Consider the following 57,671-nt stretch of genomic DNA (forward strand, 5'->3'; position numbering starts at 1 on the left):
GTCAATTCCGGACCTGCCTCGTCGGCCTGGGCTCGACGAGCTGGTAGAGCGGGCGGGACTTGGTCTGCGGTTCGACGAGGTGTCGCAGTGGTATTACAGCCCAAGTGTAGGTGGGGATACCACCGGCCTTTACTCGTACCTTCCGACAGTGGTCGTTCAGGACGAGGAGGACGTCGATGGCGGCGGTGCGATCGGGCGCCGGCTTGAGGACAGCGCCCGCCGCCGCTCCTTCCTCACCTTAGGATCACCAGCCGACCGTATCCCCAAGCTTGTGACCGTTCTTGAGAGCAGCTACAGCGCCCAGGTGCTGGATTTGACCGGCATACTCATGGACGAGATGAAGCGACTCACAAACCAGCCCTCCATGCCGCCGTGGGACCTCCTCCTGCGCGCCGACGCCGAACCCGCCGATAGCCGAGGCGGTCGCGGTCTTGCAGCCATCGTTGCCCGCGCTTTGCCTGTGGTAGAAGACTCGATCGCACGAGCCTTGAAGGAACCCGACTACGGCAGAGCGCCGCGTCCCGTTCTGCTCACCGAGGCCTCACCATTGGTGCGGTACGGACACGCGCAGATTCTTCGCAGGCTCAGCGATCTTGCAGTGGCCCGTGGGCAGGCCGTCTGGCTGGTCGTCCCGCAGCTGGCTTCCAACCAAGGGCCGCTGCTGGATGGAGTTCCCGTCCAAACTTCCCCCAATCAATTTGTCCGCATTGATCATGCATGGGTAGACACAAAGGCAGGCCAGCTGCTGAAGACGATATCTGCTGAGGGAGTTTTTGAATGAGTGCGACGTCGGGGTTGACGGGGGATCTGCGCCGGTTGGTGTTGCGGGTGGAGGATGATCTGCGGGAGCGGCTGGCCGGGGATGGGGTAAACCTGAGCCGGTGGCAGGATGAGCACCGGTCCGCGCTGGAGGCGCAGCGGACATCGGCGTCGTGGGTGGCGTGGCGGGATGACCGAATCACGCAGTCGGCAGTGTCATGGGTCCTGACGACGGTATTCGTCCGGTTCGCTGAGGACAACGCTTTGGTGCGTCCGGTATGGATTTCCGGTCCGGGGCACCGGAGGCAGGAGGCACTGGATGGGCAGATCGCGTTCTTCCGCGAACATCCCGAACTCACGGACCGGGAGTGGCTGCTCGAGCCGGTCGATTACCTGAAGAACCTTGCGGCGACGCGTGATCTAGTGGGGGAGCACTCAGCGCTGTGGCAGGTGCAGCCTTCGGGTCGGATGGCCACGGAAATTCTGGAGTTTTGGCGGCAGGTCGATGGTTCCGGCCGGCCGGTCCACGATCTTGCCGATGTGGAGCTGTCGACCCGATTCCTGGGGGACCTGTATCAAGATCTGTCCGAGCATGCGAAGAAGACGTTCGCGCTGCTGCAGACTCCAGAGTTCGTGGAGGAGTTCATTCTGGAGCAGACGCTGACCCCGGCCCTAGGGGAGCGGCCCCTGGAGGGCTTCAAGCTGATCGATCCGACCTGCGGGTCCGGGCACTTTCTGCTCGGCGCGTTCACCAGGCTGACTAACGAGTGGGCACGGCAGGCCCCCGGGCTGGATGCGCGGGCCCGGGTGCAAAAGGCACTGGACGCTGTGCACGGGGTCGACCTGAACCCGTTCGCCGTGGCCATCGCTAGGTTCCGGCTCACCATTGCGGCGCTGAAGGCCTGTGACGAGGCCTCGCTGGAACTGGCGCCGGCCTTTGAGTTTCACTTGGCGGCGGGAGATTCCCTGCTGCACGGACAGGTCCAGCGCGAGTTCCAGTTCGAGGGATTCGACGCGGACGCGAAGCTGTCCGGGTTCGCCTACGCCATGGAGGACCTGGAGCAGCTCAAGCGCATCCTGGCCCCGGGTCAGTACGACGCTGTGGTCGGCAACCCGCCCTACATCACAGTCAAGGACAGGACCCTCAACGAGGCGTACCGCAAGCGTTACAGCACGTGCAAGGGGACGTATGCGCTGACCGTACCGTTCATGGAGCGCTTCTTCGGACTGGCCAAACCCGGCTCGGCGTCGCAGCCGGCGGGCTGGACCGGGCAGATCACCTCAAACTCCTTCATGAAACGCGAGTTCGGTTCCAAACTAATCGAAAACTTCCTTTCCCGTCAGGATCTGCGGCTCGTCGCTGACACTGAAGGGGCATGGATCCCCGGACACAATTCTGACGGCACGCCTACGGTCATTCTTATTGGGCGGCATCAGCGCCCAGTGAGGGCGTCAGTTCGTGCCGTGTTAAGCAAGGGCCTACGCGAGACCCGGGCCGTTGGCGCGGTCGGAGGCGGCCCGTATTGGCAGGCAGTCGTTTCAGAGATAAACAATCCAGGATTCTCCAACCGCTGGGTCGACATAGTGGATTTGTCTCGTGGCATCCTGTCGCACCACCCTTGGAGTCTTGCAGGTGGGGGGGCGGCTCAATTGAGACAAACCATTGAAGTAGAAGGCTCAAGAAAATTAGCTGCGGCTACCCGCGAAAATGGTTTCGGTGCCATCACTCGAGAAGACTCCGCTTACCTTATTGGTGGCAGAGCGCTTCAGCGGCGTGCGATACCGAGTCGCTACCGGCGGCCGATGGTCGAAGGGTCCACTGTACGAGACTGGAGTATCACCGGTCCGACGATCGCTCTTTGGCCTTACAATGCTGTATCACTCAAGTCGGAAGAAAACGAGGTGGTCACAGAATTTCTTTGGCCCTTTAAGGTCCCGCTCTCGAGTAGGGTGGCGTACGGGCTCACGCAGATAGAACGTGGCCTCAACTGGTTCGAATATTCAATGTTCTTCGAGAAGCGTTTCGCAATACCGTTCTCTATCGCTCTAGCCGAAATCGCCACTCACAATCACTTCGTGCTAGACCGGGGCGGCAAAGTTTTCAACAGCACCTCTCCGATAATCAAGCTCGACGAAAAGGCAAGTGAGGACGACCACCTTGCACTCCTTGGAGTTCTTAACTCCTCGACAGTCTGCTTTTGGTTGAAGCAAGTTTGCAAGGCTAAAGGCGGAGCCGCAGACTACGCATGGGCCCGCACTTACCAGTTCAATGGCTCTAATATAAGCGATATACCACTGCCCGCAAATCTACCCCTTGATGCGGCGCAGAGAATGCACGGGTTGTCTGAACGTCAGTTGGACCATTTGCCAGAATATTTGGCTCAGAGAGGTGTTCCTGCGGCTAATACTCTAGCCGACGCACGCGAGCAATTCCGATTGCTGAACCGTCAAATGATTGCTCAACAAGAAGAACTGGATTGGGAGGTCTACCGGCTGTACGGGCTGATCGAGGAGGATCTGACCTATTCGGGCGGTGAGCTGCCAGAGGTGGCTTTGGGGGAGCGGGCATTTGAGATTGCCCTGGCGCGGCAGATCGACGGTGGTGAGTCGGATACGGCGTGGTTTGACCGTCACGGCTCGGTTCCGGTGACCGAGATTCCCCCGCATTGGCCGGCCGCGTATCGGGAGCTGGTGCAGCGCCGTCTGGATCTGATTGAGTCCAACCCGTCGATCCGACTTCTGGAGCGCCCCGAGTACAAGCGGCGGTGGGCCTCGGAGCCGTGGGAGAAGCAGCAGGAACGCGCGCTGCGCGGCTGGCTGCTGGACCGGCTCGAGGACCGGAACCTGTGGTTGGACCGGCAGGGCCGGCCGGCCGCACGGAGTGTCGGTCAGCTCGCAGATGTCGTCTCCCGCGATGAGGACTTCCTGTCTGTCCTGTCGCTGTGGGACGGCAGCCGAGACGTGGATGTGGTCAAGGCACTCACCGCGCTCCTCGTGGATGAGTCTGTTCCGTATCTGGCGGCCCTGCGGCTGAAGGATTCCGGGTTGCGCAAGCGCGAGGCCTGGGAGCAGACCTGGGAGCTGCAGCGACGGGAGGAAGGCGGCGAGGACGTCGGGATTATCCCGGTGCCGCCGATATACACCTCGGTGGACTTCCGGAGAGCGTCCTGGTGGCAGGCACGCGGGAAGCTGGATGTGCCTAAGGAATGCTTCATCGTCTATCCGGAGGCGAACCGTTCCACGGATCAGACGCTGCTGCTGGGCTGGGCGGGCTGGAACCATGTGGAGCAGTTCCTGGCATTGGCCGCGGTGATGGATCAGCTTATTGAGGACGGGGCCGGCGATGAGCAGCTCGTGCCGCTGGTTGCGGGTCTGGGGGAGGTCCTGCCGTGGGTGAAACAGTGGCATGCGGAGGTGGATCCGGCCTACGGGGTGAGCATGGCGGACTTCTGCTCCCAGCAGTTCGAGGAACGAGCCGCCCAAGTTGGTCGGTCTCATGACCAGCTCAAGGCCTGGCGCCCGACCGCCCCCATCCGCGGACGCAAAACCAAGGCCACCCCATGAAAACCACCATCGAGAGCAACCATGAGCAGGAACCCATGAAGGAGAAGCGATGACGTCAATGCTGTTGAGGGACGTTTTCGACATCCCGGAGCGCGCCGGCAGTGAGGATTATGTACTCCGGCTCACCGACAGCGTGTCCGGTCAGGGTGCCAGACACGCGGTCCAAGACTACGTAGTAACCCCCGCCATTGCCGACGCCTTCGACGCCGCACTCGGGCTCGTCGGCAACGCGCTGGAGACTGGAATCAACCGCGGCGCATTCCTGGCTGGTTCATTCGGCTCCGGTAAATCACACTTCATGGCCGTTCTCCACTCACTGCTGCGGCACAACCCCGATGCCCGCTCCTTGCCGGAGCTGCAGTCCGTCGTTGCTCGTCACGACCCGGCCTTGCAGAATAAAAAGATCCTTCCACTGGCCTTCCATTTCATCGACGCGAAGTCGATGGAACAGGAGCTTTTCGAGAGCTATATCAAGCAGATTCAGACTCTTCATCCTGAAGCTCCGCTGCCCGCGTTCTTTCCCTCGGAAGCTCTTCTGCGCGATGCCGATGGCCTACGGACGCGGCTCGGCGATGACGCCTTTTTTGAAGGTCTCGGTTCCCAAACCGGTGATGACGAATGGGCCGGCGTTCTCGGCTCCAGCTCATGGGACCGCGCCCGTTACGACGCCGCCCGCGCGGCCGCACCACAAAGCGCAGAACGCCAAGAACTGGTCAGTGCCTTAGTGGAGGCCTACTTCCAGTCCTACGCCCGGCATGCCGAGTATGTGGATCTGGATACCGGGCTGGAAGCCATGTCGAACCATGCCAATGCGTTGGGGTACGACGCCGTCGTCCTCTTTCTCGACGAACTCGTTCTCTGGCTTGCATTCGCCATGCAAACTCCCGAGTTCTTCCGCCGTGAATCTCAGAAGCTGACCAAGCTCGTTGAGGGTACCTACAGCAGGCTTCCCGCCCCGCTGATCTCATTCGTCGCCAGACAAATGGATCTTCGTCGCTGGTTTGCAGACTCGGGGGCCAGCGGCAGCGAGCAGGAAGCCCTGGACCGCGCGTTTCGCCACCAGGAGGGTCGCTTCTCCACGATCGTCCTCGGCGACGACAACCTGCCCTATGTGGCGAGCCGCCGCTTGCTCAAGCCCAAGGACGATGTGGCACGTCATGCGGTCGAAGACGCCTTCTCCCGGCTGGACCGCGCGCCGTCCGTCTGGGACGTGTTGCTAGACGGGGTGAATGCCGACGACCAGCACCGAGGCTCCGACGAGTCCGCGTTCCGCATGACCTACCCATTCTCGCCAGCGCTCGTGTCCACTCTGCGGTTCCTGGCAAGCGTCATGCAGCGAGACCGGACTGCGTTGAAGGTTATGCAGCAGATGCTGGTAGACCGCAGAGATACGCTGAGTATCGATGACGTCATCCCTGTGGGCGATTCATTCGAGTACATCGTCCGAGGCAAGGGCGACGCGGTACTGGACCCGCAGGCAGCCGCACTCTTCCGCTCGGCCACGCAGCTGTACCAAGAGAAGCTCCAACCCCTCATCCTTCGCGTCCACGGGCTCGTGCCCTCGGATCTTGATATCCCCGAGCGCGTCACGAGCGGTTACCGCGCCGACGACCGTCTAGCCCGAACACTTCTGCTGTCGGCGGTGGCACCGAAGGTGCCGGCCCTGAAGGGTCTAACCGCGGGGCGGTTGGCGTCGCTGAATCATGGATCCATCGTCTCGCCGCTGCGCGGCGGCGAGGCCGGCGTCGTGCTCTCGAAAGTTCGGGAATGGGCACGGCATGTTCCAGAAATTCATGTCGACGCGGACCCCCGCAATCCGGTAATCCGGGTCCAGCTCTCCGACGTGGATTATGAGTCGATAGTTGAACGGGCCAAGGGCGAGGATAACGCCGGACGACAGCGTGAACTCCTGCGTGGACTCGTTGTAGAGAGCCTTGGGGTGGACCTGGGTTCGCCAGATATCAGTGGTGCACACCGCTTGATGATTACCTGGCGTGGCTCGCGACGCGAGGTCGAGATCGTCTTTGGCAATATCCGTGACGCGGGAGATATCACCGAAGATCGGCTACAGGCCGGCGCCGGTGCGTGGCGCTTCGTCATCGACCACCCCTTTGATGAGGCGGGACATTCCCTACTCGAAGACATTCAGCGCATTGATTCACTCCGATCCCGCAATTTCACCTCCCGGACCGTGCTGTGGGTGCCCCGTTTTCTCTCCGCCGAGCGTCTGAAAGATCTGCGGAGGTTGGTTATCCTCGACTGGCTCCTAAGCGGTAGCGGAGATCGTTGGACCAGTCATGCCGACCATTTGGGCGAGGTAGACCGCGCCCAAGCGCGCAATATCCTTGAGGCTCAGCACAGCTCCCTGCGCGACAGTCTGTTGCGCCTCGTCCAGCAGGCCTATGGTGCGTCTTCAGCCGAACCAGGAGCGCTGCTGGATGACGGCGGTACCGGACAGGTGTTGTGGTCACTGGACCCGGGATTCGCGCCAGCACCTCCGGTAGGCGCCAGCCTTGCAAGCGCCTTCCAGCAGCTCGCAGCCCAGGCATTCGACGCGCTGTACCCCGATCATCCCCGTTTCGAGCCGGTGGACGCGGAAGTCCGACCGGGTGAACTCAGGGCGGTGCTGTCTCACTTGGAGCGTGCAGCGGGAGACCCGGAGCATCGAGTCCCGCTGGAAGGAGACACAAGGGCTGTCCGTCGTGTTGCCAATGCACTTCGCGTCGGCGAGGCCACTGAAACACATTTTCTCTTTGGAGATGACCGCTTCGGCGACTGGGGAGCGAAGCTCGTCCGCGGTCTGGCGCGCAACGGAGTCGACGAAGCTGGTCCCGTCACCGTCGCACAGCTTCGGGCGGTGATCGACGATGTCGAGCCACCTCAGGGCCTGCGGCCTGAAATTTCCGACCTGGTTATCCTCGGTTGGGGATTGCTACGGCAGCGAGCCTGGTTTCATTTCGGCGCCCCTCTATCAGGGACTCCCCTGCCGGGGACGCTACAGCCGGCAATGGAATTGCGTCCGCAGCCGATGCCCTCGCTCGAGGAATGGAATGTAGCGCGTAAGCGCGCATCAATTATCTTCGGTGCGCCGGATCGCCCATACCTGACACCATCCGCGGTGGCCGCCCTTGCCAGTGACGTTCGGGAGAAATCGAGATCGCTCTACGAGCCTTCGCAGGACGTCGTCGCCCGACTGGACGACGCATGTTCCCGCCTGGGGATTGCTGGAGAAACCGGACGGTTAGAACTTGCGCGGCGTGCCTCTGTCCTCGTTGGCACGCTGCGGGACCAAAACGGTGTCGTCCTCATCCGCCATCTGGCAGGAGTAGAGCTGCCCGGCAGCGACGAGGAAACTGCGAGGTCACTCTCCAGCGCCCGAATTGTCGCCGAAGCGATTAAGGAATTTCCTTGGGATCGGCTCGATCCGCTGAAGCAGGGAAGTGTTGGACCTGATGGAAGGGCGGCTTCGGCACTCCGGATTTTGGATGAACTTCGCGGTGCCCTCCGCCGTCACGAACTGGCAGAGTCCGCTGTGGCAGCCCTGCGGAGAGCCGAAAATGACGGGTTCAAATGGGTCTCCGACGGCATAACCCGGCCGATACCGGGACCAGGACCGGGTCCCGGGCCTAGTCCAAACCGCTGGACGAAGATCGAGTTGACCGACAACGGTGGATTCAGCGCGCTGGAAGCGGAACTAGCGAAAGTTCTCGAGTCAAAGCGCAAGGTCGAGGTTCAATGGCGGGTCGTCGAGTGAGTGCTGAGGCGCCTGCGGCCGTCTCAGTCACGAGGGCCGCGATTCAAGCCATGGTCGCGAAGGCACGAGGGTCGGATGGACGCCGCAAGGGCGGGGTGATTGGGCTCCGGGCGGTACCCGAGGTAGCAGCCGCGGCAACTCTGACCGACAAGGGACAACGCATTGACGTCGTACCTTGCGTCTCCGCGCTGGCGGTCCGGGACGCGCTCCGTGAGCATCGGGACGCCGACTGGCTCGTGATCCTGACTGACCGTGATGAAAGCGACTTGGGCCCTGGCATCTTGGCACACTTCGTGTGGCAACAGTTGCGCAATCCCGATCCATGGGACGCCGTGAAGCAGCGCTTCGACGCAACGGCACTCGACCGCGCATTGCTCAGCGAGGGTCACCGTGCCGAGCTTGCCTACGGCTTGCTCAAGATCGCGCCCGAGGAGGGCTGGCCAGCGGCGCCGGCAGGAGTTCTCTCCCGTGATCACGCGCTCGGTTCGGTTGCGAGCCAACAACTCGGGATGCCGCTTCACAGCATGGATGCATTCGCTGTGTTGGCGTGGGCATCTCGCGCTGGATCAGCGGCGACAATCGCCGACCTCCGGCGTGATGCCGGAGATGCATTGGCTGAGGCCGTTCTCCGATGGCTAGCGGGCCGGCTCGGCGAGGGCCAGCGTCCCATGTTGCGGCTACTCACCGGAGGTCAGCCGGAGCAGGCCTTGCCGCTCGGCGTCGTACTCCACATCCTGGTGTCCGCCAAAGTTGACGGTGCAGGAGACCGTCGCCAGGCTGAACTTGCTCTGGCGCGGCTCGAACACCGTTGGTCCGGCACGTCCGTGTCCGCAACAGAGCTGCAGGCGTTCGGCGCCACCTGCCACGGAGTCGTCCGGGACATGCTGGCTCGTTCGGAAAGCTGGCGTGCCGGCTACACGGCCCTTGGGACTGCAGACCGAATTTTCACTGAGGCCGGCGCCGACGCACTTGCCCGCGACTCCTACTTACTGCCGTCCTCTCTCACACAGTGTTATCGGGAACTAGCCCAAGCGATGGGTGGTCCGCTCCAGAACGTGGAGGCAGCGTGGGATTCAGTGGGGAAGCATCCGCTGAACACACCCGCTCTGGATGGGACCGCAGATCCTCGGTTGCAGCCGTTCGAAGCAGCGGTCCGCTTGGAGCGTTGGCTGGCGTCCGACGATGATTCTGAAGAGGATCTTGCTTCCTTGGTACGGCGTCAGAGCGCTGTCGACTCCTGGGTCGACGCCGCTGTGAACACTGCCGCGCAAGGTACAGATGATGCCGCTCTGGCGCGTGCTATTGAAAAGACGGTGGTCAAGGCTCAAGAGCGGCGTACGGCTCATGACAGGCAGTTCGCCCGTTGTCTCGCCGCCGCGACCGATCTAAGCGGCTCTTCCCTTGGGAATTCTGACAACGGGGCTGTCTGGCTGATCGAGGATATTGTTCCAAAGGTGGCAGCCAAGCTGGCTCAACAACACCCCACCCTTCTGCTTGTCCTGGATGGAATGAGCACAGGCGTGGCAACGCAAGTGGTGAGGAGCATTCTGGCCCGCCCCGACGGTTGGGCTGAGATCATCGCCCAAGGTACCAGCCAACGGGCCTGTGGCCTCGCGGTCTTGCCCACATTGACCGAACATAGCCGGACGTCGCTTCTCAGCGGCAAGCTCGTGTCGGGCTCGCAACCCCAGGAACAGGCTGGGTTCGCAGCAGTCGCCAAGGCCGCGGGACTGGCTGGGGCGCGGCTCTTCCACAAGAAGCCATTGGACTCATCACGGCCGGGATTCCTGCTATCCGATGACATTGCGGCCGCGATCGCTGATACCAGCGAGCTTCCTCTGGTGGCGTGCGTACTGAACTCAATTGACGATGCGCTGGATCGTAGCGACCCAGCTGGTATCTCATGGACTGACGAAGCAGTGCGCCACCTGCGGCCACTTCTGGCGAGTGCCCTTGCCGCTGGCCGCGCCGTGATGTTGACTGCAGACCACGGACATGTCGTTGAGCGACGGGCAGGTACCCAGCGCGCGGCGGCCGATATTTCCAGCGCACGGTCACGTCCCGCGGTCGGACCTGCAAGCGAAGACGAAGTACTCGTTGCCGGCACCCGGGTGTTGGATCACGGCGGCCGGGCAATTCTCGCCGTCGACGAAGGTCTACGATATGGGCCGTTGAAGGCGGGCTATCACGGCGGCGGGTCGCCCGCCGAGGTGGTCGTACCTCTGATCGTGATCGCGCCGGAAGCCACGATGTCAGATTCCGGGGAGCTTGCGGGTTGGAAGCTGGCACCCCCTCAGGAGCCACTTTGGTGGGCGCTGGCGTCCAATGAGCGGCTCCCGCAATCAGTCCTCGTCGGAACTAGGGGCAAAAAGAAGCGGGACGAGGGACCGGACCTGTTTTCTGAACTGGAAGAAACCATTCCTCCAGCGCCCGGCGGTACTCCTTCGAGCGTGGGCCAGCGTGTTGTGACATCGGCTGCCTACGTTGCACAGCGCAAGTTGGCAGGCCGAATCTCACTGGACGACGTACAGGTCAGATCTATTTTGGACGCGGCAGCCTCTGCTGTGGGGACCAGACTGCCGTTGGCGTCCGCCGCCATTGCACTTCGAGTGCCGCCGACGCGGCTTTCGGGTGCCGTGGCGCAGCTGCAAAAGCTGCTCAATGTCGAAGGGTATGCGGTCGTACGGGTTGACGGTGGCATGCTTGTCCTCGACGTCGTTTTGCTGAGGGAACAATTCGGAGTCGCCGGATGAGCGCGGAAGTCTCACCCCGACGGCGGCGAGAAGTCATCGACGCTCTGCGCCGAGGAACAGTTCCGGCTAACGGGCTCGATCTCTTGGCCGTAGGGCTTGACCGGTTCCAGGGTGCTCTGGCCGACGAGCTCGACACCGTGGCATCAGGCGGAGCAACCGTGAAGGCAGTCCGCGGAGAGTACGGCACCGGCAAGACATTTTTTGCGCGGTACTTGGCAGAACTGGCACTGAAAAGCGGATTCGCCACTGCTGAGGTGCAAATCTCCGAGACAGAAACCCCCCTCCACAAACTCGAGACGGTGTACCGACGCATCACTGAATCATTGCGGACAGCGTCGGTGGCGCCAAGCGCGTTCCGTTCAATCCTTGACGCGTGGCTTTTTACATTAGAGGACGACGCGATAGCGGCAGATCCGGGACTTGCTGAGGCTGGTGGCGTCGCGCTGGAGGAAGCAACCACGCGTCTCTTGGACGATCGATTGGCGTCAGTCAGTGCCAAAACCCCCGCATTTGCGCAGGCGTTACGGGGCTACCGATCAGCGGTTTCAGGTGGGGACGCACCGACAGCTGACGCTCTTGCTGCGTGGTTGGGAGGACAGCCGCACGTCTCCGCAGTGTCGAAGCGAGCCGCAGGTGTGCGCGGGGACCTCGACCATTTCGGTGCACTCGGGTTCCTGCAGGGACTGCTCCTTGTCCTTCGAGATGCCGGGCATCCGGGCCTCTTGGTCGTGCTGGATGAGGTGGAGACACTGCAGCGGGTCCGTGGGGATGTGCGGGACAAAGCGCTCAACGCTTTGCGGCAACTCATGGACGAGGTGGATTCAGGACGATTCCCCGGTCTTTACCTCGTCATGACTGGCACCCCGGCCTTCTTTGACGGCCCCTCCGGAGTGCCGAGGCTTCCACCGTTGGCGCAGCGGCTCGCCACTGATTTCGCCACAGACAGCCGATTCGATAATCCTCGTGCAGTCCAGATTCGGTTGGCTGGTTTCAGTCATGATTCACTCGTTGAGCTGGGCAAGCGGGTTCGGGATCTATATTCGGTCGGAAGCCCGTCGTCCAACCGTATAAATCTTCTAGTTGATGATGATTATGTAAGCGACTTGGCGACAGGGGTGGCCGGTCGACTCGGGGGGCGAGTTGGTATTGCCCCTCGACTGTTCTTGAAGAAGTTGGTGGGGGATGTTCTCGACCGGGTCGACCAGTTCGAGGATTTCGAGCCCCGTCGACATTACTCGCTTACCTTGTCGCGGGAGGACATGAGCGAGGTGGAGCAGAACGCCGGTGGCCTCTCGGCTAACGATATCGAGTTGGAGCTCTAACGCATGAGCGGCTTTGACCAGCTGAGTCCAGCGGTGCAGCATCATATCGCGAATTCTCTCGGATGGGCGTCGCTGCGCCCGCTTCAGGACGAGGCCGTAGAACCGCTGCTTCGGGGGGATGACGCACTGCTGCTGGCTCCCACAGCGGGAGGCAAGACGGAAGCCGCCATGTTCCCGTTGTTGTCCCGCATGTCCTCTGAGGAGTGGCGGGGAACATCAGTGCTCTATGTTTGCCCATTAAGAGCGCTGCTGAACAACTTGGAACCCAGGATTGCCGGTTACGCTTCCTGGCTTGGCAGAACAGCTTCTGTTCGGCATGGAGACACAGGAGCGGGAGTCAGGCGTCGGCAACTTTTGGACGCGCCCGATATCTTGCTCACCACCCCAGAATCGCTCGAGTCGATGCTCGTCTCCACTACCACCGATGCAGAACGCTTCTTTGCTAGTCTTCGTGCCGTCGTCGTCGATGAGATCCACGCGTTCGCCGGAGACGATCGCGGGTGGCACCTGCTTAGCGTCCTAGAGCGAATCACGAAGTTAGGCGGCCAGCCGCTGCAACGGATTGGACTTTCCGCCACGGTCGGCAACGCCCCGGAATTGCTGCATTGGCTGCAGGGTGGGAGCAGGGGGAGGCCCGCCGTGGTTGTCGCTCCCGACGGTGGTTCCGGCCCCACCCCGATAATGGACCTTGATTACGTCGGTAGTACCGCTAACGCGGCCAAGATTGTTGCAGCTCTGCACAGGGGACAGAAACGCCTGGTATTCGCTGATTCCAGGCGTGTGGTCGAAGAACTGGCCCTAGCACTCCGAGATCGGGACGTAGAAACTCACGTGTCTCATTCGTCGCTGTCTCTCGACACTCGACGCCGATCAGAGGCTGCGTTCGCCGTCGGGCGGGATTGCGTTATCGTTTCTACCTCCACGCTTGAGCTTGGCATTGACGTGGGCGACCTCGACCGAGTTATTCAGCTTGGTTCGCCCCGAACTGTTGCCTCCTTGTTGCAGCGGCTTGGGCGAACAGGACGGCGCGCTGACACGACGAGGAATATGTTGTTTCTCGCCACGGATGAACCCGAATTCCTTCGCGCTACCGGTCTCCTTCTTCTCTGGTCGGAAGGGTACGTCGAGCCTGTGGTACCGCCACTGTCACCGAGACATGTGGCCGCGCAGCAAATGCTCGGGTTGACGCTGCAGGAACGACGGGTGGGTGACAACCTATGGCAACGATGGTTCGGAGGGCTGGAACTAGCGACGCCGGAAGAGTGGACGTCGATCAGAGATTGGTTGCTCGATCAAGGCCATCTGGACACCGACAGCGGCATGCTATTCGCCGGTCCTGAGGCCGAAAAGCGGTATGGCCGCATTCATTACAGGGACCTGATGGCCGTATTCACCGCGGATCCGCAGGTGCTGATTCTTCACGGTCGCCAGGAGGTGGGGGCGGTGGACCCCATGCTTTTGCAGAGAAAAGTGGAAGGTCCCCGATTGATTACCCTCGGCGGACGACCGTGGGAAGTGACTTACGTTGATTGGAAACGGCGGCGGGCATACGTCGAACCATCGACCCAGGGGGGTGTCGTGAAATGGGCCAGCATGCCTCAGCCTTACTCCTTTGCCCTCTGCGACGCGATCAGGCGTGCCCTTCTTGGTGCAGATCCTCAGAGCGTCCACACGACGACGAGGGCCCAAAACATGCTGTCCGAACTTCGGGACGATTACTCGAATCGAGTGGACGAGGCGCGCACCGTCGTCGGATCCGGAGGAGGAAGTCGGGTTCGGTGGTGGACGTGGGCTGGCGCACGGGGCAACGCAGTTCTGGTAGCAGCGCTTTCTGCCGTGCAGCCGGAGCTGTTCGACACCACGACGGCCTACGACAACTGGCAAATCGCTCTTCGAGGCGACGCAACTGCCAGTGCTGTAGCGTCGGCCGTGAGCGCGGCCAAGTCAGCGTTCGGGCCGGACTTCCGCGGAGTTGTACCGACAGTCGACGAACGCGCTGTCAGGCAGCTCAAGTTCTTTGAGATGCTGCCGCCGGAACTGGCTATGCGGACAGTGGCAGAGCGGATGACCGACTACGACGCGGCCGCTAACGTGGCGTCGCGAGGGTTTCTCGACCTAAGTTAGAGCTTATCGATCCACGTATCCTCTTCGCGGAGGTCCCAATCGGAACCTCCAGCGGACCGTGATGTGGTTGCGGCGCTCTCGCTAATCCGTTGCAACACCCGCCTGGCTTCGTGGGCCTGAAGCTCACGCAAGGACGTCACCTCACGCAGCGCCGCACTCTCGACGATTTCCTTCCGCCGGTCCTGGTCGTTGATTGAGGCCTTTGCGAACGCCTCTCGGATCGCATCAACCTGCTCGTCGCGGATTGGGGTGGCAAGCGGTGCCGGCTCAGGGTTGTCCGTGTCTGCTGACCCGAAGTCGAAGAGGGAATCGTTCATCCCTCGATGATACGAGTTCTACGGAACCTCCCGATCAAACTCGATGTCATGAGGTTGCATGCTCAGCTACCGACTCGGACGTGGAGACACGAATACGTTGGTAGGAGCCGGAATGAGATGTTGGATGGCGGATACACTCGGGAAAGATCATGGGCAGGGTATGAACGAAACAGAGTAGGACTGGGGAGCTCATGGAAGCGTTGAATAGACCCTTGAAGGATTGGTTCACCTCGGTGGCCGAACGACGTCTCCGGCTGCCGCGATTCCAACGATTTGAGGCTTGGAGTCACAACGAGGTAGGGAGTTTGCTGGAGACTGTTCTGCGCAAGTTACCTGCAGGCGCGGTTCTTGTTTTGAAGGTGGGAGCGGAAGAACCCTTCGCCAGTCGAGAGCTCGAATCGGCACCCGCACTTCGGCCCGGGGACCGAGTCACCGAACATCTCCTTGATGGTCAGCAGCGACTCACGGCGTTGTGGCGGGCGATGCACGACAACTACTCGAACCGCACATACTTCGTCCGGTTTGAGAACGACGACGAAGAAGGATCGCAGCCGGCGCCGCGCGTGCTGGGTCAGTACCGGTGGAACAGGGGCGGAAAGCTCTACCCTCTGTGGTGTGAAGATCCTATTGAGGTGCACCGACGTGGTTACATCCCATTGCGGCTTCTCAACCCGTTGGGTAACGATCAGCGCAATGAGTGGGCGCTCACGGCTACGGATGGAAACTTCCAGGATGCTTGGCAGCTCAATCTCAGAGTTCAAGAACTGGCCACCAATGTATCCCAATACAACATCCCTTATCTAAGCCTCCCCGAGGAGACGCCCAAGGATGTTGCTTTGGATGTCTTCATCAAGATGAATACGTCCTCCGTGCGGTTGTCAGCATTCGATATCGTTGTCGCTCAGCTGGAAGAGGCAACAGGATCGTCCTTGCACGAGCTTGTCGAGGATCTTCATGCTGCCGTGCCTACACTCCAGCGATACATCGATGGCGGAACACTGGCGCTTGACTGTGCTGCTTTGAGGTCAGACCGAGCACCGAATCAGCGTAGCTACCAACGAATGAACATCAGTGATGTTGCAGGCGATTGGGACCGGATCATCGCCGGCATCAAGTGGGCTATCGAGATGCTAGACGCGGAACGGATTTATGACGCACAGAGGCTTCCCTCCGTGGCGTCGCTTCCGATCATTGCGGCGCTGCATCAGTACTTTCCGTCATCCCTGGACGAAGCAGGCAACGCGCGGCGGCTCTTACGAGCCTATCTTTGGAGGTCGTTTCTGACACGGCGTTACGATCAGTCAGCGTCGACGAGAGCGTTGCAGGATTACCGCGGGCTGCGGCGCCTACTTCTGGGTGAGGAGAGCGACTGGAAGACTGCTCCGATTTTCGACGAGGAAGTCACTCCGCTACCAACCGAGGACGATCTTATAGGTGCCGCGTGGCCGCGAGGGAGGGAAGTTCTCGCTCGAGGACTTCTGGCCGTCGCGCTTCGCGAGGGCGCGCGCGATATTGCCGATGATCAGACCGTCACTGCCGGTAATCTCTCAAAACGGGAGTATCACCACCTTTTCCCGGATAGCTTGCTTTTGAAGATCGGCAAGGCGGAGCAGCAGAAAACTATGCGGGCTCTCAACTGCGCACTCATTTCGTGGAGTACCAATCGGAACATCTCCAATAAATCCCCGTTGCAGTATCTGCAGGATCGGGTAAGCCGAGCGGATATGGGAGAGGACGCGGTACGTGCTCGTTTTGCGTCCCATCTTATTCCGTACGCCGAGCTGGCCGAAGCGGGCCCATACCTTGAGTCCGACGGCGAGAAGCTTGTTCGTGATTACGACAACTTCCTTGCTGCCCGTGCGCGGATGATGCTTCCCGTCGTTCAGTCTCTGTGCGAAGGGGTTGGCTCTCAGTCGTCCCGCGGACTGCGTGCTACTGAGGTTCAAGCGGCTCGTGTTCCGTAGGCCTCGGCGCATCGGTCTCAGGGCTCACCTCGTGCGTCGCGGGGCTGTCTTGCCCTCGTCATTGGTAGACCTACTGGTGTGCCCCAACGCAACGGCTGCACTCGAAGCAGTCCTATTCGCTTCGCAGCGTTCCTTCGCCAGGCATGATGAAGCCGACCTCAGAGCAACCGTCCCTCAACGTACTGCCTCAGCGAGGAAGGGGAGATCGTGGCACTTCCGTCGAGGAGCGAAGCGAAGGTCGTTCCTTCAATGGTGTCGAACACCGATAAGCGAGCCAGACGGAAACCGATGTTCGACAGCGCCGCGGCATCCTTCACTGAGTCATAGAGGGCGCGTTGCTTCCAGCGCGGCGCAAGCCACAGGGCACGCGGGGAACTGGGACCGTAGCTGGGGGCGTGGCCGAGTGCCCTTCTAGCGTGAGCGTTCGCGAAAGCCGTCGGTGCTGCGCTGGCGAGAGCAACCAATCCTTCTAGCGGGTTTTGTGTACGCAACCTGCTGCGCTTCACTATTTTTCTCACTCCTTGTTGACACAGGCGCTACAAGGAGGTCCGTTTGCCTAGATCTTGCAGAAGTGCACTCGGCATGGGGGGTCTAGTTTGTCGATAGATGGACATAACCTGAGACGGTGCACAAAGACTTTGGGGGGAAGGCTCGGGAATCATTGCCCGAAGGCCTTTACGAATCGCTCGTTACTCGCTTGCTTTCCGAGCGGATGGCAACTTCATCTGAGCTGGAAGCAAGAGTTGAGCCGCTAGGCGAAAGTGACACGCTGGCCGCCGTGTCTCGGCACCTAGCAAGGGTGATGAGGGACGCGCTATTCAAGGCCGAGCCGGAGAGTCGGCTCGGCCTAGCAAATCAGCTCCTAGTGGCACTGTCAGCGGACGAGGCGATCGATGAGGGGCCGTCCCAGCTCCTATCACTGCACAAGCCTGAGTCAATCAAGCGGCGCGACCTGCGGCGGCCTACGACAGCACTTTCGGATTCTGCGCTCCTCACAAACGGCAGAGATGAGCCGAACCTTGCGGCGGAGCTGCGTGCTGAGATGGAGTCAGCGAATACGGTCGACCTACTCTGTGCCTTCGTGCGATGGACCGGTCTCAGGCTTCTCCACCCGACGCTCGAGCGGCTAGCCGAACGAGGCGTGAAACTCCGTGTCATCACGACCACCTATATGGGTGCTACTGAACGCCGAGCCATTGACGAGTTGGTGAATCGATACGGCGCTGAGGTCAAGATCAGTTACGAATCGCAAGCGACGCGGTTGCACGCAAAGGCGTGGCTGTTCCGTCGCGATACCGGCTTTGACACGGCCTACGTGGGCAGCTCAAATTTGAGCAAGGCAGCTTTGGTCGACGGGCTGGAATGGAACGTGCGCCTCAGCTCCGTCGCCACGCCAGACCTGCTCAAGAAGTTCGAGGTGACCTTCGATAGCTACTGGGCGCAGCGCGCCTTTCAGTCCTACGACCCTGAGCGGGACGGCGACAAACTTGATGCGGCGCTCGAACGAAACGGTGGTCGACGCACTGGTTCACCAAAGACCGAAACTGGACTTGAGTTAGAGCCGTACCTGCATCAAATCGAGATGCTCGAGGATCTCGAGTCTGAACGACTCAAGGGTCACACGCGAAACCTCATGGTTGCGGCAACCGGCACCGGTAAGACCGTCATTGCCGCTCTCGATTATCAGCGCCTCTGCGAAGCAGTGGACCGGCGCCTCAAGCTGCTCTTCGTGGCGCATCGGCAGGAGATTTTGAAGCAAGCGCTGAGTACGTATCGCACTGTCATGCAGGACGGCGCGTTTGGCGAGCTCTACGTGGGAGACAACAAGCCGACGCAGTGGAACCAGGTCTTCGCGTCGGTACAATCGCTCGCCTCGCGCGGAATCGAAACGCTGGAACCGGACTCCTTCGACGTCGTCGTAATTGACGAATTCCACCATGCCATGGCGCCAAGCTATCGCCGCATCATCGACCATCTCCGCCCCCAGCAGTTGCTCGGGTTGACGGCCACTCCTGAACGGGGCGACGGCGTGGACGTGGCTCAGCAGTTCTTCAATGGTCGGACTGCGAGCGAACTTCGCCTCTGGGATGCTTTGGACGCTGACCTCCTAGTGCCGTTTCATTACTTCGGAGTGTCAGACGACGTCGACCTCAGCCAGCTGGAATGGAAGCGCGGCAACTACGACGTTGCACAACTCAACCGCCTCTACACGGGGAACGACGCCCGCGCAGCGAAGGTGATCCGAGAAGTGCGTGACAAAGTCACCAATACGGACGACATGCGCGCGCTCGGGTTCTGCGTATCAGTTCAGCACGCGCACTACATGGCAGAGGTCTTCAACCGGGCGGGGATCCGCTCACTTGCGATCGATGGTGGTACCGACGACGCTGCGCGGGCGCTCGCCCTCGCGCAGCTTCGAGACTCAACTATCAACTGTCTCTTCACCGTCGATCTCTTCAACGAGGGCCTCGACCTACCGCAGGTAGACACGGTGCTCCTCCTGCGGCCCACTCAGAGCTCGACGGTTTTCCTCCAACAACTTGGCCGTGGACTTAGGAGAGCTGAAGGGAAGTCTGTACTCACGGTGTTGGACTTCATCGGCCAACAACGCCGTGAGTTCCGGTTCGACCTCCGGTACCGAGCCCTTACTGGTTACGGACGGAAGCAACTTGAGAAGGCCGTGGAGGATGAGTTCCCATACCTCCCGTCGGGGTCGCAGATCATCCTCGATCGTCTCGCTCAGAAGGTCGTACTCGACAACATCAGGTCCCAGCTTCGGTTCAGCCGGAAGCAGCTTATCCAGGACATTGCGTCCTATGGCGAGACGAACTTGGCTTCGTATCTCGAAAAGTCTGGCAACGACCTTAAGCAGCTGTATCGAAACGCAAAGGACTCCTGGACCGGCTACCTACGTCAGGCCGGTTTGATCGGTTCCCTCGCGGAAGCCGGCACGGGCCTGCAGATCCTCGCACTGTCCACTCCAGACGAGCAAAAGCTCCTTGGTCGGATGGTGCGTTTCCTTCACGTCGATGACCCCGAGCGCGGAGAGGCGTATGCGAAGCTCTGTGATCCGTCGTGCCCGCCCTACGCCGATCTCGGTCCGCGCGAGCAGACCTTCGCGCGCATGCTGTTCTATACACTCTGGAACGACGGCGGCGGATTCAGCACGTACGACGCCGGCCTCAATCACCTTCGCCAATACCGCTTCGTGTGCAGCGAGATTCGGCAGTTGATTGAGCTTGGGGTGGCGACATCGCGGCACGCGGGCAAGGGCCTCGGCTTAGGTTTGCAGCACATTCCACTCCTGTCGCACGCCACTTACCGCCGAGAGGAGGTACTCGCCGCGCTGAACTACGGTTCCCTCGAAGCGGGGAAGAACGTGCAGCACCGCGAAGGCGTTGCCTGGTGTTCTCAAACCTCCACGGACGCCTTCTTCGTTACGCTCAACAAGGACGACAAGAATCATTCAGCGTCGACGATGTACAAGGACTATGCGATCAGTCCTGAGCTGTTCCACTGGGAATCTCAGAATGCGACCTCGCCCTCAAGCCCGACTGGGCGCCGGTACCTGGACCGGAAGGGGCACGGTTCTCAAATACTGATCTTCACGCGGCCCACTGCAGAGGACGAGACCGGGCTCGCCGTGCCTTACACCTGCCTCGGTGCGGTGGACTACGTACAGCACTCGGGTGAGAAGCCCATCGCGATCACGTGGAAGCTGCACCGTCCCATGCCGGCAGATGTGTTTGCAGAGGCAGCAGCGGTGGCGCAATAAATCCCGCCTTGACTGGTGACGCACACCGGATCTTGTGCGAACCAGCATCACACTAATGTCACTAGCCGGAACTTATGCTTCGAGCTTAGTGCGGCGAACGACTACCTAGGAGAAAAATGCGAGGAAAGGCAACGTTCAGTGGGGTTGACCAACGGCTTGAAGGTGGTTGGACCGTTTATTCTATCTCGGATCCCAATGCTCTAACCCAAGTAGTGGGATGGTTGAAGTTCACGTGCGAGGCAGGTGTTGTTCTCTATCGCGGGCAGTCGCAGCTTTACGATGATATGACGGCAACGGGCTTTCGCTCACTGACTGAAAACAGTCATGCAGACTACGCAGAAAAATTGAAGGATTACATATCCTCGATATACGGGCAGGACTGCGCCTGCCGTCATAACAAGAATTTCTCGAGTTTGCATTTATGCAATGAGCAGTCTCAGTTTGTCAAGGACAACCCGAATGCGCTGGTGAGTGGGACTTATCGGGCTGTCGTTGAGCCTCTACTTCAGCATTACGGGCTGAAAACGCGTTGGCTGGACGTTGTGGATAATATTTGGATTGCCCTTTGGTTCGCATGTCATCAGCAAATTACGGAGGGAAGATACGCGCATCATCGAAGGCGGTCCATCGCCCAGGAAGGGCCAGACGCGAAAGCATATATCGCAGTATTCGAAACTGGGTCTATCGACCCCACTTCCGTGCCTGGCTATCGAGTCGGGCCTTCAACGAGATTTGTTGACCTTCGCTATGCGGTTCCATCAGTGTACCTACGACCTCACGCGCAGCATGGAGCACTCATAGCACCTTCTCGACTAGATAGTGGCGGAGTGCCGTTTGGATCTATGAAGGAACAGGTTGTTGGTGTGGTTGAGATTAAACTAGGTGACGCGCTCGAATGGTTAGGCACCGGGGCGATGACGTCAGGCCATGTGCTCTTTCCTCCTGCCACTCGCGATCACGGGTATCGCCGCTTGCTTGATTGGAACTCACCGCCGCACGAAAAGCTTGGTCACGTAACCCAGTTTGGGCCTGGGAACTAGGGACAACAGGTCGTGCGGTTGCAAGGTTGCTTGCGGTAAGTCGTATCCTCAGGTTCTGGGAAACAACGGAACCTGAGGTCCACGGCGGCCCGCTATCCTGCAGCCCCGAAGTGGGGAAAGTCTCGTACCGCGAGTTTTGTTATTCGCACGAGCCTAAAGTAATTTGCTCGCTGACGATTCGATAAGCAAATCACCCGCTCGCAGTACTCGGATAGAGTGGTTGGGGACCCGCCGGATCAACTCTTTGATGATGCTCTCCGCCCACGACCGGGTCATGTTCGTGGCGACGAAGATTGGTCCGTGCTGGGTCCTAATAGTCCTCGCCTTAGTGGAAGGATTTAGATGGTTTCGTTCGGTGGAGATTGCTCCTTCGATGGAAACCAAATCAACACCACCGAGGTTCGCGACTAATTTCGCAGTTTCGCGAACTGCACTTGCCGCGGTCAGAAGCCGCGACGGTCGCTTAGCGACTTCGACAGTGTAGATCGCAAACTTTCCGCGGACTCTGCGCAAGCGGAGGCGGAGAAACTGCTTTCGATCCTCCCCCAATGCAGTCTCTACATATGTGTCCGTGAAGGTTGCCAGCAATTCATCATCCAACCTTCTAACTCCGCTTGTGTCGCTTGGGTAGTCCATGAGTCGGGCAACTTGGCCCTGTTCGAGGTTCACGAGCGCAGCCTCGAGCTCGCCAACTGTTGAGACCCGCAATTGTTCAAGATGGGTCAGTAGCTCTTCTACAGCTCCCGTCTGCCCGGTGTCGTAACCTGGAAAGCGGGCTGTTATGACATCCCGAAGCGCTTCCTCATCAAGAGGGCGAGGATCGTCGTATTCAGCAAGATCGTCATCGATGTCGTCCCCCTCTTGCTGCGCCAAAGGAGGTTCATGGTCGACCGGTTGCGGTAGTTCCTGCTCTCCAATGAAAACTCTCGCCTCGATACGTTCGAAAATCTCGTCCATGTATCTCCGCATGCCACCCGCTTCAATAAACCATTGATTTATCTGGCCTTTACCGTCGTCGGAGAGCTCTTGGTAAGCTCCGGATTTGTAGCGAAGATCGTGTTCGTACTCGGCCCAAGCGTGACCGGCTACGCTCCTAATCTGGATTTCAAGCCCGCGGTATTTCTCGAAATATTTACCAAGGGCACCATAGCGAGCGCGTTCATCTTGCTTCTTAAGACTCTTAATGACTAAGTGTTCGCTGTCATATCCGTTGTGTTTCAGATCGCCGGGGTTCACGCGCTCGATTACTTCTGCGTGGTTCTCAATGAGATCGGCAAGATCGTTCCTGGTTCGAGTCGTGAATACTATGACCCGTGCGGCAACGCAGTCATGAATCTGAGTAGCAGGGTCAGAATATTTACGCGAGCCATCTTCAAGTTCCTTTTCAGACTTATTTTGGTAAGAAGAAAGGCTTTTGGCGCGAGACTCGATCGTGTGCAGATTTATGCTCCCTCTTCGGGCAAGTTCCTCGAGGTACCGGCGGATGTCCTGGGCGGCCTCGGTAAGAACAGACTGATCCTGCGCGTAATCCCAGAGGTGACTGGGTATGACTGTGTGATCACGATCGGAACCGGCCGCTTTGGACTCGTCGCTTGTGGTATCACTCATGGGGCTATGGTTGCACAGCAGATTACTGATGTGATCTCGCAACGAGGAACCTGTCTACGTCGCAGCATCCTCCTGGCGGATAAGCGCGGCGATGGCAGCGCTCGTCCGCTAGGAGAATTGGTAGGCACTGTGCCGCACCTTGCACTCGGCCCGCTATCCTGAAGGCCCGTGCGCAGCGTCGCGCCGGGTTGCAGGAGACAGGTGCCGTACATGCCGCAGCTTCCCACGCCGAACCAGAGCCAGAATCGCCCGACTCAGACCCCGCTCTCGGAACTTGACCGCATCACCGAGCTCGCCGGAGATCTCGCCGGGCAATTTGAGCTGGTCCCGCTACTCGAGCGCGTCCTCGGGCACGCCGTCGCACTCCTCGACTGTGAGAGCGGCTCCATCTCGATAGTCCATGAAGCCGAGGGGTACTACCGCAAGGAAGTGGATCAGGGCGTCGGGTGCCACCAGGGCCAGACTTTTCCACTGACCGAGGGTCTGACCGGCCGAATCGTCGCCACGCGCGGAACGGTCATTCTCGACCGCTATGCGTCCGTGCCCAACGGCCACATTGACTCCGCTGACCCACGCTGGGGGAGCGCCGTCATCGGAGTGCCCATCGCGTGGGACGGGGCCATCATCGGCACGTTCGCGATCTTCAGCGGTGGCCCGGACCGCAACTTCGCCGCAGCAGACGCCTCCCTCGTGGAACTCTTCGCCAACCACGCCGCCATCGCCATCATGAACTCCCGGCTCCACCAGGCCGCCGCAGCAAAGGCGCGCGAGGCGGCGGTCGCAGGTGAACGCGAACGGGTCGTTCAAAGCGTCCACGAGACCATCGGCCGGTCGCTCGGCTCACTCCTGCTGCACCTCGACCGGGCCGACAGGGCGACGCCGGGCGGATCGCACTCCATCCAGCACATCGACTCCGCCCGCGTGCTCGCCCACGAAGCGCTTTTCGAGACCCGACGCTCCGTGCTGGGCCTCGCACCGTCCAGCCTTGCCGGCAGTACTCTCGAAGAGGCAGTACGTCGAGAACTCGACAGTGTCGGCAGCAGTTACCCCATCGACCTGACGCTCCTCGTGACCGGCGAACCGCACGAACTGGCGCCCGTCGTCGCCCACCAGCTCTTCATGGTTATCCAGGAAGCTGTGGCCAACGTCGTCGCCCATGCCCGAGCCACCACGTGCCGAGTAGGCATTTTCTACGACACCACCGGCATGACCGTGGTGGTCGAGGACAACGGGCGCGGCTTCGAGCGCCCGGACATCGCGAGTGATGCAGTAAGCGTGCAGTGCAGCCGGCTTGGCCTCCATGGCATGGCGGCCCGCGCCCACTACCTCCGGGGTGAACTTCATGTCGACTCGACCCCAGGCTGGGGAACCAGCATCCGCGCGCAGGTGCCCTACTCCTCCAACGGCGATGCCTCCCGGGACCGCTGGAAGGTCATCGTCGCCTGTGCCCAGCCGCTCGTCCGGGCCGGGCTCGTCCGGTTGCTGGAAACCTCCGAACCGTCCGTCCACGTGCTCGGTGAACTCGCCACTTTCGAGGACCTCACCGACGCGGTGTCCCTGCTGCAACCGGACATGATTGTCCTCGACGAGCACCTGCTCGGCCAGTACGCCGGGGCCCAAGTGACCAGCGGGGACACCGTCGAGCGGCCCGTGGTCGCCGTCGTCGACTGTCCCACGGACGAGCAGCTGGCGACAGCGGCGTCGTCGGGCGTGCGGGGTTTTCTCTCGCTGTCCTCGACGCCCACCGAGGTGGCGCGCGTCGTCGTCGCTGCCGCCCGCGGTGACGCCCTGCTGGACGGGGCGATCTTCACGCGGCTCGCCGAGACGCGGCAAGCAGCCGAGGCAACGCCGAGCACAGCTCACCTGACCGTCCGCGAACTGGAGGTGCGCGACCTGCTGGCCGAGGGGCTGGCGGACAAGCAGATTGCCACGCGCCTCGGGATCTCCGCCAAGACGGTGGAGAAGCACGTGGGCGCGATGCTCCGCAAGACCGGAGCCCGAAACCGCACCATGCTGGTGGGGCTGCGGCACCAGCTTCAGGCGACCACTAACTCCACGTAGTTCCCGGCGCCCGTCCTCAGCCTATGTACTGAGGCGCCACCCCAGTGGAGTGTTGTCCCCTTGGACGAGAACGACAGGGAACGGATACCGAACGCTACGTGCTCCTCTGCGTTGGTAAGCCAGAAACTGTCTTAAAACCGACTGCTCCTTAGCGATTCCGCACCTCTGCTTGCGTCATAGGGATGCAAAACAGGAGGGAAGCAGCGCTGGCGGGGAAGCGGTATTGTCCTGACGGAAAGTGTCGCACCCAACGGTTACGAAACCTATTTTGTTGCGCCCTCGGAAGTCAGGTTGGGTTGAAACACGGACGGAATTTGTGGCAACTTTTCATTTTTCCTACAACTAGAATACCCTCGAAAAAACTTTGGTACATTAGGTCGCCCGCTTGAGTTCCACTCAATCACTACTGAGGATGACTTTTGGCATTAGCAAGATTCTCTAGATAGGTCAGAGTTGAGGGGTGGTGTGGCCCCAAAATACTCTGTGATTCGGCGAGGTTCTGTTCGTATAGAGGGATGGCTTGGTCGAGTTTTCCCTGCTGGTGGTAGGCATTCGCGAGGTTATTCCGCGACCGCAGCGTATCCGGGTGTTCTGGTCCCAGAATCCTCTGTGATTCGGTGAGGTTCTGTTTGAATAAGGGGACCGCCTGATTGAGTCTTCCCGCAGTCTGGTAAGCGCCAGCAAGGTTGTTCTGCGATCGCAGCGTGTAGGGGTGATTTGGGCCCAATAGTCTTCGATATTCGGAAAAGTTTCGTTCGTAATGTTCGATTGCTTGGTCGAGGTTTCCATGTTCTTGGTAGGCGCCGGCAAGATTGTTTCGTGCATTTAAGGTGGAGGGGTGTTCTGGTCCTAAGGTGCTTTCGAAGTCAGCAAGGTTTTGTTTGTGAAGTGGGATGGCTTGGTCGAACTGTCCATGTTCTTGGTAGGCGCCAGCAAGATTGTTTCGTGCATTTAAGGTGGACGGGTGTTCTGGTCCTAAGGTGCTTTCGAAGTCAGCAAGGTTTTGCTCATGAAGTGGGATGGCTTGGTCGAACTGTCCATGTTCTTGGTAGGCGCCAGCAAGATTGTTTCGTGCATTTAAGGTGGACGGGTGTTCTGGTCCTAAGGTGCTTTGGAAGTCAGCAAGGTTTTGCTCATGAAGTGGGATGGCTTGGTCTAGCTTTCCTGCTAACTGGTAGGCCAAGGCGAGGTTATTTCGCGAATTAAGTGTGTCAGGATGGCCTGGTCCCACGATCCGTTGGAGGGTCGCTATGGTTTGCTTATGAAGCGAGATTGCCTGCTCAAGTTTTCCCGATGTCTGGTACGAGTACGCGAGATTGTTTTGAGTTACCAGTGTCCCCGGGTGGTCTGGTCCCAAAATTTGCAAGCACTTAGCGAGGTTTCGTTCGTAGAGGGGTATCGCTTGGTCGAGCTTTTCCGCAAGTTGGTAGGCATAGGCGACAGTGTTCTGTAAAACTAGCGTGACCGGGTGGTCTGTTCCAAACCGTTGCTTTGCCTCCTCGTATAGTTCCTGGTGGTACTGGATGGCTGGTCCGATTAGTCCTGCTTCGTTGAGGGACTGTCCGCTGCGAAATAGTAGGGGATGGGCTCCGTTGCTGTCCCATAGCCCGGTAGGAGCGGTGCTGGCTAGGGCAGTTGTATTGGACCTCAGCGATTCCGCCAGCAGGGGGTTATCTGCGATCGGGGGCCAGATCTCGAGTAGCCCGTCGGCCACGCTGCGGCCGGCTGTAGTGATTGCTTCCGGGCTGAGGGTTTGTTGAATGGCCCGGCCTGTCAGGTTGTGCATCCGTACCGCGGGCGCACTGCCGAGGCCAAGGTCGTGGTCGATGAGTGATAGGCGATGCAAAGCCCGCAGCGCTTTCCGCGCCATGAGTCCGGTGACTGGTGTTCCGGTCGTCTCCGACAAGTAAGTGCAGGCCGCTTGGCTCGTCAGTACCGTTTCGGGTGCCCCGGCGGGATCAAGCATCGCAATTAGAACCGCCATGGGGCGGGCCAATCCGGTCGGGTTGATACGGTCGGCGGCTGTTACGGCCAGCTCCCAGGTTGTTGCCACTGTCTTGGCGTACCCGTCGGCGTCTGCGTCCGTCGGAAACAACTCGTCCAACGCGTGGGTGCGGTCAGCGAACCAGGTGCGATATTGGGTGCAGGTGATGCCTTGGTCGATGATCACGGCTGCGGCCTGTGCCAATGCCAACGGTAACCGGCCTAGATCCTCAGCCAGCTCGCCGCTGTCGGTGAGCGCGTCCTCAGGCAAGTCCTCCAGCAGGGGACTTATGCGCTCGTGCAGGTAATTGTTGGCTTCTGCCTCCATGAAAACGCCGACATCGCTCACTGTCCGGCCAGCACCAGAGAGGGCTGCGTCCCGACGACGGGTAGTTACGATCAGGTGCCCGCCGGCCGGAGGCCACAGCCCGGCGAGATCGGGAACTGCATCGATGTTATCCAGCACCACCAACCATGCCCGGTTCGTGGCGGCCAGGAATCCTAGAAACAAACCGGCCAACTGCTCCGGGTCACCATCGACATCGGCAAGATCCAGGTGGATGGCAGCCTCGGCGAAACTGACAAGCACCGACTCCCGGGATTCTGCGTTCACCCACACCCGCAGGTCCGCCGAGCTGGAAGCAAACATGCCCGCAGCAATCTGCGTTTTGCCCACACCGCCGGTCCCCGACAGCACCCACGCAGCTGCATGCTGCGACGCATCCGTGCCGGCGACTGGGGCTATCTGTTCAATGATCGCTGTCCGCGGCTGGAACGCCGAAGCCACGCGTGGGGCAGAACCCAGAACCATCGGCCAACTCAATGACCGCCGTGGCATCACCACTGTGGCGTGATCGCCGATCACGCCGACTGTCCCACCCGACACGTTGACGGCGGGAACCGTTGCCTTGTCAGGGTCCTGTTGGGGCTTGTTCATTCCAGTACCTCCAATTCAGTCACTGACGTGGGCGAAATGCCAGCTAGTTGAAGGTTACGGTTCCATGATCCCCGATGATTCCGACCTTCCCGCCGGTCACTGTGATGTGGTATTTCGTCTTCACTCCGGCTTGTTCGGCTGCTTTGAGGACTGCCTCCGCTGCTGCCAGGACTTCGGTGTCCTGGTCTGCTCCGGTTTCCTTAAGCTGCTTGGCCAGTGGTTTCTCGTAGGTGTCGGGGTCGGCCTCGTAGTCAGCCAGCGCTTGTTCGGACTTAGGGTTGCCAGCGAACTTCACAGCTAGTACGTTTTTCAGCCCTGCATACCCATCCTTGACGGCTTGGGAAACAGTATCTGTCACTCCTGAGGTGGCTCCCGCCACCAGTGCTGCCACAATCAACGTAACCGGATCCACGACACAACCGCCCTTTCAAAAAGCACCCTTAGCTGTTGGCGCCAGGATTGTTCCGAAGCCTACCGAAGTTATACACGAAGCGCACGAGTAGTAAGCCGTCATGTGCCTTGATCGCCGCTCCCGCGGCTACTACGACACCGGTGTGAGCGCGAGCGGCAACTCAAGGAAGGCAGCTGGGAATACCATAGTTGCCTGATGCCTGCTATCTAGCCAGCCAAATGTAACCACTTTGTTCTAAAACTACCTGCGCCAAAGGGAATAACCTTAGCACTTACAGTCAGGAAGCTCTGGGGAGCACATGGCAAAGTTCGGGCCTTCCTTGAATACGACTTCGAGATCCGCTGAGTCATCTGCACGATGAACGCGATCGAGTTGACTAATTTTGTTACCGGCTGGCGGTCGAGGCGCGCGCGCACTTCCCTGACAAAACACTGCTTTAAAATGTTTTCAACTCGTCCCCCTGTCTCTTGATCCAACCGGGGTGGTATAACACGCTGAGTAGTGAGGTAGACATCCGCGCTAAACGCGTCGCAATCATTTTCGTGGGTTTGAGGGGGGACTGTAAGAAAAACGGTGTGTGAGGGGCCGGCCTGATCCGAGAGGAGATTGCCGTGAACGACTTCACGACCGAAGTATCAGAGACGATGATCGATCCTGTGACGGGAGAATTCATCGATCAAAAGGACCTTGCCGAACGCCTGCTTGCCCAGGCTAAGGAGCAGGGCGTGAGCTTGGTCGGCCCTGGTGGGCTGTTGAACCAGCTGACGAAGAACGTTCTCGAGACGGCGTTGGATGCCGAGTTGACGGAGCACCTCGGGCACGAGCACGGCGGGATGCCGATCGCAGCGAATATGCGCAACGGCACGAGGTCGAAGACCGTGCTGACCGAGATCGGCCCAGTCGAGATCGAGGTGCCAAGGGATCGCGACGGGTCGTTCGAACCGGTGATCGTGCCCAAGCGGAAACGGCGCCTGGACGGGATCGATCAGATTGTGCTCTCCCTCTCCGCCCGCGGGCTGACCACCGGGGAAATCGCGGCGCACTTCGAGGAGGTCTACGGGGCGAAGGTCTCCAAGGACACCATCAGCCGAATCACGGAGAAAGTCGCCGGGGAGCTGTCCGAGTGGTCCTCTCGGCCTTTGGACCCGCTCTACCCGGTGCTCTTCGTCGATGCGATCGTCGTGAAGGTCCGCGATGGACAAGTGCGGAACACTCCGTTCTATGTGGTCATGGGCGTCACCGCGCATGGGGAACGGGAGATCCTGGGCATTTGGGCCGGCGACGGAGGTGAAGGCGCGAGGTTCTGGCTGCAGGTCTTCTCCGAGCTGAAGAACCGTGGCGTCACCGATGTGCTCATTGCCGTCTGTGACGGGCTCAAGGGCCTGCCGGAAGCGATCACGACCACCTGGGAGCGGACCGTGGTGCAGCAGTGCGTCGTGCACCTGATCCGCAACAGCTTCCGTTACGCCGGCCGCCAACACCGTGACGGCATCGTCAAAGCCCTCAAACCCGTCTATACGGCCCCGAGTGAGGCTGCGGCAAAGGACCGGTTCACGGAGTTCGCCGCCGAGTGGGGCTCACGGTATCCGGCGATCGTGAAGCTCTGGGAAAGCTCTTGGGCGGAGTTCGTACCCTTCCTTGAGTACGACGTGGAGATTCGTCGGGTGATCTGCACGACGAACGCGATCGAGTCGATCAACGCGCGCTACCGCCGAGCGGTGCGGGCCAGGGGTCATTTCCCGAACGAGGCCGCAGCCCTGAAGTGTCTCTACCTCGTCACCAGGTCCCTTGACCCGACCGGCGGCGGCAGAGCACGCTGGGTGATCAGGTGGAAACCCGCACTCAACGCGTTCGCGATCACCTTCGCGGGCCGATTCGAGAAAACCAACCACTAATGAAATGCCGGACCCACACACCGTTTATACGACAGTCCCTTTGAGGGCGCCACTCGCTGATGAAAACCGCCAGGCGCTACGCAGGTCCCCGGACAGTCCCTGATCTAAAACCGCTTATTGGTTGTGAGATTGTAGTGTGCTATGCCTTGCGGGATTTCAGACCCTGTTAGTGCTCGAAAAGCTGAGTTACTTGCTCCGGTTTTCCTGCTGCTTGGTAGGCGGAAGCGAGGTTGTTTCGGAAGCCTAGGGTGTATGGGTGATCCTGGCCTAGGACCCGCTGGGAATTGGTGAGGGTTTGTTCGAAGAGCAGGATTGCCTTCTCGAGTTTTCCGGCCGCTCGGTAGGCGTAGGCGAGGTTGTTCTGCGAGTTGAGCGTGTGGGGGTGGTCGGGTCCGAGGACCCGTTTCCGGTCGGTGAGGGTTTGCTCATAGAGGGAGATCGCCTTCTCCAGTTTTCCCGACGATTCATAGGCGCACGCGAGGTCGTTCTGTGACCCCAGGGTGTCGGGGTGGTCGGGTCCGAGGACCCGTTTCCGGTCGGTGAGGGTTTGCTCATAGAGGGAGATCGCCTTCTCCAGTTTTCCCGCCGACTCGTAGGCGCAGGCGAGGTTGTTCTGCGAGTTGAGCGTGTGGGGGTGGTCGGGTCCGAGGACCCGTTTCCGGTCGGTGAGGGTTTGTTCGTGAAGGGGGATCGCCTTCTCGAGTTTTCCGGCCGCTCGGTAGGCGTAGGCGAGGTTGTTCTGAGAACTTAGGGTGTCCGGGTGATCTGGTCCCAGGATCCGTTGCGAGTCGGTAAGGGTCTTTTTGTAGAGCAGGATTGCCTTCTCGAGTTTTCCGGCCGCTCGGTAGGCGTAGGCGAGGTTGTTCTGCGAGTTGAGCGTGTGGGGGTGGTCGGGTCCGAGGACCCGTTTCCGGTCGGTGAGGGTTTGCTCATAGAGGGAGATCGCCTTCTCCAGTTTTCCCGACGATTCATAGGCGCACGCGAGGTCGTTCTGTGACCCCAGGGTGTCGGGGTGGTCGGGTCCGAGGACCCGTTTCCGGTCGGTGAGGGTTTGCTCATAGAGGGAGATCGCCTTCTCCAGTTTTCCCGCCGACTCGTAGGCGCAGGCGAGGTTGTTCTGCGAGTTGAGCGTGTGGGGGTGGTCGGGTCCGAGGACCCGTTTCCGGTCGGTGAGGGTTTGTTCGTGAAGGGGGATCGCCTTCTCGAGTTTTCCGGCCGCTCGGTAGGCGTAGGCGAGGTTGTTCTGAGAACTTAGGGTGTCCGGGTGATCTGGTCCCAGGATCCGTTGCGAGTCGGTAAGGGTCTTTTTGTAGAGCAGGATTGCCTTCTCGAGTTTTCCGGCCGCTCGGTAGGCGTAGGCGAGGTTGTTCTGCGAGTTGAGCGTGTGGGGGTGGTCGGGTCCGAGGACCCGTTTCCGGTCGGTGAGGGTTTGCTCATAGAGGGAGATCGCCTTCTCCAGTTTTCCCGACGATTCATAGGCGCACGCGAGGTCGTTCTGTGACCCCAGGGTGTCGGGGTGGTCGGGTCCGAGGACCCGTTTCCGGTCGGTGAGGGTTTGCTCGTGAAGGGGGATCGCCTTCTCCAGTTTTCCCGCCGACTCGTAGGCGCAGGCGAGGTTGTTCTGCGAGTTGAGCGTGACCGGGTGGTCGGGTCCAAACCGTTGCTTTGCCTCCTCGTATAGTTCCTGGTGGTACTGGATGGCTGGTCCGATTAGTCCTGCTTCGTTGAGGGACTGTCCGCTGCGAAATAGTAGGGGATGGGCTCCGTTGCTGTCCCATAGCCCGGTAGGAGCGGTGCTGGCTAGGGCAGTTGTATTGGACCTCAGCGATTCCGCCAGCAGGGGGTTATCTGCGATCGGGGGCCAGATCTCGAGTAGCCCGTCGGCCACGCTGCGGCCGGCTGTAGTGATTGCTTCCGGGCTGAGGGTTTGTTGAATGGCCCGGCCTGTCAGGTTGTGCATCCGTACCGCGGGCGCACTGCCGAGGCCAAGGTCGTGGTCGATGAGTGATAGGCGATGCAAAGCCCGCAGCGCTTTCCGCGCCATGAGTCCGGTGACTGGTGTTCCGGTCGTCTCCGACAAGTAAGTGCAGGCCGCTTGGCTCGTCAGTACCGTTTCGGGTGCCCCGGCGGGATCAAGCATCGCAATTAGAACCGCCATGGGGCGGGCCAATCCGGTCGGGTTGATACGGTCGGCGGCTGTTACGGCCAGCTCCCAGGTTGTTGCCACTGTCTTGGCGTACCCGTCGGCGTCTGCGTCCGTCGGAAACAACTCGTCCAACGCGTGGGTGCGGTCAGCGAACCAGGTGCGATATTGGGTGCAGGTGATGCCTTGGTCGATGATCACGGCTGCGGCCTGTGCCAATGCCAACGGTAACCGGCCTAGATCCTCAGCCAGCTCGCCGCTGTCGGTGAGCGCGTCCTCAGGCAAGTCCTCCAGCAGGGGACTTATGCGCTCGTGCAGGTAATTGTTGGCTTCTGCCTCCATGAAAACGCCGACATCGCTCACTGTCCGGCCAGCACCAGAGAGGGCTGCGTCCCGACGACGGGTAGTTACGATCAGGTGCCCGCCGGCCGGAGGCCACAGCCCGGCGAGATCGGGAACTGCATCGATGTTATCCAGCACCACCAACCATGCCCGGTTCGTGGCGGCCAGGAATCCTAGAAACAAACCGGCCAACTGCTCCGGGTCACCATCGACATCGGCAAGATCCAGGTGGATGGCAGCCTCGGCGAAACTGACAAGCACCGACTCCCGGGATTCTGCGTTCACCCACACCCGCAGGTCCGCCGAGCTGGAAGCAAACATGCCCGCAGCAATCTGCGTTTTGCCCACACCGCCGGTCCCCGACAGCACCCACGCAGCTGCATGCTGCGACGCATCCGTGCCGGCGACTGGGGCTATCTGTTCAATGATCGCTGTCCGCGGCTGGAACGCCGAAGCCACGCGTGGGGCAGAACCCAGAACCATCGGCCAACTCAATGACCGCCGTGGCATCACCACTGTGGCGTGATCGCCGATCACGCCGACTGTCCCACCCGACACGTTGACGGCGGGAACCGTTGTGGCAACCGTTCGCTCGTCGTGGCGTCGTTCGGGCTTGCTCATCTCCTCCGCCTCCAACCCAGTCACCGCTCAGAAATGGAAGGAATGCTGATTTATGCTTACGAGCCTGCGGTTGCCGATGATACCCGCCTTCCCGCTACCCTGTGCGATGGTTGGGCGTATGGGGCAATCACCTTCGTAGTCGGCCGCTACTACTGCCCGGAGAACGTCCATGAATTCTCCACCAGCAACGCGAACCAGCAGACAATGCGCCACTTGGGATCGTTCGGGTCAAGTCGATCAAACCTCCGAAATGGATCCGGACCGCGACCGAAACGAAGGGATGGAACTCTTAGCGGTTAGCGGAAGAAGGTTCTACCTGCGGTAGGGAATCTTTCCTCTTCTTATCGCCTACTGGTCAGTTCGCTGGCACAGGTCGCCGTGCAAGACGCAGACAGATTTCTCAGTGGAGCAAGCTCAGAGAACAGTTACAAGGACCGAGCGGCGGTGGCGTCGAGGATGAGTCGCGCTGTCTCCTGCGGCTGGTCCCAGTGCGGGAAGTGCCCGCAGTCCTCGAAGACGTGCAGGGTGGCGTCCGGATAGAGAGACATGGCGACGGCGGCCTCACTGAGCGGGGTGACCCTGTCCGACCGGCCCCAGCCGAATGCCAGCGTGCCCTTGATCGTCCCTCGAGGCGCGCCTGCCTGGCGTGGTCCGTGCGCGAGTGACTTACGCGCTTCGTCAAGACTTGGCGAGGCGGCGAATCCGCGGAGCTCCGTCAGGACGAGGTCCGGGTCGAGCTTCCAGGGGGCGGCGGAGAACTGGGCGAGCAGCGCCGTCCGACCCGCAGCCTGCTGGACGAGCGACGGCAGGACGGGCTGGAGACGCCGTACCAGTGCAATGGACGCGGTGATGCTGCCGTTGAAGATGCGCACCTGGGTGTCGTTCCAGAATCCTCCGGGATCGAGGGCGACGACGTTGCCGGCGTGACCCCGCCGCGCCAGCTCGACCACGATCCGCGCACCCATCGAGCTTCCGACAATATCCGCGTTGCTCAGGTCCGCCTGCTCGAGGAACTGCTCGACGGCGTCCGTGAGGGTCGCGACGGTAACTTCCCCCGCGAGCGGCTCGCTGCCGCCGAACCCGGGGAGGTCGAGGGCGATGACCTCGCGCTGTTCCTGCAGCAAGGGGAGGACGGGATCCCAGGTGCGGACGCTCGAGCCGAGCCCATGTACGAGGACGAGTGGCTTTCCGGTGCCGGTTCGTTCGGTGCTCAACATGTGGGGGCCTTCCGTAGCCGGCGCGAGAACCCAGTCTATGCGGCTACGAATTGCTGCAGCCGGTCCCCTCGGTAGCGAGGGCCCGGGCCATCCGTGCTGGAGGCGGTTTCCGCAGGACGAGGGGATTCTTCTGTGAGAATGGGCGCATGAGCCAGACAGAGATCCGCCGCCACCAGGAGTCCGTCACGATTCAGGCGTCGGCGGAGAGCATCTACGATTTGGTCTCCGACATCACCCGCACCGGCGAGTGGAGTCCGGTGTGTACGCGGTGCTGGTGGGAGGACGACATCAGTGCAGGCCAGGTCGGAGCCTGGTTTACAGGGCGCAATGAGCTTCCCCACCGCACCTGGGAGACCCGGTCGCAGGTCGTGGCCGCAGAGCGCGGCCGTGAGTTCGCATGGGTGGTTGGCGGCGACAGGGTTCGCTGGGGCTACACGCTGACCCCGGCCGGCACCGGGACCACTCTGACCGAGTCCTGGGATTTCCTACCGGGCGGCATCGCCATGTTCGAGGAGAAGTTCGGGGCTGACGCGCCCGCGCAGATTCTTGACCGGACCCGGCAGGCGCTCCAGGGCATCCCGCAGACGCTCGCCGCCATCAAGCGGATCGCCGAGTCCGGCACGTCACGTGAAAATGATCGCTCCTAGCGGGCTGACACTGCAGCGCCAGGGTCAGGCAATCGCGAACTCTAGGTAGGCTGCGGCGCCGGCAGAGGCGACCTCCTGATCCTGCTCGATGGTGCCGGTGGAGACGCCGATGGCGCCCACGATGCTGCCGTCGCGCACCAGCGGGATGCCGCCGGGGAACACCACGAGGCGCCCGCCGTGAGCATCGCTCAGCCCGTAGATGGGACCGTCGGGACGGGTGACGCCCTGCAGGTCCCCGGTCTCGCACTGGAACGCGATGGCCGTGTAGGCCTTGTTGATCGCGATGGTGATGCTGCCGATGTTCGCGCCGTCCATCCGCACGTGCGCCTTCAGGTTGCCACCGGCGTCGACCACTGCGATGTCCATCGGCTGGCCGATCTCCTCGGCCTTCGCCGCCGCGGCATCGATGACGAGGCAGGCCTCTTTGGACGTGATGGTTTCGAGTACTGATCCGGGAGTCATGGGGGTCCTTCGTCGTCGAAGTGGGTGGCCGGGCAGCCGCGGCCCACTCAACCACCCGCGCCGGCTGCTGGCGAGGTGGTGATTCCCCCCAGGGGACGGGTGGGAGAACCCCCATACCCAACGCGGGGATGCCGCCCTAGCGTGAGGGACAGCCTGACCAGGAGGTAACACCGTGGCTGTTGTACCGCTGAAGGACATCGTCGATCCGGCATTCGAGGCACGTTACGGGGTGCCCGCCATCAACATCTTCAATGATCTGACCATGGAGGGTGTGCTCGCCGGTGCCGTGGAGGCGAACTCCCCGGTGATCCTGCAGACCTCGGTGAAGACCGTGCGCAGCATCGGCTCGCGGGTGCTGTTCGACATGTGGCAGTCGATGACGCGCGGCATCGAGGTGCCCGTCACCCTGCACCTGGACCACTGCCCGGACCGCGACGTCGTCACCGAATGCCTGAAGGCCGGCTGGAACTCCGTGCTCTTCGATGCGTCCAACCTCCCGGTCGAGGAGAACCAGCGCCAGACCGTCGAGGTCGTCGCCGAGGCTCGCAGCTACGGCGCCCAGGTGGAGGGTGAGATCGAGGCCATCACCGGCGTCGAGGACGACCACGGGTCCGACGACGTCTCCAAGCAGCAGAGCCTCGAGGTGGCGCTCGCGTTCATCGACGCCACCGGGATCGACGTCTTCGCCCCCTCGATCGGCAACGCTCACGGCAGCTACAAGGCCGCACCGGTGCTCGACGCCGGACGCGTCACGCAGATCGTCGAGGCGCGGAACGTGCCGATCGCCCTGCACGGCGGCAGCGGCCTGAGCGCCGAGCAGTTCGCCGATCTCATCGCCCGTGGCTGCGCGAAGGTCAACATCTCCACGGCGCTCAAGGAGACGTACATGCAGTCCAGCCTGGCCTTCCTCAAGCAAGCCGAGCAGAACAGCAAGTGGGACCCGCCGTCGCTGTTCAAGCACACCCGGGCCGACGTCGTCGCCCTCGTGACGGACCTCTGCAAGCAATTCGGCAGCTCGGGCAAGGGCGGCCGCTGACCATGCCGGCCCTCATCTTCGACTGCGACGGCGTGCTCGCCGACACCGAACAGTACGGTCACCTCCCCGCCTTCAACCAGACCTTCACCGACTTCGGCGTGCCCGTGCAGTGGAGCGTTGACGAGTACGCCGAGAAGGTGAAGATCGGCGGGGGCAAGGAGCGCATGCGCAGTATTCTGACGCCCGCGCTGGTCGCCGAGCTCGGTCTTGATGACGACTGCTCCACCGGCGCCGCGATCCTCGCCTGGCACAAACGAAAGACCGAGATCTACAAAGGCCTTGTCGGGAGCGGCGTCATGCCCGCACGCCCGGGCATCGCGCGCATTGTTCGGGAGGCGCACGACGCCGGATGGACTCTCGCCGTCGCCTCCACCTCCGCGGAACCCGCGGTCCGTGCCGTCCTGACGCATGCCGTCGGTGAAGACCTCGCCTCGCACTTCGCGGTGTTCGCCGGAGACGTGGTGCCCGCCAAGAAACCGGCGCCGGACATTTACCTCCTCGCGCTCCGCGAACTAGGAATGCGTGCAGAGGACACGATCGTCGTCGAGGACAGCGGCAACGGGCTGCGCGCAGCGGTCGACGCCGGCCTCGCCACCGTGGTCACCGTCAGCGGCTTCACCCGCGAGGAGGACTTCACGGGCGCCGCGCTCGTCGTCAGCTCGCTCGGGGACCCGGACGGGGAGCAGGCCGAGGTGCTCGAGGACCCCCACGGCGTCGGTGTTCGCGGCGTCGTCACCCTCGCCACGCTGCAGGCCCTACTCGACGCCGACCCCCACGCAGCGTCGGTTTCCCACGCATCGTCGACCGGAACGGAGACACCATGAGCACCACCAAGATCGACGACGTCGAGTACGTCGTCCGCTCCCTGGCGCAGACCGCAGTCGAGAAGGAGAAGGAATTCGGCGACCTCGACGCCGTGGTGGGCGACGGCGACCTCGGCTACTCCCTCGCCCGCGGCTTCGAGAAGGTGCTGGCGGACTGGGACTCGCTCAAGCGCGACGACGCCGCCACCTTCCTGCAGCAGATCGCGCTCGCCATCTCCAGCAGGATCGGCGGCACCTCGGGGCCGCTGTGGGGGACGGCGTTCCTGCGTGCGTCCGCCGCCGCGAAGACCACCGAGACCATCGATGGGGCCGCCGTCGTCGCCATGCTCCGGGGAGCCACCGAGGGCATCAAGAAACGCGGCAATGCGGAACTCGGGGACAAGACCCTGCTCGACGCCCTCATCCCCGCCACCAACGAGCTCGAACGCCAGCTCGCCGCGGGCGCCTCACCGGAGGACTGCCGGAGTGCGTTCGCCGCGAAGGTCCGTGAATGCGCGGATGCGACGTCGAGCCTCCAGGCCAGGCGCGGCCGCGCCAGCTACAGCGGGGAACGCAGCATCGGCTCACCCGACGCCGGCGCGGTGGCTGTTGCCGTCATCATCGAACGCATCGTGGCCGACTGGCCCTGACTCTCTGTCCCTGATCCGTCCCAACTCACAATGATGTGGAGCACCCATGAAGAAGTTCGTCAATGATCCGCAGCAGTTCGTCCCGGAGATGCTCGAGGGCCTGGCGCTCGCCAACCCCGACACCCTGAAGTACGTTCCCGAGTACAACCTGATCATGCGCGCCGACGGCCCGGACGAGAGCAAGGTGTCCATCATCCAGGGCTCCGGTTCCGGGCACGAGCCTGCCCACGTGATGATCGTGGGCAAGGGCATGCTCGACGCCGCCTGTCCGGGCGACGTGTTCGCGGCCCCGCCGTTCGACTACGTGTACGAGACCACCAAGCTCATGGCGTCGCCCAAGGGTGTGCTCCTTCTGGTGAACAACTACACGGGCGACAAGATGGTGTTCGAGATGGCGGAGGAGATGTCCTCCGCGGACGGCATCGAGGTGAAGACGCTGTTCATCAACGACGACGTCTCCGTGGAGGACTCCACCTACACGATCGGGCGCCGCGGGGTGGCGGGCAACTTCTTCGTCATCAAGGCCGTGGCCGCCGCATCGGAGCGGGGCGCGGACCTCGGCGAGATCGTCCGCATCGGCGAGAAGGTGAACTCGGTGACCCGGACCATGGGCGTCGCGCTGACCGCGTGTACGCCCCCGGCCAAGGGCAGTCCGCTGTTCGAGCTCGGTGAGGACGAGATCGAGATGGGCGTCGGTATCCACGGTGAGCCAGGGCGGCACAGGGCGAAGATGATGCCGGCCAACGAGATCGTCGAGGAGATGCTCGTCCCGATCGTGAAGGACCTGCCCTTCAAGGAGGGCGACCGCGTGGCGCTCATGATCAACGGCCTCGGCGGCACCCCGATCAGCGAGCTGTACCTGCTGTACGGGCAGGCGCACAAGCGCCTCGCGGAGCAGGGCATCAGCGTGGGCCGCAGCTATGTGGGGGAGTACTGCACGTCCCTGGACATGGCCGGCGCGTCAATCACGCTGGTGCGGCTCGACGACGAGATCGAGTCGTTGCTCATGGACCCGGCGGAGATTCCCATTCGGGTTTTCTAGGATCGCGGCGTACGACGGCGGGCCGGTCACCTTTCGGTGGCCGGCCCGCCGTCGTGTTGGAAGAAGCAGGACCTTCGTGTGAGTTGGCGGTAAGGCGCTTGCTCAATCGAGGAAGGTTACGGCAATTCTAAGCGAGCCGAACATGCCGGTCAGCATGGCCTCGGTATTCTCCGTTGCTCGGTCTATAAGCCCCGATTCCTCCGCGGCAGCCGCTATCTTCGCTTCTGCGTCCCGGTAGTACTGGGACTGCTCGGGCAACTCGACCGCATCGGAAATCCGATCCAAAGCTCCACGATCCTCATCGAGTACGTAGGTCAGCTCCTGGTCAAGATTGGGCTTGTCGAGCTGCGGCTCCGGCAGTCGCACCTTGACCGACTTGCCGTCCGGGGACAGGACCAAATCGTCCTCGGCGAGTCCTGCCAAATCCACATATGCACCTACCGTGCCCACCGCAACGAATGTCGTCTGCCTGCCCGCGAGGATTTCGGGAACCCATGGGACGTCGTCCTCGATTTGGAGTACCTGCTGGAAGGTGCCCTCGACAGCGTGGTACTCGCTGATGTCTTTGACAGATGTAAGTAGGGCCGGCTGGCTCTGGTCGTCTCGGCTGCCCTGGAACGGATTGACCCCGTATGCACTTGCGACGCCGAGTCCGCCTACGGCCACAACCATGCCAGCAGCCACGGACGAGATGATTTTAAGCGTTGTAATCGTAGGGCTCCATTTCAGCCATTGACAGCCCTGGGGCCGGATTAGCGGTTGCGCTGTCCAGCGCGATGCCAGATGAGCTAATTCGGCCTCAGTGTAGCGCGTGTGTACGGTTCCGCGACGCGAGCGTGCCGCGCAAAGTATCGCGCCTCGTCTCGGATCACGAGCGACGATGCATTCTCATCGACCGATGACGAAACAAGCTTTAGGCCATGCCGAAGCTCAAATTGCCACGTTTGTTTCTACCTCGTCCGGGAAGAATTCTCGCCATCGGCTACAGTGCTCAAGAGCTACTGATCCCACATCCACCGGTTGATCTGCGAGTCAACGCGCGGAGAGTCTTCGGTGCTCTCATTCCAGAACTAGGAAAGGAACGGCGATGGCCGACGCGACCGTATTAGAACCCGAGGACTCGCTCAGTCTCGCTGAGAAGGTCTCCGACCAACTTCAGAACATGGTCGGCAAGGTGATCGACTCAGGCGCCGGTCCATTGGCTGGATCGATCAAGTGGGCGGAAGACCGTCTGGCTCGTGTTCAAGGGGGCCGCTACGAAGCAAATAGTGAACCCACGCGAAAAGTGCGACCAGACGAGTGCGAAGACATCGACAAGGTGATTAAGAGGTTGACCCTCGAGTCAGTGGAAGCGGCGGGTGTCAACGGCTTCGTGACGGGGCTAGGCGGTTTCATCGCTATGCCGGTAACCATCCCCGCCAATATGGCCGGAGCACTCGTGATCAACGCGCGTCTAGCCGCTGCAATCGCTTATCTTCGCGGATATGATCCTTCGGACCCCCATGTCCGAACCATGGTCACCCTCGTTGCGGTTGGATCGAACGCTCAGCAGATCGCGAAGACGATCGGGATCAAGGCAGGGGAGAAAGTCGCTATCAATGCAATCAAGAAGCTCCCGATAGCTGTGATTCGTGAAATCAACAAGAAGGTCGGGTTCGCGCTCGTAACCAAGTACGGGACTAAACGATCTGTAGTCACCCTTGCAAAAGGCATACCGCTCGTAGGTGGAGTGGTTGGAGGAGGGGTGGACGCAACAATGACCAGTGTCATCGGCCGGACCGCGAAGGCAATGTTCCCCGTTGACTAAGTGTGTCTGTTCGCCCGCACAATCCGATGCCCAAGCGCGGGCGGATCAGTGTCCAAGGGTGCTTTTTCAAGCTCATACCGCGGGCTAGCCACCCTTTGGGTGACTAGGCTTCGGTGCGTTCACTGCGACGCTTTGTCGAACAGGGATGCCAGGACTTCCCGCTCGGTGCGTAGCAACGGAGTATGTTATAAGCGGGGTACGGGTTCCAGGCCGCAGGCGGATCGGGAGGAACGTACTGGTGTGCCTACGGCGGGTTCCCTGCCGACCGGATGCCAGCAGGCACTAGAGAGTGTCGGGAATTGGGCGTCGCGGGAAGAGCGTGGCGTACTGCCTGCGATACAGTCTGCGCCCCACGAGACGGTAGGCGAGGCGGACCGGCGGCGGGATCTCCTTGAAGAACTCCTCGCGCTCGCCGGGCGGATTCGTGGCCAGCACCATCCCGAGGTACCCGACCAGGAACTTCTTGTCGAACGTCTCCACGCCATGCTTGCCGATCTCCTTCCCCTCCTTCTCGGTCATCACCCTGTCCACAGCGGGCATCACCTCGGTGACCTCACGGCGCAGGTGCACCTGGAGGACGGTCGATAGATCCTCGTACCGACCGGCGAGGCCCGCGCTCACGCCTGCATCGGCTGTCTCCATCCAGCGCAGGCGGACCGGCTCGATGCTCTCGAGCCGTTGCGTGACCTGCCGGTGCTGCTCGAGCATCTGCTCGATATGCAGCGCGCACCCCGGTGCTCTCTCCGCCAGCCGCGGGTACATGAGGAGGTCCTCGCCCTCGTGATGCACATGGAGCACCTTGTCGAAGTTCCCCAGTACCTCGCCGACGTAGGCGGCGCGGGCGGTGTCGCCAGGCTCGACGGACTCAACCAAGCCGGGCGCCTCGCCGTACGCCCACAGGAAGAAGCGGTGAATCCGCCGCATGCTCGCCGATCCAGTGCAGAGGATGGGCCCTGATGGCAGTGGCGCTGCAGTCTCGCCGGGTTTCATGGTGAAGAAGTCGGTCATGGGATTGCCCCTCATGGAAGTGGTCGAGACCAACTTCTTCCCCGGCTGAAGCATAGGCTTCGCCCCCGCTCCCCACAATGGTTGCGACCCGCACTCGCCTCGATGAGGGAGGATCAGGTCATGGAACATGACACGCTGCCACCGTCGATGATTGCCCGATTCCTTGAGGAAATCTCATGGGAGAAAGCAGTGAAGTACCGTCGTGGTGGATTTCTTGGGACGCCCTGGCATCGTCGGTCAGGGCACAGTTGGCGTCATTCTCATGCGGTGATTCCAGCACCGATGCTGCTGTCCAGCGAATTGGGCAACAGGCGTTGAATGCAATTGATTGGCACTCGTAACGACATCTGGGATTGCCATACCGACATCGAACGGGCCGAAGATGGGCCACGAGCTGCACAGCTAGTTGTAGATGTACTTCGCGCCGGCCGCGCTGCTCCAGGTGATCTTGCCGCCCTCGTAGACCTGGGTCTGGACACCGTTGACCGTGGAGATCTGGCTCTTTGGATAACCCATGCGTCCACGTTCGTAGCCCTGGGCGGCCCATGCGGTACGGATCGGGCCGCTCATGGAGGGCCATGCACCGGTCGCGGGAGAGTACATCATCGCGCCGTTCTGGAACCCCTGCCATGCTCCGCCGCGCACGAGGCCGCGCACCTCTTCGTTGGTCGGATAGCCCATCGAGCCGCCTTCGCTACCCCAGTACTCCCACTTCGTCTTGATGGCGCCGTTCGTCACAGCCTTTGCGCCGGTCTTGGGGGACCACATGATCCGACCGCCGCTGAAGTTGCGGTACGCACCTCCCTGGTACGGGCTGGCGAGCTCGTGCCAGGTGGGCTGCTTGAGAGTGCCGACCTGTCCGCCCATTGCGTGGTACTTCGTGTGGATCGCACCGTTCGGGTTGCTCTTGTACGGCGTGAAGATGTCATCCACCGCGCCCATGATCACGCGGTCGCCCGAGCGTGCGTTCTGGAGGAAGCGGGTGACCCATGCCTCGGGCAGGGAGATACAGCCTGCCGTGGGACGCGGATTCGAGTGCAGGAAGATGGCGAAGCCATCGCCGTACTTGATCGCCTTATCGGGCGGGCGGTTGTAGTTCAGGACCGCGCCCTGGGTGTAGTCGCCGTTCATCGCGAACTCCCACATGTTCTCGTCGGGGAAGTAGTGACGCGTGGACTCGAAGTACTTGTTGTAGTTGCCGGCGTACTCGCCACCACCACCCCAGCGGGACCGGGGGTTGAGCGTGCGATACGAAAGCGCGGTCCCCGGATTGCGGAGACCGAATCCTTCCGTCACCGAGAAGGAGCCGGTGGGAGACCACTCATACTGCGTGTGACCGCTGGGGACGCCGGGTGCCTTGAAGCCCGGACGGCCCGTGTAGCCCCACGCCTGCCAGTCCTGAACGTAGCGGGTGCCGCTCTTGACGCATGTGGTGACGAGTGCGCGGTTCTGAGTGCGGTCGGTGACATTCGCGAAGGTCACGCGGTTGGCGTTGTGGTGGTTGTACTTGACCTGACCGGCGTTGAGGCGGTCGCAGGCGTTGTACACGATGGGCGCTGCCTGAGCGGGGGTCGCCTGCACGGCAGACTGGACCAAGGAGCCTCCCAGCACGGAGGCGAGTATCGCCCCGACCGCAAGGGTGGAGCGAAGCCTGGATAGCCTGAACATGATTTCTTCTCCGCTGTGACGTGGTTTTCGCTGATCAGGATTCGGTGGCCCAATAGCCCCGTCGCTCAGACCCTCGGCGGTGCCTGGCACCTAATGTTGCCGAGGCTAATAACATTTCAAGTCTTAGCACGAATCAATACCTATGCAGGCCCTGTCATGAAGTGAGACGTTCTTCGAAAAGGCATCGGGGCACCGACCGTTCCGCAAAAGAAATCGGTTTCTCTGTGCCGAGACGGCGATCATGAGTGGTCCGATCTTGAGCTGAAGCTGAGCTTGCACTGCGTCATAAAAGGGAACTACCCGTCGCCGCCGCGCAGCACGTCCACGTGCACGTGATCCAGGTGCCGCAGGATCTCGTTGGCTGGGGCCGGTGCCTCGTAGGGGTGCCACTGCCCTCGAGCGATGCGCGCACTCCAGAACTGGTCGTCGAAGATGACGTACTGGATGTCCAGGTCCTTCGCGTGGGCCACCAGCCAGTGGGACAGCATCCACCCCTCGCGCCGGTTCTCCTCGGTCACCGGACGGAAAAATACATCGATGGCCCGCCCGTCGTAGTGCGTAGATTTCTCCCCGTGTCCCTGCCCTACGCCGCCCGGCGCAAAGCCTCCGAGGCTCTGGTCGCCGAACACCTCCATCATCTCCGTCCGCACCTGCTCGGCGCGGGGAGTCAGGCCGGAGGCAGTCATCTCCTCTATTTTCAAAGCGTCATCGACCGAACCCCTGCAGCTCAGCGCCGGCCCTGCATCGCCGGACGGTCCCTCGGCCAGCACCTGCAGAACGGCCTTATCGATACCCGAGGTGTCCGCAGACTCCGCACCGCGTGCTCGGAGCGCCACCGCCGTCGTCGCCACCTTCGCCTCCTCACGGTCGAGCCCAATCTCACCGTCCTGCGTCTGCACGACGCACTCCGGACCCATCAGGAGCGCTTCACCGCCGGAGCGCAGGCTGCTGAGCCAGCTGGGCCCTAGGATCACCAACGCCGCAGCGAGCGCGCCGAGCAGGAGGACAGTGAGGAGCACGCGGACTGGACGGCGTCGAGGTCTGGAGGTTGTGCTACCGGTCATGTGGACTGCTCAGGAGAACTCGGCCGGGCGACGAGAGGCGTAGGTTCGCCGGTCAATTCACCTCTGCAGTCGACTACCGCGGCGGATTTGCTCACGACGACCAATCCTCTTTCGTTGGGGCACGGTGCCCTCCTAGTAAGGAGCAACATGCCATTCGAAGAGTTAATCGACGGTTAGCGTCAGTAGTTCCCTCGGCGAGACGACGTAGCGGTCGACCCTGCGTCATCTGGCGATTCCAGCAAGGTCGGTCGCGCGGCTCCGATTCATGTTGCAGATCTAGCAGGGGCGGTAGGTCTTCCCACCGGGTGCGTAACAACGGGGACCGGTGTAGCCCGGATAAGGATCCTGTGCTGCAGGGGGAGCGGGAGGGACGTACGGCGCCACGGGCGGTATGTAGGGTTCTGGTGCCGGCGGGAGGTTCCGGATTCGCTCCTGCTCAGCGGCTGTTGCCGCTTCGGCGGCCAGACGGTCGGCCTCAGCACGAGCATTTGCCTCGGCTTGGATTCGTTCGTTCTCGATACGGGCAGCTTCCGCAGCTTCCGCTTGGATCCGTTCGGCTTCGACCCGTGCGGCTTCTGCAACCCTGGCTGCTTCTGCTTCAGCCGCTGCAGCTTGGGCTGCCTTTTCCGCTTCGACGCGCTTGCGCTCGGAGGTGGCCTCGGCTTCTTTGAGAGCTGTGGCTTTGGTGTTGGCGGTTGCCAGTGACTGCTCGCCCTTCGCGATCTGCTTGTCAAGGTCGCGCATCATCGCGGCCGTGCGATCGGCTCCGAGTGCAAGAACGCGGACAGTGTCCTTGCCTGCCTCAAGGGCTTCCCGTGCGGCCTTCACAGTGGTCAGGGCGGCAAGGATGGCGGCAGCGGTTGAAGCGGCAGCTGCTCCCGTCTCCCCAACCGGTGCCTCAGTTGCCGCTGCGAGGGTTTCCATTGCACCAGTCACCTCCGCCGGAAGGGTGCAGCCCGCGGCGGGGTCGAGTAGTCCAACACCCTGCGTCGTCGCCTCGTTGTAGGCCGCTTGCACCTCGTCGTAGTACTTCTTGTTCGGCTCGATGAGAACGGGGACACCCAGGCCCACCCGCGCGAGTTCCGCGTTGACCAGGGTCCGGTCTTCGATGAAGACGGCAGCCAACACGCGGTCGTACTTGTCAGTGCGCTCGATATCGAAATCCAGCGCAACCTTCGTTCCGGGCGGAGTCAGCGATTCGAGCTTCTGGGTGGCCTCCGGGCCGAGGCACTCGACGGGCTTGTCGGGGTGCTTGGTCTCAGGCGTATCCACGTTCAGTAGACGCACGGTCTGGTCCGCGTTGTCGAAATTTATGACGAGAGTGTCGCCGTCCACCACCCGCACCACGGTGCCTGACTGGTAAGCGGCTGTCGTATTGACTGCCGCTGCACTCGACTGGTCAGGGGTGGTGCAGCCCGCCAGGGTCGAGGCGAGGACCGCCGCGGTGAGGATGGTCGCGGGTGCGAGGCGGCGGAAAGGAGCAGGATTCATCGGCCTTTTTCTACGGGTACGAATACGGTGCTGGAGCGGTCGGGTCAGATGGGAGTATCCGCCACTACCGCTGGACAGGAGTGCCACCTGATGTGGATGTGCCTTCCGGGCCTGATGCAGGTTCTTCGGAACAAGCGCGTTCCCACGGGGGATGACATCAAAGACTTAGCACAGATCCATACCTCTACGAATTGAGTCACAGAGCGTGACACATTCTGCGTGGCCCAGCGGCTAGCTCCGCCGGCTCTACGAATCCCCGAGTCGATGAAGGATTGGTGCCTGTCAGTCGGCCCAACCCCTTGAACCAATCCGATCATCCAAGTCGAGGAAGGCACCCAGCTCTGCCGATCCTGAGCGAAAACTGAGCTAGCACCGCGTCACACACGGACTGGTCGATCGACCATCTCGGGCAGTTCAGGTCCTCGTGATGTCTACACGTAAACTTCCCCGAGACACTGCATCATCACTGGGGGCTTTCCATTAATTCATCATCCCGTCCGCCTGCGCGCACTCCGTCGTCAACGATCAAACTGGAGGTGCGGCGCTCGACGGCAATCGTCGCCGGCTTCGCCCTGTTCCTCGTCGTCATCGGCCTTATCACCAATGGCCTCAGCGGGGCGCTCACCATGGCAGCGACATTCGCCCTCTTCACGGGGCTCTACACGCTCCTGACCAACCGCCCGTCCTGGGCACGCCTAGCCGGACGCAAGGCCGGGGCCATCACGGCTGGAGCGGCCGTCGTAGCACTCCTCATCGGCGGTGCCATCGCGCCCGCGTCCGGAACGGTCCCGACGGCCGTAGCGGAACAGGCAACCGAGATAGCCGAGCCCTCCAGCGAGCAAAGCACGGGCACACCGACTGTGACAGCAGAGCCGACTGCGTCCGCGAAACCGACGCAATCTGCAACACCGACGCCATCGCCCAAACCCACCGCAACGACGTCCGACGCGGCACCACTCGATTCCGCCGCCGTCACCGAGGTGTCCGGTACGCCTCGGGCGCCGTCGGACCAGCCGGCCGCAAACACCGCAGCGCTCGCCGTGCTGGAAACCCTGCCCATCAAGGGTCGGGCACCGAAGACCGGTTACGACCGTGAGCAGTTCGGGCAGGCCTGGGCCGACGTCGACCACAACGGGTGCGATACCCGCAACGACATACTCAACCGCGACCTGACGGACATCGTCCACACCAACTCGGTGCCCTGCAAGGCGCAGTCCGGTGTGCTCGACGATCCCTACACCGGCACCGTCATCCCGTTCCTGCGCGGGCAGGCGACGAGCAGCGATGTGCAGATCGACCATGTCGTCGCCCTGTCCGACGCCTGGCAAAAGGGTGCGCAGCAGTTGACCTTCGACCAGCGCGTTGCGTTCGCCAACGACCCGCTGAACCTGCAGTCCACCGACGGCCCCACCAACCAGCAGAAGAGCGACGGCGACGCCGCCACCTGGCTGCCGTCGAACAAGGGCTACCGCTGCGAGTACGTGGCGCGGCAGGTGTCGGTCAAGGCGACGTACGCCCTCTGGGTGACGCAGGCTGAGCACGACGCCATGGCCGGAATCCTCTCAAACTGCAATGGCATCCTCGCACCGACCAACCAGATGGCGCCGTCCGTCACCCAGCCTCCGGCACCGGTGGAGACCGAGGCGCCCGCGCCCGTCGTACCGGAACCCGTTGCCCCGCCTGTCGTCGAGCCGGCTCCTGTCGCACCTCCGGTCGTCGAGCCAGCACCCGTGGCTCCCGCACCGGTAGTACCTGCCCCGGTAGCACCTGCTCCTGTAGCTCCGGCCCCGGTCGCTCCGGCACCCGCCGCTCCGTACTACGCCAACTGCTCGGAAGTCCGCGCCGCGGGTGCGGCTCCAATCGCCGCAGGCTCACCTGGCTTCCAGCCGAAGTTCGACCGCGACGGCGACGGGATCGGCTGCGACAGCTAGTAGTACATCTGAGAGGGAACGACGGCGGGGCAGGCACGAACAGTGGCTGCCCCGCCGTCGTTGTGGCTCACTAGGGCAACTCAACTCGCGATGTCAGGTTGGGATATTGATACTGACGATGCGGTCGTCACCCGGCTGCGGCTTGCTCCGTCCGTTGGTGTTGTTGGTGAGCACCCACAGGCGTCCGTCCGGCGACTCGATCACCGCCCGGAGCCGCCCGTACTCACCCACCAGGTAGTCGGTGCCGGCGGTGGGATCACCCACGGGTACGGCCCGCAGCCGCGCGCCGCGCAGATTGGCGATGAAGACCGTGTCGTCGACCACGGCGATCCCGCTCGGGCTCGCCTCGGACGGACTCCATTGCTGGACGGGATCGACGAATCCCTCTTCCCCGGCGATGCCCTCGACGACCGGCCAGCCGTAGTTCTTTCCGGCCTCGATGACGTTCAGTTCGTCCCACGTGTTCTGCCCGAACTCACTGGCGAACATGGTCCCGTCCGCCGCCCAGGCGAGGCCCTGTACGTTGCGGTGACCATAGCTGAAGACGAGGGATCCGGGGTAGGGGTTGTCCGCGGGGACCTCGCCGTCCGGCGTCATGCGGAGGATCTTGCCTCCAGAGGAATCGAGGTCCTGTGCCCTGTCCGGCTCGCCGGCGTCGCCCACCCCGGCGTACAGCATGCCGTCCGGCCCGAAGGCGATGCGGCCACCGTTGTGGATGCGGTTCGACGGCAGCTCGTCGATGAGCGTCTCCGCGTCCCCCAGGGCTAGGGAGCCGGGAGCGCCGTCGAGCGCCAGGCGCTGGATCCGGTTTCCGTCCGTACCGGTCGAGTAGGCAAACAGGCGGTCCTGGTCGTCGACGGCGAGACCGAGCAGTCCTCCCTCTCCGCCGTGTCGCACGCCCTCGACCGTGCCGACCTCCCGCCGGTTTCCGGCGTCATCCAGTTCGAAGATCCGCGCGGTGTCCCGCTCGCTGATGAGGAGCGTGCCGTCGAGGAACGCCATGGACCAGGGCAGGTCCAGACCCGTCGTGATGTCCCGCGCGCCAGCTGCTGCGTTGGCGCCGACGTCGGATCCTGACGTTCCATCGGTGGAGTTCCCCGCCGGGCCGGCACTGCTGCCCGTCGTGCAGCCGGTGACCAGGGCGGCGACGACGAGGCCGACGAAGCCGGTGAGGGGGATGTGTCTCAGCATGCTCGGCTCTTTCCAGTGGGTCGCTCAGCAAAGCCCGGTGCCATGCCAAACGATCCAGTTGTCCGGAAGTGCCCGGCACCCGATGCGGTGCCCTCGACGGCGCGTTCCTGGAGGTCGTCGAAGGCCGGCGGCATCCGTGGCAGAGTGACGGGCATGCGCCAGACGCCCTCTTTCGTTCTGTCCGACGTCGGCGAGGTCAAGAGACTCATCCGCGAGAATCCGTGGGCGACTCTCGTGTCCTCACCTGCGGGCGGTCTCGTAGCGTCCCACTACCCGGTGGTCCTCGAAGAGACTGCCGATGACACCATCAGCATCGTCAGCCACCCCGATGAGCAGTTGCATGAACTCGGCGACCACGAGGTGCTGCTGATCGTGCAGGGGCCGCACGGCTACATCTCACCCGGCTGGTACCCCAGCGACCAGATCATTCCGACGTGGAACCACGTCACGGCCCACCTCTACGCGACGCCGGAGATCCTGTCCGACGAGGAGAACTTCCTGGTGCTGGGGAAGCTGGTGGACCACTTCGAACACGTCATGCCAGAGCCCAGCTCACTGACCCTGGATCCCGAAGGATCGCGCCGCGTCGCTCGGGGAACCGTGGGGATCCGCCTGCGCGTGACGCGCTTCGACGCGAGGCTGAAGCTCAGCCAGGACAAAGCCCCTGCCGTGATCGAGCGTATCGTCGATGAGCTCGAACACGGCGAGCACTACCCGAATCCTGCCCTCGCCCGTGAGATGCGGCGTGTCCACGGATGAGGAGCGAGAGGGGCGATGTCCTGCTCCGGTCCGCCCGGCTGGTCGGGACAGCCGGAGATCCGCTGGACCTCCTCATCGAGGATGGCGTCATCACGGCGATCGGCGAGACCATTGATTCCAATGCGGCCCAGGTCGTGGAGGTCGGGGGACGATGGGTGTCACCGGGCCTATGGGACTCCCATGTGCACATGGGCCAGTGGGCCCTTCTGCGACAGCGCCTCGACCTGTCGTCAGCGACGTCCGCCGCCGGTGCAGCGCTCCTCGTGGGTGAGCGTCTGCGGGAGATGCCACCTCCCGCCGGGCAGCCCCTGATCGGCTATGGCTTCCAGGACGGGTTGTGGCCGGACGCCCCGTCGGCAGAGCTGCTCGATGCCGTCAGCGCCGACGTGCCCGTTGTCCTGGTGAGCAAGGACCTCCATACGGCGTGGCTCAATTCTCCGGCTCTCGCCAACCACGGACACGCCGGCCATCCCACGGGGTTGCTTCGCGAACAGGCCGCCTTCGATGTGAACGCACGCATCAGCGCGCTTCCCGACGAGCACCTCGACGCCTGGGTGGCTGATGCGGTCCAGGCAGCAGCCGCCAGGGGGGTCGTCGGCATCGTCGACCTCGAGATGACGCTCTCCATCGACCGCTGGGCGCACCGCGTGGCCACCGGAACGCGCGGCCTGAGAGTGCGGACCGGCGTGTACGCGCAGGATCTCGACGCCGTCATCGCACGGGGCCTGCGCACAGGGGACGTCATCGACGGCACCGATGGCCTGGTCACGATGGGGCCCTTCAAGATCATCACCGACGGTTCACTGAACACGCGGACCGCGTTCTGCCACGACCCGTATCCCGGACTCGAGGGTAAGGATGGGGGGCACGGGATCTCCACCGTGAACGGGAACGACCTTGTCGACCATCTCCGCCGCGCGTCGTCGGCCGGGCTCGTGCCCGCCGTCCATGCGATTGGTGATGCCGCGAACTCCCTCGTGCTCGATGCGTTCGAGGAGATCGGCTGTGGCGGCAGCATTGAGCACGCCCAGCTCGTCCGTGAGGAGGACTTCGGGCGTTTCGCGCAGCTCGGCATCACGGCCAGCGTCCAGCCCGAGCACGCGATGGATGATCGCGACGTCGCGGACCGCTACTGGCCCGGACGGACGCACAGGGCTTTTGCCTTCGCGAGCCTCGTGGCAGCAGGAGTGAGGATCACCCTCGGCTCGGACGCGCCCGTCGCGCAGCTCGACCCGTGGGTCTCGATGGCCGCCGCCGTGTCCCGTGCGCGGGACGGCCGGGAAGCATGGCACCCGGAGCAGCGCGTTCTGTCGTCGGTAGCCCTCGCAGCATCCACCGACGGGCGTGCGACGCTCCGGGCGGGTTCAGTCGCGGACCTCGTGATCAGCGAGCTGGATCCGCTCGTCGCTGGCGACCAGCAACTGCGGAATTTCCAGGTGTCGGCAACGATGCTCGACGGTCGCTGGACGCACTTCACCCTCGACTGAGACCCGGAGATCAGGTCACCCGATTGAAGGGGCGACGACGGCGCCCCGGACCAGCGGCACAGGCCTCACGTCACGGGGTGCTGTGCGCTGCAGCCGGAGGTGGCTTTCCTATCCGGCCACGAGGGTCGCGTAGACCACGTAGTTGTCGTCGAACTGTCCTGTCTCGGGGTCGAACCCGTCACAGGTGATCAGGCGCAGTTCGGCGCCCTCGGTGTTGCCGTACACCGTCTGCGTGGGGAAGGCGTCTTTCGCGTACTGCTCGCCGCGCTGGAACTCGAAGGTCGCCGTCGTGCCGTCCTCGCGTGTGACCCCGATGGTGTCGCCGGCGCCCAGGTCCCGAAGCTTGGCGAAGACGCCGGGCCCGCCATCGGTCGCATTGACGTGCCCGAGGAGGACTGCCGGCCCGCGCTCGCCCGGCGTGGGGGAGAGGTTGTACCAGCCGGCGGGCGCCCCGGGGTCACCCGGCGGCACCTCGAGGGTGCGGTCGTCCTGCAGGCCGAGAGACATGAGCTGGGACGTCGTGCCCGTCGAGGGGATGGTGAGGGACACCGGGCGCGATGCCGGCAGGACCGCTGGCGGGGAACCCGTGGCCTCTGTGTCCGGAACCGCAGGACTGAGGACAGGAGCCGGGCTGGCAGACGGGAGTGGCTCCCGGGTCGGCGGTGCGGTCGCTGGTTCGCCGGCGCAGCCTGCCAGAAGTGCAGCGGCGATCGCCACAGGAACGAGGAAGCTCCTGCGGCGATCACCCGGCCTGCTGGTCACCGGTGGGTCAATTCGGATCGGTCGAACTGCGGGATCAGGCTGTGGCCTCACGACGACGGACGACGAAGGTTGCGCCGGCCACGGCAGCGAGCACGAGGCCGGCACCGAGGGCCAGCGACGCGGTTTCGTCCGCGGGCTCCTGGGTAACGCCCGTGTTCGCGCCGCCCACCGGCATCTGGCCGATCTGGGGCTCTGCGCCGCGGATCTCCGTGGTGCCGCCCGGGACGAACTCGGGGCGGTAGACGTAGAGGTCGCTCTCGCAGGCGATGCCGTCGCCGTCGACGTCGAGGGCCGCGGTGTAGGCAGGGGAGCTGACCGGGATGTTGTAGACGGCCGCGGCTGCGGCCTCGTCACAGTTCTGGTAGGGGAAAGCCTGGGCCGGTGCGGCAGACAGCGCGGTGAACGCTGCTGCGGCGCCCAGGGTGATCGTCGCGGTGCTCTTCTTCATGATTGCCCCTTCGCAAGTGAATGAAATGCTCCTGACATCGCCGGAGCGGATGACACGAAAAGATATAGCACACGGACGATTGCGATGGGCCTCTGTCTGAAAGTGTGACAGCTCAGGCGTCGGTTGCTTCGACGCTGGGCGCACTGGCCTCAGCCTTTGTTCTGCCCGACCCTGGTCGGGGTGTCTCTACGTTGGACAGCATGTCCAGGCCGCGGGCCTCCGGGGTCGAGGGACCGTGTCCAAGGTAAGAACAAGATAAGACCAAGGTCTTCACGGTTGACTAAAGTCGGGAGGCACGACCGGCGTCCCATGAAAGGGAGACCCCGTGAGTGCAGAAGTAGCCGCCGAGGCCGTCGTCGAGCGACCATCATCGTCATCCGACGAACCGTCCGGGCTTTCGCGCAGGGGTGCGATGTTCTCAGCGGCGGGAGCGAGCCTGCTGTCCGTCCTGCCGATGGGAACTCGGAGTGCCTCCGCGGCCCCGGCCCCGGCACCTCCCGTGCAGAAGCCCGCCAATCTGGGGCCGGCGACCGGGCACGCGGTCGGTGACCCGCGGGGCGCGGACATCGCGGTGAAGGCGCGGCGCAGCCAGCAGGGCCGTTTCGGCCTGATGTTCCCGTCCCTTAAGCCGTTCGCCCCGTCGGAGGCGCTCCTGGCTGTCATGGCCCAGCGGATGATCGACCCGCGACAACCACTCGCCGATGTGTCCTCGAGTGAGGACGGTTTCGACAACGCGGAGATGCCGGCCGGGTACACCTACCTCGGCCAGTTCATGGATCACGACATCACGCACGACATCACGCCCCTGTCCCAGCAGAAGGCCGACCCGCTGGCCCTGGTGAACTTCAATACCCCGTTCTTCGACCTCAGCTCCGTCTACGGCCGCGGCCAGGCGGAGGACCCGCAGCTCTACGACCCGAAGAACCCCGCCCTGCTCCTGGTCGGGACCACACCCGAAGGGATATCGGACGTGCCCCGGACGTCCACGGGGGCGGCGACCATAGGCGACGCGCGGAACGACGAGAACCTCATCGTCTCCCAGATGCACCTGGCGTTCCTGAAGCTGCACAACCACTTCGTCGGCCTCGGCAACTCCTTCGCCGACGCGCGCAGGCTCGTGCGCTGGCACTACCAGTGGGTGATCGTCAACGATTTCCTGCCCCGCATGGTCGGGTCCGCGGTGGTCCGGTCGATGCTGTTGCCACAATCCGACGGGACAATCCGGGTCGACAACAAGTTCTACAAGCCCGGGAACCGCCTGAAGCCGATGATCCCGCTGGAGTTCTCCGTGTGCGCCTACCGCTTCGGTCACAGCATGATCCGCGCCGAATACGAGATGCACGACAACACCACCTTCCCGCTGTTCGGTCCTCCGGGGCAAGACCTGCGCGGTTCGCGTCCGCTACCGTACGACGCGCGGGCCGACTGGAACTACTTCTTCGACATCCCGGGTGTGGAGCCACCCATGGGACGCAACACCGCCCGGCTCCTCGACACGCAACTGTCCTTCCCGCTGGCGAATCTGCCTCCCACGGTGGTGAGCCACATCGACGGCGCCATCTACGCCCTTGCCCACCGCAACCTGCTGCGGGGCGTGAAGCTCGGTCTTCCTGCGGGGCAGGACGTCGCCACGGCACTCGGCGTCCCTCCCATCCCCAACACCAGGCTCGGCCTGTACGAACCTGAATGGGGGAGCAAGGCGCCGCTCTGGTTCTACATCCTCAAGGAGGCGGAACTGCAGGGCGGCCGCCGGCTGGGGCCGGTGGGCGGTCGGATCATCGCCGAGGTCATCCTGGGATTGCTGGCCCTGGACCCCGACTCCTACTTGAATTCCCGCACCCGATGGACGCCGGCCGACCCCGCCTTTGGAATGGGAGAACTGTTCAGGATGAGTGGTGCGACCTTCAAGGTGGAGGAGGACCTGCCGGAAGAGGTCCTCCCCGAGGAGGAAGTGCCGGAGGAGGGGCTGGTGGGGGACCACCTGCCCGAGAGTGAACCAACCGACGCCTGAAAGGGGCCGGACCCGCCGTCTACGCGGACTGGACAGCCGTCCTTCGCAGGTGCGCCTGAACCACCTCGCGCACCGAGGTCCAGTCGTGCGGACCGTAACGCTCGTTGTCGACGTGGTGGAGCTGGGCCTCGCCGCTGAACATGCTGACGAAGTACTGCATGCCCTGCCAGGCCGGGAACGTCGCGTTCTTGTCCTTCGACAGGGCCCGACCGATCTTGCTCATGGTCGACAGCGTCCCCGTGGTGCCGGCCCACTGTGGGGTGAAGGGTGTACCGGTGAGGCCGCTGAGGGTCTGGGCGATGCTGCGGGCGGTGACGCGGTCGCCTGAAACCTCGACGACGCGGGGAGCATCCGCATCGAGGGCCACGAGCGCGACGACACGGGCGACGTCGTCCTTGGTGGTGAAGTCGAGGACCTGGTCGGGGGAGGACCAGAACAGGACGCGGCGCCGCCCGAAAAGGATCATCGGAGCCTGTCCCGTCAGCATGTCGGTGAAGGCGCCGTTCAGGACGGATGTTCCACGGAGTGGGGCGGCGTCGAGCGTGGCGGCGAACTCGCGCCGGAGTTCGAAGTTGCGGTTGCTGCCGGGAGTCACCCGGCGGTAGTCCGCCGAGTAGTCCGACGGGATGAACCGCTTGACGCCCGCCTTCACGGCAGCCGCCAGGAGGGCCCGCTGGGCGTCGAGGATCACGGTAGCCGTGCCGCTGACAGCCGAGATGACGGCGTCCACCCCCGACAGTGCAGCGACGAGGGCGGGCTCGTCCGTGTAGGCGGCCTCGTGGATGTCCACCCGATCCTCCCCGGCGTACATGGCCCGAGCCGTCCCGCCGCCGGGGCGAGTCAGGACCCGGACGAGGGTGTCCGGGTGCGCGCTATCACCGAGCAGTTCGCGGACGATCCGGGACCCGAGGTCGCCAGTGGCGCCTGCGACGAGAACGGTGCTGGTCATGGTGGGCCCTTTTCTAGATGGTTGTCGGCGCGGTACGGCGCTTCAAGCGCTCTCTTCGCCCTTGTCGTCAACTTCCTCGACCCACGACGGCGGCTCATCGCGTCCCTGCTCCTCGTCCTTCTCGGCGTCTTCCGGTGTCTCCTGCACGATGCCCTGCGCGTGGTGCGTCGGGGCGTAGATCGTGTAGAGACGCAGTGCTTCGTCTCCCGTGTTCTCAACGTCGTGCCAGGTGCCGGCGGGTACCTGGATGCTCCAGCCGTCCTCGACGTCCCGCTGGAAGGAGAGGTCGTCCTTCGAGGGCCCCATCTTCACGCGGCCCTTCCCGGCGTCGATACGCAGGAACTGGTCGGTGCCGTGGTGCACCTCGAGGCCGATAGCACCGCCGGGCTCGATCGACATGAGCGTCACCTGCAGGTGCTTGCCGGTCCAGGCGACGCGACGGTAGGCGGCGTTCTCGGTCGTGGCAGTCTCGATGTCGAAGGCGTTCGGGTTCGGTCCGTTGTCGGTGATGTCCATGAACGCATTCTGTCCCATCTTTGCCCGGGGTCGCCAAATCGGCACTGCGGACGCCGAGACGGTTGCACGCTGCTTGGGAGGAGGGACAGGCGGGGAGGTGTCAGAACGACGGCCTCAGCTCGGCCCCGGCTCTGGTCGAGGGCGGGGGTCGGTGCAGAGGATCGACATCATCACGGCGTCCACCCATTCGTCGTTCCAGTGCAGCGCGTCGCGCATCGTCCCCTCCTCCTCGAAACCGATCTTCCGGTAGGACCGAACAGCCCGCTGGTTGAACGCGTAGACCTCCAACCCGATCCGGTGCAGGCCGATCTCGTCGAAGGCATGAGCGATGACCGCACGCCCGGCTTCGGTGCCGTAGCCGTTGCCGGTAGCGCCATCCCCGCTGAGGGCGATGCGGTAACCCATAGAAGCATTCGCCTCATCGAGGTCATTCAGGACCACCTCGCCGAGGTACTGGCCCGTGTCGCGCCGCACGACGGCCCAGTCGGCGCGATCCTCGCTCTTCGGCGCCTTCTCCAGCCACGCGCGGATCTGGTCCTGAGTGAATCGCACGTGCGTGCCCGTCAGGCGTCGTGACTCCGGATTATTCACGTTCGACCACACACCGTCGAAGTGCTCCAGGCCCTGAGGCTCGAGCCGCAGGCGCGGGGTCTCGATCATCGGCAGACGGGTGAAGTCGTAGTCGGCGTTCATGCTTCCTCGGATGCTGGTCGTCCGCGCCCGGGCGTCTCCGAGCGGTGCCCCCACCCTATCCACGGCGGCGCCACCCCTTCCGGGCAGCAGGCGCGGCACAGGCGCCGGCCCGATCCTATGCCGGGTGCGGGCTACCGCCCCACGGGCTCGAAGGGCGATGACGCCGCCCCGGTCCACCGGTACAGGTCCAGCACGGCGGTCTGCTTCGTGACGCCGTCGTCGACGACCCGGCCCTGGGTGGCGATGTAGAAGTAACCGTTGCCGAGGGACTCGAGGCCGACGTCAGCGGTGAAGTTCCAGCCCCGTATGCCGGTGGGCTCGTGGGAGAGGCCCTGCTGGAGGAGGGGGAGGAGCAGGCCTTCCTCGGGTGTCCGCTGGCCTTGGATCACGCCTTGCGCGGGACGGGATGAACCGTCGATGGCGTAGAGCGAGTAGTTGGGGTACTGCTCCTTGACGCCCTTGTAGACGCCGAGGAGCCAGGTGTGGGTGAACGCGTCGTAGTTCAGGTTCTGGACGCCGTAGGTGGTGTTGCCGGTGTAGACGAAGTACTTGCCGTCGGTCGTCGCCGGGCCGCTGGTATGCGGAGCGTCCTGCGTGAGCGACTGCTCGAACTTCTTCCAGCGCGTGACGTCGTACTGCAGGAGCACTTGGTGGT

General features: G+C 62.6%; 43 protein-coding genes (2 of these 43 running past the window's edge). 23 read left to right on the forward strand and 20 right to left on the reverse strand.

Annotated features, from left to right (window positions below; translation table 11 throughout):
* The 6 genes in view from pglW to P5G52_RS15720 are tightly spaced (at most 49 nt apart) and all read left to right on the forward strand, a layout consistent with a single transcriptional unit that may run on beyond the window.
* Positions 1-781 carry the final stretch of a BREX system serine/threonine kinase PglW gene (pglW, locus tag P5G52_RS15695; protein WP_301230151.1) on the forward strand. 3,467 nt of this gene lie to the left of the window's left edge, so 781 of the gene's 4,248 nt are visible here — the last part of the coding sequence; the start codon falls outside the window, past its left edge; the stop codon is at positions 779-781.
* Positions 778-4,323 carry a BREX-2 system adenine-specific DNA-methyltransferase PglX gene (gene pglX / locus P5G52_RS15700; RefSeq protein WP_301229240.1) on the forward strand — a complete coding sequence of 1,182 codons (3,546 nt, stop codon included), beginning with the start codon at positions 778-780 and terminating at the stop codon, positions 4,321-4,323. Before pglW ends, pglX begins: the two co-directional genes overlap by 4 nt.
* 49 nt (positions 4,324-4,372) lie before the next feature.
* A complete protein-coding gene (locus tag P5G52_RS15705; protein WP_301229242.1) occupies positions 4,373-8,077 on the forward strand; it encodes a DUF6079 family protein in 3,705 nt (1,234 codons plus the stop codon).
* Entirely contained in the window at positions 8,059-10,830 is a 2,772-nt protein-coding gene (pglZ, locus tag P5G52_RS15710) for a BREX-2 system phosphatase PglZ (protein ID WP_487246898.1), read from the forward strand. The genes P5G52_RS15705 and pglZ overlap by 19 nt, the downstream gene beginning before the upstream one ends.
* Positions 10,827-12,152, forward strand: coding sequence for a BREX system ATP-binding protein BrxD (gene brxD / locus P5G52_RS15715; RefSeq protein WP_301229246.1), 1,326 nt, complete (start codon positions 10,827-10,829; stop codon positions 12,150-12,152). Before pglZ ends, brxD begins: the two co-directional genes overlap by 4 nt.
* Positions 12,153-12,155: 3 nt before the next feature.
* The gene (locus P5G52_RS15720; RefSeq protein WP_301229248.1) at positions 12,156-14,276 is read left to right on the forward strand and encodes a DEAD/DEAH box helicase; all 2,121 of its coding nucleotides are present in this window, start codon (positions 12,156-12,158) and stop codon (positions 14,274-14,276) included.
* Here the strand turns inward: P5G52_RS15720 and P5G52_RS15725 are convergent.
* The gene (locus P5G52_RS15725) at positions 14,273-14,593 is read right to left on the reverse strand and encodes a hypothetical protein (RefSeq protein ID WP_301229251.1); all 321 of its coding nucleotides are present in this window, start codon (positions 14,591-14,593) and stop codon (positions 14,273-14,275) included. The genes P5G52_RS15720 and P5G52_RS15725 overlap by 4 nt on opposite strands.
* 212 nt (positions 14,594-14,805) lie before the next feature.
* On the opposite strand from P5G52_RS15725, the gene P5G52_RS15730 reads away from it, so the two are divergent.
* Positions 14,806-16,557, forward strand: coding sequence for a DUF262 domain-containing protein (locus P5G52_RS15730; protein WP_301229253.1), 1,752 nt, complete (start codon positions 14,806-14,808; stop codon positions 16,555-16,557).
* Positions 16,558-16,715: 158 nt separating this feature from the next.
* Here the strand turns inward: P5G52_RS15730 and P5G52_RS18380 are convergent, their stop codons facing one another.
* Positions 16,716-17,075, reverse strand: coding sequence for a DUF7255 family protein (locus P5G52_RS18380; RefSeq protein WP_435868707.1), 360 nt, complete (start codon positions 17,073-17,075; stop codon positions 16,716-16,718).
* A 143-nt stretch (positions 17,076-17,218) separates the two neighbouring features.
* Between P5G52_RS18380 and P5G52_RS15735 the strand changes: the two genes are divergently transcribed.
* Together P5G52_RS15735 and P5G52_RS15740 are read left to right on the forward strand one after the other, a co-directional pair.
* A complete protein-coding gene (locus P5G52_RS15735) occupies positions 17,219-20,332 on the forward strand; it encodes a DEAD/DEAH box helicase (protein ID WP_301230153.1) in 3,114 nt (1,037 codons plus the stop codon).
* A 116-nt stretch (positions 20,333-20,448) separates the two neighbouring features.
* Entirely contained in the window at positions 20,449-21,372 is a 924-nt protein-coding gene (locus P5G52_RS15740) for an FRG domain-containing protein (protein WP_301229255.1), read from the forward strand.
* A 153-nt stretch (positions 21,373-21,525) separates the two neighbouring features.
* Here P5G52_RS15740 and P5G52_RS15745 read toward each other — a convergent pair whose 3' ends face one another.
* Positions 21,526-22,980 carry a nucleotidyltransferase family protein gene (locus P5G52_RS15745; protein ID WP_301229257.1) on the reverse strand — a complete coding sequence of 485 codons (1,455 nt, stop codon included), beginning with the start codon at positions 22,978-22,980 and terminating at the stop codon, positions 21,526-21,528.
* A gap of 210 nt (positions 22,981-23,190) precedes the next feature.
* On the opposite strand from P5G52_RS15745, the gene P5G52_RS15750 reads away from it, so the two are divergent.
* Positions 23,191-25,041, forward strand: coding sequence for a hybrid sensor histidine kinase/response regulator (locus tag P5G52_RS15750; protein WP_301229259.1), 1,851 nt, complete (start codon positions 23,191-23,193; stop codon positions 25,039-25,041).
* A 403-nt stretch (positions 25,042-25,444) separates the two neighbouring features.
* Here the strand turns inward: P5G52_RS15750 and P5G52_RS15755 are convergent, their stop codons facing one another.
* Both P5G52_RS15755 and P5G52_RS15760 read right to left on the reverse strand, forming a co-directional pair.
* Positions 25,445-27,961, reverse strand: a complete 2,517-nt coding sequence (locus P5G52_RS15755; protein WP_301229261.1) for a tetratricopeptide repeat protein — start codon at positions 27,959-27,961, stop codon at positions 25,445-25,447.
* A gap of 43 nt (positions 27,962-28,004) precedes the next feature.
* A complete protein-coding gene (locus P5G52_RS15760) occupies positions 28,005-28,373 on the reverse strand; it encodes a hypothetical protein (RefSeq protein WP_301229263.1) in 369 nt (122 codons plus the stop codon).
* A 644-nt stretch (positions 28,374-29,017) separates the two neighbouring features.
* Between P5G52_RS15760 and P5G52_RS15765 the strand changes: the two genes are divergently transcribed.
* The gene (locus tag P5G52_RS15765) at positions 29,018-30,268 is read left to right on the forward strand and encodes an IS256 family transposase (RefSeq protein WP_301230155.1); all 1,251 of its coding nucleotides are present in this window, start codon (positions 29,018-29,020) and stop codon (positions 30,266-30,268) included.
* 166 nt (positions 30,269-30,434) lie between these two features.
* On the opposite strand, the gene P5G52_RS15770 is transcribed toward P5G52_RS15765, so the two are convergent.
* Together P5G52_RS15770 and P5G52_RS15775 are read right to left on the reverse strand one after the other, a co-directional pair.
* Positions 30,435-33,374, reverse strand: a complete 2,940-nt coding sequence (locus P5G52_RS15770) for a tetratricopeptide repeat protein (RefSeq protein ID WP_301229265.1) — start codon at positions 33,372-33,374, stop codon at positions 30,435-30,437.
* A gap of 425 nt (positions 33,375-33,799) precedes the next feature.
* A complete protein-coding gene (locus tag P5G52_RS15775; RefSeq protein WP_301229267.1) occupies positions 33,800-34,591 on the reverse strand; it encodes an alpha/beta fold hydrolase in 792 nt (263 codons plus the stop codon).
* A 146-nt stretch (positions 34,592-34,737) separates the two neighbouring features.
* Between P5G52_RS15775 and P5G52_RS15780 the strand changes: the two genes are divergently transcribed.
* The gene (locus P5G52_RS15780) at positions 34,738-35,238 is read left to right on the forward strand and encodes an SRPBCC family protein (protein ID WP_301229269.1); all 501 of its coding nucleotides are present in this window, start codon (positions 34,738-34,740) and stop codon (positions 35,236-35,238) included.
* 24 nt (positions 35,239-35,262) lie between these two features.
* Here P5G52_RS15780 and P5G52_RS15785 read toward each other — a convergent pair whose 3' ends face one another.
* Complete coding sequence (locus tag P5G52_RS15785; RefSeq protein WP_301229270.1) at positions 35,263-35,700, reverse strand: GlcG/HbpS family heme-binding protein; 438 nt, start codon at positions 35,698-35,700, stop codon at positions 35,263-35,265.
* Positions 35,701-35,872: 172 nt separating this feature from the next.
* Between P5G52_RS15785 and P5G52_RS15790 the strand changes: the two genes are divergently transcribed.
* From P5G52_RS15790 to dhaK, 4 genes are read left to right on the forward strand one after another with little or no spacing between them, the layout of a single operon-like run.
* Positions 35,873-36,736 (forward strand): class II fructose-bisphosphate aldolase, encoded by an 864-nt coding sequence (locus P5G52_RS15790; RefSeq protein ID WP_301229272.1) that lies wholly within the window; start codon positions 35,873-35,875, stop codon positions 36,734-36,736.
* A 2-nt stretch (positions 36,737-36,738) separates the two neighbouring features.
* Complete coding sequence (locus P5G52_RS15795) at positions 36,739-37,560, forward strand: HAD-IA family hydrolase (RefSeq protein ID WP_301229274.1); 822 nt, start codon at positions 36,739-36,741, stop codon at positions 37,558-37,560.
* On the forward strand, positions 37,557-38,189 hold the full coding sequence (gene dhaL / locus P5G52_RS15800) for a dihydroxyacetone kinase subunit DhaL (protein ID WP_301229276.1): 633 nt from the start codon (positions 37,557-37,559) through the stop codon (positions 38,187-38,189). The genes P5G52_RS15795 and dhaL overlap by 4 nt, the downstream gene beginning before the upstream one ends.
* Before the next feature lie 46 nt (positions 38,190-38,235).
* Entirely contained in the window at positions 38,236-39,231 is a 996-nt protein-coding gene (gene dhaK, locus P5G52_RS15805; protein WP_301229278.1) for a dihydroxyacetone kinase subunit DhaK, read from the forward strand.
* Positions 39,232-39,333: 102 nt separating this feature from the next.
* Here the strand turns inward: dhaK and P5G52_RS15810 are convergent, their stop codons facing one another.
* On the reverse strand, positions 39,334-39,915 hold the full coding sequence (locus tag P5G52_RS15810) for a DUF4230 domain-containing protein (protein WP_301229280.1): 582 nt from the start codon (positions 39,913-39,915) through the stop codon (positions 39,334-39,336).
* A 403-nt stretch (positions 39,916-40,318) separates the two neighbouring features.
* Here P5G52_RS15810 and P5G52_RS15815 point away from each other — a divergent pair, with 403 nt between their 5' ends.
* Entirely contained in the window at positions 40,319-41,038 is a 720-nt protein-coding gene (locus P5G52_RS15815; RefSeq protein WP_301229282.1) for an EcsC family protein, read from the forward strand.
* Positions 41,039-41,320: 282 nt separating this feature from the next.
* Here the strand turns inward: P5G52_RS15815 and P5G52_RS15820 are convergent, their stop codons facing one another.
* Positions 41,321-41,962, reverse strand: a complete 642-nt coding sequence (locus tag P5G52_RS15820; RefSeq protein ID WP_301229284.1) for a hemerythrin domain-containing protein — start codon at positions 41,960-41,962, stop codon at positions 41,321-41,323.
* Here P5G52_RS15820 and P5G52_RS15825 point away from each other — a divergent pair.
* Positions 41,961-42,095: a hypothetical protein gene (locus P5G52_RS15825; RefSeq protein WP_301229286.1), complete on the forward strand. Its 135-nt coding sequence runs from the start codon at positions 41,961-41,963 to the stop codon at positions 42,093-42,095. The two genes, P5G52_RS15820 and P5G52_RS15825, sit on opposite strands and share 2 nt — an antisense overlap.
* Positions 42,096-42,166: 71 nt before the next feature.
* Positions 42,167-42,364 (forward strand): hypothetical protein, encoded by a 198-nt coding sequence (locus tag P5G52_RS15830; RefSeq protein ID WP_301229288.1) that lies wholly within the window; start codon positions 42,167-42,169, stop codon positions 42,362-42,364.
* Between the two features lie 84 nt (positions 42,365-42,448).
* Here the strand turns inward: P5G52_RS15830 and P5G52_RS15835 are convergent, their stop codons facing one another.
* From P5G52_RS15835 to P5G52_RS15845, 3 genes are all read right to left on the reverse strand, one after another.
* Entirely contained in the window at positions 42,449-43,714 is a 1,266-nt protein-coding gene (locus P5G52_RS15835; protein WP_301229290.1) for a L,D-transpeptidase family protein, read from the reverse strand.
* A 296-nt stretch (positions 43,715-44,010) separates the two neighbouring features.
* Positions 44,011-44,733, reverse strand: a complete 723-nt coding sequence (locus tag P5G52_RS15840) for a VldE C-terminal domain-containing protein (RefSeq protein ID WP_301229292.1) — start codon at positions 44,731-44,733, stop codon at positions 44,011-44,013.
* Between the two features lie 321 nt (positions 44,734-45,054).
* On the reverse strand, positions 45,055-46,269 hold the full coding sequence (locus P5G52_RS15845; protein WP_301229294.1) for a thermonuclease family protein: 1,215 nt from the start codon (positions 46,267-46,269) through the stop codon (positions 45,055-45,057).
* Positions 46,270-46,895: 626 nt separating this feature from the next.
* Between P5G52_RS15845 and P5G52_RS15850 the strand changes: the two genes are divergently transcribed.
* Positions 46,896-48,200 (forward strand): GmrSD restriction endonuclease domain-containing protein, encoded by a 1,305-nt coding sequence (locus tag P5G52_RS15850; protein WP_435868722.1) that lies wholly within the window; start codon positions 46,896-46,898, stop codon positions 48,198-48,200.
* Positions 48,201-48,293: 93 nt separating this feature from the next.
* On the opposite strand, the gene P5G52_RS15855 is transcribed toward P5G52_RS15850, so the two are convergent.
* Positions 48,294-49,391, reverse strand: coding sequence for a PQQ-dependent sugar dehydrogenase (locus P5G52_RS15855; protein ID WP_301229298.1), 1,098 nt, complete (start codon positions 49,389-49,391; stop codon positions 48,294-48,296).
* 153 nt (positions 49,392-49,544) lie between these two features.
* Here P5G52_RS15855 and P5G52_RS15860 point away from each other — a divergent pair, with 153 nt between their 5' ends.
* Positions 49,545-50,150, forward strand: coding sequence for an FMN-binding negative transcriptional regulator (locus P5G52_RS15860; protein WP_301229300.1), 606 nt, complete (start codon positions 49,545-49,547; stop codon positions 50,148-50,150).
* Positions 50,147-51,637: an amidohydrolase gene (locus tag P5G52_RS15865; RefSeq protein ID WP_301229302.1), complete on the forward strand. Its 1,491-nt coding sequence runs from the start codon at positions 50,147-50,149 to the stop codon at positions 51,635-51,637. Before P5G52_RS15860 ends, P5G52_RS15865 begins: the two co-directional genes overlap by 4 nt.
* A 108-nt stretch (positions 51,638-51,745) precedes the next feature.
* On the opposite strand, the gene P5G52_RS15870 is transcribed toward P5G52_RS15865, so the two are convergent.
* Both P5G52_RS15870 and P5G52_RS15875 read right to left on the reverse strand, forming a co-directional pair.
* Positions 51,746-52,204: a class F sortase gene (locus P5G52_RS15870; RefSeq protein WP_301230157.1), complete on the reverse strand. Its 459-nt coding sequence runs from the start codon at positions 52,202-52,204 to the stop codon at positions 51,746-51,748.
* A 229-nt stretch (positions 52,205-52,433) separates the two neighbouring features.
* Positions 52,434-52,847 (reverse strand): excalibur calcium-binding domain-containing protein, encoded by a 414-nt coding sequence (locus P5G52_RS15875; RefSeq protein WP_301229304.1) that lies wholly within the window; start codon positions 52,845-52,847, stop codon positions 52,434-52,436.
* A 325-nt stretch (positions 52,848-53,172) separates the two neighbouring features.
* Between P5G52_RS15875 and P5G52_RS15880 the strand changes: the two genes are divergently transcribed.
* A complete protein-coding gene (locus P5G52_RS15880; protein ID WP_301229306.1) occupies positions 53,173-54,858 on the forward strand; it encodes a peroxidase family protein in 1,686 nt (561 codons plus the stop codon).
* 19 nt (positions 54,859-54,877) lie between these two features.
* Here the strand turns inward: P5G52_RS15880 and P5G52_RS15885 are convergent, their stop codons facing one another.
* The 4 genes from P5G52_RS15885 to P5G52_RS15900 form a co-directional block, all read right to left on the reverse strand.
* On the reverse strand, positions 54,878-55,807 hold the full coding sequence (locus tag P5G52_RS15885; RefSeq protein ID WP_301229308.1) for an NmrA family NAD(P)-binding protein: 930 nt from the start codon (positions 55,805-55,807) through the stop codon (positions 54,878-54,880).
* Between the two features lie 42 nt (positions 55,808-55,849).
* Positions 55,850-56,323: a cupin domain-containing protein gene (locus P5G52_RS15890; protein WP_301229310.1), complete on the reverse strand. Its 474-nt coding sequence runs from the start codon at positions 56,321-56,323 to the stop codon at positions 55,850-55,852.
* A 114-nt stretch (positions 56,324-56,437) separates the two neighbouring features.
* The gene (locus P5G52_RS15895; protein WP_301229312.1) at positions 56,438-57,016 is read right to left on the reverse strand and encodes a GNAT family N-acetyltransferase; all 579 of its coding nucleotides are present in this window, start codon (positions 57,014-57,016) and stop codon (positions 56,438-56,440) included.
* A gap of 131 nt (positions 57,017-57,147) precedes the next feature.
* On the reverse strand, positions 57,148-57,671 hold the 3' portion of the coding sequence (locus P5G52_RS15900) for a hypothetical protein (RefSeq protein WP_301229314.1). 604 nt of this gene lie beyond the right edge of the window; only the last 524 of its 1,128 coding nucleotides appear in the window; its start codon lies beyond the right edge, outside the window; the stop codon is at positions 57,148-57,150.

The organism is Arthrobacter burdickii (genome assembly GCF_030433645.1).
GTDB classification, from domain to species: domain Bacteria; phylum Actinomycetota; class Actinomycetes; order Actinomycetales; family Micrococcaceae; genus Arthrobacter_D; species Arthrobacter_D burdickii.

Excerpts from the sequence above, each read along its gene's own strand:
- P5G52_RS15745 (WP_301229257.1), bottom strand. The coding sequence starts at position 22,980 with ATGAGTGATACCACAAGCGACGAGTCCAAAGCGGCCGGTTCCGATCGT.
- brxD (WP_301229246.1), top strand. The coding sequence starts at position 10,827 with ATGAGCGCGGAAGTCTCACCCCGACGGCGGCGAGAAGTCATCGACGCT.
- P5G52_RS15750 (WP_301229259.1), top strand. The coding sequence starts at position 23,191 with ATGCCGCAGCTTCCCACGCCGAACCAGAGCCAGAATCGCCCGACTCAG.
- P5G52_RS15780 (WP_301229269.1), top strand. The coding sequence starts at position 34,738 with ATGAGCCAGACAGAGATCCGCCGCCACCAGGAGTCCGTCACGATTCAG.
- P5G52_RS15770 (WP_301229265.1), bottom strand. The coding sequence starts at position 33,374 with ATGAGCAAGCCCGAACGACGCCACGACGAGCGAACGGTTGCCACAACG.
- P5G52_RS15825 (WP_301229286.1), top strand. The coding sequence starts at position 41,961 with ATGCTCGCCGATCCAGTGCAGAGGATGGGCCCTGATGGCAGTGGCGCT.
- P5G52_RS15815 (WP_301229282.1), top strand. The coding sequence starts at position 40,319 with ATGGCCGACGCGACCGTATTAGAACCCGAGGACTCGCTCAGTCTCGCT.
- P5G52_RS15740 (WP_301229255.1), top strand. The coding sequence starts at position 20,449 with ATGCGAGGAAAGGCAACGTTCAGTGGGGTTGACCAACGGCTTGAAGGT.
- P5G52_RS15830 (WP_301229288.1), top strand. The coding sequence starts at position 42,167 with ATGGAACATGACACGCTGCCACCGTCGATGATTGCCCGATTCCTTGAG.
- dhaK (WP_301229278.1), top strand. The coding sequence starts at position 38,236 with ATGAAGAAGTTCGTCAATGATCCGCAGCAGTTCGTCCCGGAGATGCTC.
- P5G52_RS15795 (WP_301229274.1), top strand. The coding sequence starts at position 36,739 with ATGCCGGCCCTCATCTTCGACTGCGACGGCGTGCTCGCCGACACCGAA.
- P5G52_RS15865 (WP_301229302.1), top strand. The coding sequence starts at position 50,147 with ATGAGGAGCGAGAGGGGCGATGTCCTGCTCCGGTCCGCCCGGCTGGTC.
- P5G52_RS15725 (WP_301229251.1), bottom strand. The coding sequence starts at position 14,593 with ATGAACGATTCCCTCTTCGACTTCGGGTCAGCAGACACGGACAACCCT.
- dhaL (WP_301229276.1), top strand. The coding sequence starts at position 37,557 with ATGAGCACCACCAAGATCGACGACGTCGAGTACGTCGTCCGCTCCCTG.
- P5G52_RS15875 (WP_301229304.1), bottom strand. The coding sequence starts at position 52,847 with ATGAAGAAGAGCACCGCGACGATCACCCTGGGCGCCGCAGCAGCGTTC.
- pglZ (WP_487246898.1), top strand. The coding sequence starts at position 8,059 with ATGGCGGGTCGTCGAGTGAGTGCTGAGGCGCCTGCGGCCGTCTCAGTC.
- P5G52_RS15755 (WP_301229261.1), bottom strand. The coding sequence starts at position 27,961 with ATGAACAAGCCCCAACAGGACCCTGACAAGGCAACGGTTCCCGCCGTC.
- P5G52_RS15705 (WP_301229242.1), top strand. The coding sequence starts at position 4,373 with ATGACGTCAATGCTGTTGAGGGACGTTTTCGACATCCCGGAGCGCGCC.
- pglX (WP_301229240.1), top strand. The coding sequence starts at position 778 with ATGAGTGCGACGTCGGGGTTGACGGGGGATCTGCGCCGGTTGGTGTTG.
- P5G52_RS15850 (WP_435868722.1), top strand. The coding sequence starts at position 46,896 with ATGGCAGCGACATTCGCCCTCTTCACGGGGCTCTACACGCTCCTGACC.
- P5G52_RS15890 (WP_301229310.1), bottom strand. The coding sequence starts at position 56,323 with ATGGACATCACCGACAACGGACCGAACCCGAACGCCTTCGACATCGAG.
- P5G52_RS15820 (WP_301229284.1), bottom strand. The coding sequence starts at position 41,962 with ATGCGGCGGATTCACCGCTTCTTCCTGTGGGCGTACGGCGAGGCGCCC.
- P5G52_RS15775 (WP_301229267.1), bottom strand. The coding sequence starts at position 34,591 with ATGTTGAGCACCGAACGAACCGGCACCGGAAAGCCACTCGTCCTCGTA.
- P5G52_RS15885 (WP_301229308.1), bottom strand. The coding sequence starts at position 55,807 with ATGACCAGCACCGTTCTCGTCGCAGGCGCCACTGGCGACCTCGGGTCC.
- P5G52_RS15785 (WP_301229270.1), bottom strand. The coding sequence starts at position 35,700 with ATGACTCCCGGATCAGTACTCGAAACCATCACGTCCAAAGAGGCCTGC.
- P5G52_RS15720 (WP_301229248.1), top strand. The coding sequence starts at position 12,156 with ATGAGCGGCTTTGACCAGCTGAGTCCAGCGGTGCAGCATCATATCGCG.
- P5G52_RS15845 (WP_301229294.1), bottom strand. The coding sequence starts at position 46,269 with ATGAATCCTGCTCCTTTCCGCCGCCTCGCACCCGCGACCATCCTCACC.
- P5G52_RS15860 (WP_301229300.1), top strand. The coding sequence starts at position 49,545 with ATGCGCCAGACGCCCTCTTTCGTTCTGTCCGACGTCGGCGAGGTCAAG.
- P5G52_RS15835 (WP_301229290.1), bottom strand. The coding sequence starts at position 43,714 with ATGTTCAGGCTATCCAGGCTTCGCTCCACCCTTGCGGTCGGGGCGATA.
- P5G52_RS15895 (WP_301229312.1), bottom strand. The coding sequence starts at position 57,016 with ATGAACGCCGACTACGACTTCACCCGTCTGCCGATGATCGAGACCCCG.
- P5G52_RS15855 (WP_301229298.1), bottom strand. The coding sequence starts at position 49,391 with ATGCTGAGACACATCCCCCTCACCGGCTTCGTCGGCCTCGTCGTCGCC.
- P5G52_RS15765 (WP_301230155.1), top strand. The coding sequence starts at position 29,018 with ATGATCGATCCTGTGACGGGAGAATTCATCGATCAAAAGGACCTTGCC.